We start from the raw sequence: 56238 nt of genomic DNA on the forward strand, positions 1-56238 counted from the left end.
GGCGGGCATCGTCATAGATGCTCTGGATCCACTCCAGCTTGCTCTTGCCACCGGTGAACTCGGCTTCGCGACCGAAGCGACGGCAGAGATCGGCGAAGATGTCGTAGTCATCGCGCGCCTCGAACAGCGGCTCCACCACCTTGTACATGGCCAGAATGCCCGCGTTGGAGTGGGAGCCCCACTGCTCGATGTCATCCCGCTCATAGGTGGTGGTGGCGGGCAGCACGATATCGGCAAAACGGCAGCTGGCCGTCCACTGGTGATCGATGCTGACCACGGTTTCCAGCTTGCGCCAGGCCGCGACCATCTTGTTGCGATCCTGCTGGTGGTGGAACGGGTTGTTGCCGCAGAACACCGCCATCTTCATATGGGGGTAGGTGATGGTCTGGCCGTTGAAGGCGATCTGCTTGCCCGGATTGAGGATGCAGTCGACGAAACGGGCCACCGGAATGAATTTGGAGTAGCCCTTCCAGTCGCCGTCATGGATCGGCTTGACCCCGGGAATGACTGAGCTGAAACCGGACATGATGGGGCCGCTGGAGGTGATGGTGCCCGCCCCGTTGTAGTGCCAGCCAAAGCCGTAACCGCCCCCCGGCAGGCCGATCTGGCCAATCATCGAGGCCAGTACCACCAGCATCCAGGCGTACTGCTCGCCATGGTGCATGCGCTGCACACACCAGCCGCCGATAAGCTGGGTGCGGCCGCTGCTCATGGCGCGGGCCAGCTCGCGGATGGTCTCGGCTGGTACGCCACAGATGGCGGCGGCCCACTCGGCATCCTTCACCTGACCGTCGCTGGTGCCCAGCAGATAGGGCAGGAACTTGTCAAAGCCGGTGGTGTAGTTCTTCAGGAACGCCTCATCGTGGCGCTTCTCGCTGTAGAGGGTGTGGGCGATGCCCAGCATCAGCGGCACGTCGGTCTGCGGATTCAGGGTCACCTGATCGCAATTGAGGTACTTCTGGGTCTTGGATTTGACCGGGTCGACACTGATCACCCGGATCTCGCCTTTGGCTACCTTCTCTTTCAGCTGTGCCCAGTAGTCGTAGACGCTGTGATCCGGCACCAGCCAGCCCACCTGCAGGTTCTTGATGGGATCGGAGCCCCAGATAACGATGGTTTTGCTGTGCTCCAGCACCAGCGGCCAGGAGGTCTGCTGCTCATACACCTCCATAGCGCCCGCCACGTGGGGCAGGATCACCTGGGCGGCCCCGGTGGAGTAGTCACCGGCCTTGGCCAGATAGGTGCCGTGCAGGTTCATGGCACGCCCCAGCATGGCGCCAGCGGAGTGCAGCTTGCCCACCGACTGCCAGCCGGAGTGACCGGCATAGAGGGCGCTCGGGCCATAGGTTTTCTGCACCCGTTCCAGCTCGTGATAGAAAAAGTCCAGCGCCTGGGACCAGGTGACCCGCACGAAGCGGTTCTGGCCGCGTTCGCTGGTGTCGGACTGGTGCCCCTTGCGCAGCCAGTCCAGCCGCACCATAGGGTAGCGGATGCGGGAGGGGTTGTAGACCACCTCACTCAAGGCCTTGAGCATGTCGGTTGGGTGCTTGTCATGCTCGAACGGCAGGGTCTCGACCCAGCGTCCATCGACCACCCGGGCACGGAAGGCGCCCCAGTGGGAGCCGGACTGCACCAGCTTGTCGCCAGACTCGGCAGCCATCACGGCGCGACCGAGCAGGGAGGGGCCGATCAGGGCAGAGGCACTGCTGGCCAGCAAGCCACCCAGAAAACCACGACGGGAAATATTGATCATCTTGTTATTCCTCTTTCGAATCCGGACTTAGTGGCTGCCCTGACCACCGGTATCGGCGGCATGGTTTTGCAGGTATTTGAGCAGGGTGCGCTCCTCTTCCTTGCTCAGGCGATAGTAGGCAGACATCGCCTTGAGCCCCGAGATCCAGCCGTTGGCAGTGAAGTGAGCGGGATCCGGCGCTCCGTGGCAGGAGTTGCAGGTAGATTTGTACATTTCGCCGGCGTAATCCCAGATTGGCTTGAGCGAGGACTCAAAGCCCTTGCCATCGACCCAGGCCTGCACCTGAACCTGTTCCCACTTGATATGGGTGGCGCTGTCGGTCTCCTGTTTGAGCACTTTCTCGCTCGCTTTCAGTTCGTCACGGATGGTGGCGACGAAGACCCGCTTGCCCATGTATTCGCTCAGCACCCGGCCCTTGCCATCGCTCTCGCGCCACCCTTCGATGGTCACCTTGAGGCGATCGCCGCTGCGGTCCACCACGTCGATACGGGAGGCGGGCAGCAGTTTGCCGACCGGGTCGGTGCTCTGTTCGCTGGCATAGAGATCTTTTTCACCCAGGTTGTAGAGGGTCTCGGCGGCTGGCGCCTCTTGCGCGTCGTTGACCAGGGTGGCGTAAGTGGCCCGGAAGCCGCCCGCCATGTTGGGGAGTTCGTGGGCGATGCCCTTGTGGCACTCGATGCAGTTCATGTTCTTCGCCGCCGCATCTTTCATCGCCAGCGCAGCCGCCGGGGACTGCTTAGCGTGATCCATGTTGTCGTAGCTGTGGCAGGACTTGCAGGTCTTGGAGTTCTGGCTGCTCATCCGCGCCCACACCTTCTCGGCCAGATGCAGGCGCCGGTCCTCGAACTTCTCCTGGGTGTCGATGCTGTGGCCTATGTACTCCTGATAGAGGTCGTTGGCCGCCTCCATCTTGCGGGCCACCTTGCCGACGAAATCCTTCGGCTGATGACAGTCGGTACAGACCGCCTGTACCCCGGAGGCATTCTTGAAGTGGATGGACTCCTTGTACTCCGGATAGACGGTGTCTTTCATGGAGTGGCAGGAGATACAGAATTCGAGGCTGCTGGTTTTCTCAAAGCCATAGTGCAGGCCGACGGTGCCCGCGAGGGTGACGCTGACGCCCACCAGAAGCAGCGCCAGTACCGACCAGCGACGGCTGGGGGTGCGCAGGAAGTGCCACAGTTTTTTCATCATGCTCTCTCACATCACTTTTTTGATGGGAGCCATGATAGGGAGGCGTTGTGAACAGGGCTGCCGCCACAAATTAATGAAATAGGGGTATTTATGACAAAATGTGAATAGAATAATCCTCCCTTGTCGACCATCGTGAACCCTGCCCATGAGCTACCACATTCTGGTTGTTGAAGATGATGCGGTTACCCGCGAGAAGCTGACCGGCTATTTCGAGCGGGAGGGCTATCGGGTGACGGCGGTCGAAAATGGCCAGGAGATGCGCGCCGTGCTGGCGGAGCAGAGGGTCGATCTGGTGATGCTGGATATCAACCTGCCGGGAGAAGATGGTCTGCTGTTAACCCGTGAACTGCGTGCGCGCAGCACGGTGGGGATCATTCTGGTCACCGGCCGCAGCGATGCGGTGGACCGGATTGTCGGCCTCGAGATGGGGGCCGACGACTATGTCACCAAGCCGTTCGAGCTACGGGAGTTGCTGGTGCGGGTCAAGAATCTGCTGTGGCGGATCTCGCTGGCGGCCGCCGCGCCGAGCGAGCCTGCGGTGGCTGACGATGCGGTGCGCTTCGGCCCCTGGCGTTTTGACATTCCCCGTCGCCAGCTCAGCAAGGACGGAGTGCCGGTGCGTCTGACCAAGGCCGAATATGAAGTGCTGGTGGCCTTTGTCGCCCATGCCGGGCGGGTGCTCAGTCGGGAGCGGATCCTGACCCTCATCAGCCATCGCGGTGATGGCCCGAGCGATCGCACCATAGACGTGTTGATCCGGCGGCTGCGCGGCAAGATGGAAGCGGATCCGCGGGATCCCCAGCTGTTTGTCACCGTCCATGGTGAAGGCTATCTGTTTGCCGGCGAGATAGCCTCCTGATCCCGTTGCGGTGGCCCTGGCCTGTTTGACCGGGTATCAGACCGGCGGGCGGGTATCAAATTGCGGGCAGTCGTCGCCAATCTGGTGCCAGGGCGCCTTGGATCCGACGAAGATGTGAAACGCGGGTCGCTGGCTCGGCACATCGTCCAGTACCCCGAGGCGCAGGTTGATCTTGCCGCTGCTGCTCTTCTGGCTGAACAGGCTGGAGCCACAGTGACGACAGAAGGCCAGGGTGGTCTCTGCCGATTTCCGGTAGCGGCCGATGGCCTCTTCCCCTTTCACTATGGTGACCTGGTTGCCATCCAGTCCGCCGACCGAGGCGTAATCTCCCCCTGAAAACTTGCGGCATTCGCTGCAGTGGCAGTTCCCCATATAGTCGAACTGATCCGGTAGGGTCAGGGCGACGGCGCCGCACAGGCAGCTGGCATGTAACTCTTTCATCTCTTCTCCTTGAGTGTGCTGATCGGATTTGGAACGGCTATTCGACCCGATAGACGGGACGAAAGGCGCCATCCGAGAGGGAATCGGCGGGGTCGGCCAGTGGCGCAGACAGAGTCAGAATGGGTGGCCCCATCACCCGCGGGCACTGCTCGGCATTGGCATCAGGGTGTTGCAGCAGGCAGACCGCCTGAGCGACCGCAAGGCGCCCCTGCAGCCGCATCTGATCGCTGTTGGCGGCCAGGATCTTGCCTCGGCGCAGTCCCCGCTGTATCCCGTGGCTGAAGTAGGTGCTCAGCACCTGGGGCCTGTCGAGATGGCGCTGTGACAGTTCGTTGACCGCCACTTCGGCGGCGATGGCGCCCCCCACCAGATAGTCGAGGTCGGGATAGCGGGCCAGAGTTTGCTGCACCAGCGTGCGCTGGATTTCCCGGCTGTTGTCGCCGCGCTCGGTGCTGACCAGCTTGATGGCGCTCCCCTTGATGGCATCGGCAAAGCCCGGCTCTACGAAGTTGTTGCCGCCACTCGCCTGCGGGCCGGGGAAGAGGGCGACCGAGACCGGCTTGCTGCCGGCGGGGTGACGCTGCGCCAGCCAGTGGCCAATCTGCCAGCCCATCTGGTACCAGGAGACTCCCACCTTCGCTTGCACTAGGCCGCTGGGCAGATCGTTGACCAGCCCAAAGAGCGGCAGCGGCGTGACCTTGATGGCCTCGCGCAAGCCCTGATAGCTCACCGCGCCGAGCAAGATGGCGTCGCTCCCTTCCTGCACGCAGCGCTGCAACTGTTGGCGCTGCTCGGCGAGGGCACCGTAACCCCCTGCTTCGTGGATCTGCAACTTGACTCCCAGCCGCTTCGCTTCGTCCACCATGCCCTGATTGACCGAAAGCCAGTAGGCGTCGCGCAGATGGGGGTAGAGGGCACAGATGGTCAGCGGTTTGGTTGCGGCGGCGGGTTCCTGCCACTGCTGGCGCACCGGCTGGCCGCTGAATTCGCCGCCGGGCCAGATATCGACTGCAAAGGCGAGGGCGGCGCGGGGAAGCATTAGCAACCAGATCAGCAACAACGGGGAGAGATAGACGCTTCGCATGGCCAGGGGTTTTGTTAAAGTGTTGGGCCATATTATCCGGTCAAAGCCGACCACAACCAAGGGACTTCCCGTGAGAATCTTTTCCGGCTTGGGTGGCAAGTTGCTGCTGGCCTTCTCCCTGATGGCGTTGTTGACCCTGAGTGCCTCCCTGCTGGGCTGGGTGGGGCTTAGCCATCTGCGCCAGCTGGAGCAAGGGGTGCAGCAGACGTTGGCCGATCAGGAGCTGGCCCGCACGCTCTCTCGCCTCAGCGGCGAGATCCAGAGCGCGTCGCGGCTGCTGGCCACCGCAACCAGCGAGCAGGAGCGGGAGCATCAGGGGCGCTTGCTCACTCTGCAGGGGCAACAGCTACAACAGGTGCTGGCGCAACTTGGTCGTGGGCAGGGTTCAACAAGCCTCGATCAGCTTAGTCAGAGCATCATCGGCAATCTGGGCCAGCAGGGCTGGCTGGTGGGAGAGCGACTGACCCTGATGGCGCAGGGCGAGGCGCAGCGGGCCCGTCTGGTGGCGGCGGCCGGACAGATCGCCGAGCTGGCGCGCAGCCAGATGGAGAACGCCGAAACCGTGATGGTGGCGGGGTTGGGTTCCCTCTACCAACAGCAAGGTGCGCAGGCGACCCGGACGCTGGACCGCCTGCTGGAGCAGGATCTCGACTGGCTGGAGCAGATGACCGAGCTGCGCCATCGCACCCTGATGCAGCAGCAGCGCATCGAGGAGATGTGGCGCAGCGAACGGCAGGAACAGTTGCAAACGCTATTGCAAGAGGGGCAGCGGGAGCTGGCTATTTTGCAACTGCGGGCCGGGGCAGTGACCGATCCTGCCCGCCGGCAGGCGGTGGAGCAGGCGCTGACCGTGCTGGCGCAAAGCGACAAGCTGGTGCAACTGCGCAGTGACTGGCTCGGCAAGGGGGAGGCGCTGCGGGTGCTGGCCAATGCCAATGAAGCCCTGATGAGCAGTCTCAACCAGCAGGTCGGAGAGCTGGTCAGCCGTGCCCGCGATTCGCTGGGGCAGAGCCAGCAGGCGCTAAGCCAGCGTCTCAGGCTGCTGGAGCAGGCGTTGATGGGCATTGGCCTGCTCACGCTGGTACTGCTGATGCTGTTGATGTGGCGCATGGTCTATGGCCGGATCGTCTGGCCGCTGCAACGGGCGGTGGCGGGGATGAGCCGGTTGGCGCGCGGGGATCTGGCCCCCCTTGAGCCGCTTGCCAGTACCGGGCGCGATGAGCTGGCGGAGCTGGGGCGGGCCCTGCAGGTGTTTCGTGACAATGCGGTTGAGCTGGGCCGCTATCAGCGCGAGCTGGAGTCACGGGTCGAGGAGCGCACCGGCCAGCTCAGCCACGCCAACGAGCGGCTCAATGAGGAGGTGGCGAAGCAGCGGCAGGCCCGCACCGAGGCCGAACAGGCCAACCGCGCCAAGTCGGTGTTTCTCGCCACCATGAGCCACGAGATCCGCACCCCCATGAACGGCATTCTGGGCGGCTTGACGTTGCTGGAAGATACCCACCTCAGCGATACCCAGCAGCGCTATCTGGCCGCCATCGAGCACAGTGGCGAATCCCTGCTGGAGATCCTCAACGACATTCTCGACTACTCCAAGATAGAAGCGGGCCATGTGGAGGCGCGCCGCGAGCCCTTCCCCCTGTTTCAGCTGGTGGATGAGCTCAGCGCGTTGTTTCGGCCAAAGGCAGCGGCCAAGGGGGTCACCCTGGCGCTGGAATATGCGCCCGGGCTGGCGCCTGTGGTCGAGGGGGATCTGGGCAAGCTGCGGCAGGTGCTCGGCAACTTGCTCGGCAATGCGGTCAAGTTTACCGCCCGTGGCCAGATTACCCTGACGGTAGCGCCTCTTGCCTGCCAAGGCCCTTGCGCCGAGCCCTGCATCCGCTTCGTGGTGCGCGATACCGGCCCCGGCATTCCGGCCGATGAGCAGGAGGCAGTGTTCGAGGCGTTTCGCCAGCGCAAGCGTGATATAGGCCATCAGGGCGGCACCGGGTTGGGACTGGCGATCAGCCGCAAGCTGGTGGCCGCCATGGGAGGCGAGCTGATCCTTGTCAGCGAACCGGGCAAGGGGTGTGAATTCAGCTTCAGCCTGCCCTTGCAGCGCTCGAGCGCCCAACTGCCCGCCGAGGCACAGCCACTGCACCTTGGTCAGTCCCGCGACATCCTGCTGGTGGAGGATAACGAGATCAACCGGTTGGTGGCGCACGGCATGCTGACCCGCCTCGGCCATCGCGTCACCCTGGCGGAGGATGGCCGCAGCGCGCTGGCGCTGGTGACCGAGCGCCCCTTCGAGTTGGCGCTGCTCGATATCAATCTGCCCGATATGGACGGCATGACCCTGCGCGAGGATCTGGCCGCCATCAGTGAAGAGATGCATGAGCGGCCGCTGCCCGCCATCGCCATCTCGGCCCAGATGTATCCGGAGGATATCCGCCACTGCCTTGCCGCCGGGTTTGTCGATTTTGTCGGCAAGCCGGTGCGGCTGGCGGTGCTGGCGAACGCCATAGATCAACTATTTCGGCAAGAGGGCGCCTCTATCGAGCCTCAGGTGCAATTATCTGCAGCCGCGTCCTCAACTAACCAGCCTGAGTGGGCCAATCCGGTGCTGGATGCCGATCTGCCCCTGCTCGGCATGGCGCGGATCCGCCAGCTGGTCGCGCTGTTTGAGTCGCAAGGGCGGGTGTTGGTGGATAAGTTGGCTCAGGGTGAGGGGAGTGAGCAACGTCAGCTGGCGCACAAGCTCAAGGGGAGTGCGCTGGCGCTGGGGTTGACCGAATTTGCCAGCCATTGCGCGGCTCTTGAGGCGGGAGGCGGTGAGCCTGCGGCAATCGGGGCGCAATTTGACGCGGCGTTGAGCGGGTTGCAGCAGTGGCTGGTGGCCAATAGGGATTCGCCGTTCTGATCCCTGCTGGCGATGTACAACGTTCAGAGGGGGCCAGCCCCTGCGCCGTTATTCGCTCTCGCGAAACAGCACCTGCTTGCACTTGGCACAGACCCATTCCCGGCGAAAATCGGTCAGGTGCACCATGCCCACCTCCAGCAACTCGTGGTGGCCGCAGTGATAACAGAAGATGATGTCGCCATCGACTGATTCAGGGTGGGCCGCCAGATATTCGGCTTTGGTGGGGAGTTGCTCCCACGAGGTGGTGGGGACATGCTTGCGTTGGCTGGTGTAGTAGACCCAGTAGAACAGAAAAAAGACAGCCAGGATCACGAATGTCAGCAGATGGTCCATCTTGAACTCCTCCGGTTAGGTGCAGCCCCTCGGATGCATGGCTGCAATCAGCTCCATCATCATTAAATTTGTTTCGAATGAATATGTTACAGGATGGATAAAGAGGGCGTTGTGATCCCCTTCGGGTTTTGCCCGCCCGCAGCGGGATGAAAAATGTGTCGTTTGGCGGAGCGGCCAGGGTATTGAACGGGGAGGGAATCTTGCTTTTTACAACATAAATTCAACATTTTTTTAGGTTGTTGGACTGTCTCTTTGATCCAGCTCACGTTACAATGCCCGCGCCCACTTCACCTAACGCGCAAACGATTTTCAGGAGAGAAACGGATGTTGAAACGTGACATGACCATCGCCAATTATGATCCGCAATTGTGGCAGGCCATCACAGACGAAACCCGTCGTCAGGAAGAGCATATCGAGCTGATTGCGTCTGAGAACTACACCAGCCCCCGTGTCATGGAAGCCCAGGGCTCCCAGCTGACCAACAAGTACGCCGAAGGTTACCCCTCCAAGCGTTACTACGGTGGTTGCGAGTATGTGGATGTGGTCGAAACCCTGGCCATCGAGCGCGCCAAAGAGCTGTTCGGTGCCACTTACGCCAACGTGCAGCCGCACTCCGGCTCCCAGGCCAACAGCGCTGTTTACATGGCTCTGCTGCAGCCGGGCGACACCGTGCTGGGCATGAACCTGGCCCACGGTGGTCACCTGACCCACGGCTCTCCGGTCAACTTCTCCGGCAAGCTTTACAACATCGTGCCTTACGGTATCGATGAGTCCGGCAAGATCGACTACGACGACATGGAACGTCAGGCTGTCGAGCACAAGCCGAAGATGATGATCGGTGGCTTCTCTGCCTACTCCGGCATCGTTGACTGGGCCCGCATGCGCGAAATCGCCGACAAGGTTGGTGCCTACCTGTTCGTCGACATGGCCCACGTGGCGGGTCTGATTGCAGCTGGCGTCTACCCGAACCCGGTTCCCCACGCTCACGTGGTCACCTCCACCACTCACAAGACCCTGGCCGGTCCGCGCGGTGGTCTTATTCTCTCCGCCGCTGACGACGAGGAGCTCTACAAGAAGCTCAACTCTGCCGTCTTCCCGGGTGGTCAGGGTGGCCCGCTGATGCATGTCATCGCCGGTAAAGCCGTGGCCTTCAAAGAGGCGCTGGAGCCGGAGTTCAAGACCTATCAGGCTCAGGTCGTGAAAAACGCCAAGGCGATGGCCGCCACCTTTATCGAGCGCGGTTACAAGATCGTCTCCGGCGGTACCGACAACCACCTGATGCTGGTTGATCTGATCGGCCGCGAGCTGACCGGTAAGGACGCTGACGCTGCGTTGGGCAAAGCCAACATCACCGTCAACAAGAACTCCGTGCCCAACGACCCGCGCTCCCCGTTCGTCACCTCCGGTGTGCGGATCGGTACCCCGGCCATCACCCGCCGCGGTTTCAAGGAAGCAGAGTCCATCGAGCTGACCCACTGGATCTGCGACGTACTGGACAACCACGACAACGATGCCGTGCTGGCCACCGTACGCGAGAAGGTGCTGGATATCTGCCGCCGCTTCCCGGTTTATGGCTGATAAGTCAGACCGTTCGCTTTGAGACCAATGCCACCTGCGGGTGGCATTGTTTTTTCTGGCTTTTACCGGTTTTGGATGGCCGTGCTACACTGGCCGACCTAGATCCTGGCCCGCCGGGCCGGTCCCTGTTCCATTAACGCCGGAGGTCCGATGCATTGCCCATTCTGTAGTGCGGTTGATACCAAGGTGATCGATTCCCGCTTGGTGGCAGAAGGCCATCAGGTGCGCCGCCGTCGTGAGTGTCTGCTCTGTCACGAGCGTTTTACCACCTTCGAGATGGCCGAGCTGGTGATGCCCCGCGTCATCAAGTCCAACGGTTCCCGCGAGCCGTTCAATGAAGACAAGCTGCGCGCCGGCATCCTGCGGGCGCTGGAGAAGCGGCCGGTGAGCATGGAAGCCATCGAAAAGGCGGTCAACCATATCAAATCCCGCCTGCGTGCCACCGGCGAGCGCGAAGTCGCCTCCGAGCTGGTGGGCAATCTGGTGATGGATGAGCTCAAGAGTCTCGACAAGGTGGCCTATATCCGCTTTGCCTCCGTCTATCGCAGCTTCGAAGATATTCGCGAGTTCGGCGAAGAGATTGCCAAGCTGGAAAAATAAATCGTCCCTGAAGCAGGCTCGATTCACGAAGTGTCATCGGATGCGGTAACGAAGCCAGTTACCTGATGCGATACGGCTTGGATGTTGTTGAAAACAGGAGCCCGAATGTTTAGTCAAGATGATTACCAATGGATGAGTCGGGCCCTCGAACTGGCCCGCCGCGGCCGCTACACCACGGCCCCCAACCCCTGCGTCGGCGCCGTGCTGGTCAAAGATGGCGTGGTGGTTGGCGAAGGGTGGCATCAGAAGGCGGGCGAGCCCCATGCCGAGGTTTACGCCCTGCGCGCCGCCGGTGACAACGCCCGTGGTGCTACCGCCTATGTAACCCTCGAACCCTGCTCCCATCACGGTCGTACTCCCCCCTGCGCCGAGGCGCTGATCAACGCTGGCGTAGCGCGGGTGGTGGCGGCCATGGTCGATCCCAATCCCCAGGTGGGTGGGCGTGGCCTGCGTATGCTCTCCGAAGCGGGGATCAAGACCGATTTCGGCCTGCTGGCGAGCGAAGCGGAAGCGCTCAACCCGGGCTTTTTCAAGCGGATGCGGACCGCCTTCCCGCGAGTGACCGTCAAGCTGGGGGCCAGTCTCGATGGCCGCACCGCCATGGCGAGCGGCGAGAGCCAGTGGATCACCTCCCCGGATGCGCGCCGTGACGTGCAACGACTGCGGGCCCGCCACGATGCGGTGCTCTCCAGCGCCGAAACCGTGCTGGCCGATGGCGCTTCCCTGACCGTGCGCTGGGACGAGCTGCCCCCCTCGGTCAAGGCAAGTTATCCCAAAGAGACCCTGCGCCAGCCGCTGCGAGTCATCGTCGATTCGCAAAACCGCCTCACTCCCGACTTGCCGCTGTTCCAGAGCGAGAGCCCGGTGCTGCTGGCCCGTCACAAGGCGTCCGGCGAGTGGCCCGAGTGGGTGCAGCAGCTGGAGCTGCCGCTGCTGGATGGCAAGCTGGATCTGGTCAGCCTCTTCATGCTGCTGGCCAAGCAGAACGTCAACTCGGTGCTGGTCGAGGCGGGCCCGCGGCTGTGCGGCGCTCTGCTGGAAAAAGGGTTGGTGGATGAGCTGGTGCTCTATCAGGCGCCCAAACTGATGGGGGATGAGGGGCGTGGCCTGTTCCATCTGCCGGGCCTGACACGCTTGTTCCAGGCACCCAAGCTCAACATCAAGGATGTGCGCATGGTCGGCCAGGATATTCGCATTACCGCCAAAATAGCCTGATTTATCAATGTTCAAGGGGGCATAATCAGCCCCCGTCATCAGCAAGGTGATCTGCATGTTTACCGGAATTATCGAAGCGGTGGGAACCCTGGCCGAGCTTCGCCGTCAGGGCGATGACATGGCCCTCACCGTCCACGCACCAGGTCTGGATTTTAGCGACGTCAAACTGGGTGACTCCATTGCCACCAACGGCGTCTGCCTCACCGTCGTGGCGCTGGGTGACAAGAGCTATACCGCCGACGTGTCGCTGGAAACCCTCTCCCGTACCGGCTTTGCCGCCGCCAGAGTGGGCGATCGGGTCAACCTGGAGAAGGCGCTGATGCCCACCTCCCGCCTCGGCGGCCATCTGGTCTCCGGCCATGTGGATGGGGTAGGGGAGGTGAAAAGCGTCTCCAGCAGCGGCCGCGCCATCGAGTACTGGATCAAGTCGCCGGGGGAACTCTCCCGCTATATCGCCGAGAAAGGCTCCATTGCGGTGGATGGCATCAGCCTCACCGTCAACGCGGTGCAGGGCGACCTTTTCCGCCTGACGATCGTGCCCCACACCGCGCAGGAGACCACTATTGCCAGCTGGAAGCCGGGTCACAAGGTCAACCTCGAGGTGGATCAAATCGCCCGCTATCTGGAGCGGCTGATGATGGGGAAAAGTCAGGAGAGCAGCGCCTCGACCCTGACCATGGAGACGCTGGCCAAGGCCGGTTTTCTCTGACGGTGTGCGCTAAATCTGGCCACCAAAACGATTTTCTGTGATCCCGCTCTGATTGAAATGGAGCCGCTAGCCCCAATCTAGAGCAACATACACTCGCATTTGCGTTGAGCCTGCTGGCTCAACCCCCAAGCACACTGATGGAGTAGCCCATGGCGCTGAGCACAACCCAGGAAATCATTGCCGATATCAAGGCTGGCAAGATGGTGATCCTGATGGATGACGAAGACAGGGAGAACGAAGGGGACCTCATCATGGCCGCCTCCTGCGTCCGTCCGGAGGATATCAACTTCATGGCCCGCTACGGCCGTGGCCTCATCTGCCTGACCCTGACCCGGGATCGCTGCAAGCAGCTGGCGCTGCCGCTGATGGTGGATCGCAACAATGCCCAGTTCTCCACTGCCTTTACCGTCTCCATCGAGGCGGCAGAAGGGGTGACCACAGGTATCTCCGCCGCCGATCGCGCGGTGACCGTGCAGGCGGCTGTGGCGTCCAACGCCAAGGCGGCCGATCTGGTGCAGCCGGGCCACATCTTCCCGCTGATGGCGCAGGATGGCGGCGTGCTGACCCGTGCCGGTCACACCGAAGCGGGCTGCGATCTGGCCCGTCTGGCTGGTTTCGAGCCTGCCGCCGTCATCGTCGAGATCCTCAATGAAGATGGCACCATGGCGCGCCGTCCTGACCTGGAGATCTTCGCCGAGGAGCACGGCATCAAGCTTGGCACCATCGCCGACCTCATCGAGTACCGCAACCAGCACGAGACCACGGTCGAGAAGGTGGCCGAGTGCAAGCTGCCGACCGAGTTTGGCGAGTTCGACCTCATCACCTTCCGCGACACCATCGACAATCAGGTTCACTTCGCCCTGAAAAAGGGTGAGGTGCAGGCCGACCAGCCAACCCTGGTGCGGGTTCATCTGCACGATGTGCTGAGCGATCTGCTGCTGACCGACCGCCACGCCGCCCGCAGCTGGCCGCTGCCCAAATCCATGGCCCGCATTGCCAGCGAAGGCGGGGTGCTGGTGATTTTGGGGGCGGAATCCCATGGCGCCGAGCTGCTGGCCCGGGTCAAGGGTTTTGAAGCCGCCGACAAGGGGCTGGCGCCGGAAGGAGCCAAGTGGCAGGGCACCTCGCGCCGGGTGGGCGTCGGTTCCCAGATCCTCAAGGCCCTTGGCGTAAGCAAGATGCGCCTGTTGAGCTCACCGAAGAAGTACCATGCCCTCGGTGGTTTCGGTCTGGAAGTGGTTGAGTACGTCGGCGAGTAACGTACTACCAGAGAAGTACCATCCCCTTCTGGGCGGTTTCGGTCTGGAAGTCGTGGAATTTACCGGCGAGTAAGCGCGCCGGACTGGTTAAATCGCAATCATGGCCGTCTATTGCGGCCATGGTTTTTGTCGTGGGTCTGTTGTGCTAGAATATGCGCACTTTTGACTCCGGCCCTTTTGATTGCACAGATACAGGATTTCCAATGAAGGTTATCGAAGGAAATATCGCCGCTCCTGAGGCGCGCGTTGCTATTGTTGTTGCCCGTTTCAACAGCTTCATCAACGACAGTCTGGTGAACGGCGCGGTGGACGTACTGAAGCGTCAAGGTCAAGTGCTGGACAGCAACCTGACACTGGTAAAAGTGCCGGGCGCGGTTGAAATGCCATTGGTCATCAAGAAGCTGGCCAAGAGTGGTCAATACGACGCCATCGTGGCGGTCGGTACTGTCATCCGTGGCGGCACCTACCACTTCGACCTGGTGGCAAACGAGAACAGCAAGGGCATGGCCCAGGTAATGATGGAATATGAAATTCCCGTTGCCTTCGGTGTGCTGACCACTGAAAACATTGAACAAGCCATCGAGCGTGCAGGTACCAAGGCGGGTAACAAGGGTGCAGAGGCTGCACTGGCAGCGCTCGAAATGATCAACGTCCTGAAAGAACTGGACGTGTAACGAGGAGAAGTACATTGAAACCGTCTGAGCGCCGTAAAGCCCGCCATTGCGCCACCCAGGCCATCTACCAGTGGCAGATGACCAAGGCTAACGTGGGTGACATCGAAGAGCAGTTCAAGATCGATCAGGACACCAAGGGTGTAGACCTGAACTATTTCCGCGATCTGCTGTTCGGGGTAGCCCTCCACTGCAGCGAGCTGGACAAGGTGTTTGCACCTTTCCTCTCCCGTCCGCTGGAAGAAGTGGACATGGTGGACAAGGCGATCCTGCGTCTGGCGACCTACGAGCTGACCCGTCGTGATGATGTACCGCCGCGCGTGGTCATCAACGAAGCGATCGAGCTGGCCAAAGCTTTTGCTGCCGATGACAGCCACAAGTTTGTCAACGGTGTACTGGACAAGGTGATCAAGTCGCTGAACAAGCGTTGATCCTGCTGTCCGTCAGCATCTAAGAGAGGAGCCAGCTTATTGCTGGCTTTTTACTGTATGGGTGAATTTGAGCTGATTGATAAGTACTTCAAGGTCCCCCACGCCCGCAAGGACGTGGTGATGGGCCCTGGAGATGACTGTGCCCTGCTGACCCTGCCCCCCGATACCCAGCTGGCGGTGAGCACCGACACTCTGGTGAGCGGCGTACACTTCTTTCCCGACATGGATCCGGTGGATCTCGGCTACAAGGCGCTGGCGGTCAATCTCTCCGATCTCGCCGCCATGGGGGCCGAGCCGCGCTGGGTGTCGCTGGCGCTGACTCTGCCTGCCATCAACGAAGGTTGGGTTGCCGGGTTTGCCGAAGGGTTTCTGGAGCTGGCCGAGTACTACAATGTGGCGCTGGTGGGCGGAGACATGACCCGCGGGCCGCTCTCCATCACCATCTCGGTGAAGGGATCGGTGCCTGCCGGGCGCGCCCTGATGCGCAACGGTGCCAAAGCGGGTGACGGCATCTATGTGACTGGCACTCTGGGGGATGCCGCGCTGGCGCTCTCTCACCTGCTGGGCAAACGCACCCTCAACGAGAACCAGCTGGCTGCCGTGCTGCCACGGCTCGACCATCCCCATCCCCGCATTCTGGCCGGTCAGGCGCTGCGCGGGCTGGCGGACAGTGCGCTGGATCTCTCCGACGGTCTGGCATCGGATCTCGGCCATATCCTCAAGGCCTCCGGCGTGCGGGCCCAGATCGATCTCGATCTGCTGCCGCTCTCGCCGGTGTTGCAGGATGCGGTGAGCGAGCAGGAGGCGTGGCAACTGGCGCTGGCCGGTGGCGATGACTACGAGCTCTGCTTTACCGTACCGGAGGAGCATCGCGGCGCGCTCGATACGGCGCTGGCTCACAGCGGGGTCAAGTTCAGCCGCATCGGCCGCATCGTGGCGGGCGAGCCGGGCATCGACTACCTGCGTGGCGACCAAGCGGTCGAGTTGCAACTGAAAGGGTGGGATCACTTCGCATGAGTTTGTTCAGGATAAAGCCCGAGCTGACACGACTGGATCTGAAGAATCCGCTTCATTTTTTGGCGGTGGGGTTTGGTTCCGGTCTCAGCCCCAAGGCGCCGGGCACCATGGGCACCCTGGCGGCCATTCCACTCTATCTGCTGGTGAGCGGGCTGCCGACCCACTGGTTTATCGCCTTGCTGGCGGTGGGGTTTGTGGTCGGTATTCGTATCTGTCAGAGCGCCACCGATGCCATCGGCATGCCGGATCACGGCGCCATCGTCTGGGACGAGGTGATCGGTTTTGGCGTCACCATGATCGCAGCGCCTGCCGGCTGGGAGTGGGTGGTGGCGGGCTTCGCGCTGTTCCGGTTGTTTGATGTGCTCAAGCCCTGGCCCATCTCCTGGTTTGATCGCCGGATCCACGGTGGCCTGGGCATCATGCTGGACGATCTGATCGCCGGCCTGTTCGCCCTGTTTTGTATGCAATTACTGGCATTCTGGCTCGGTTGAGAGCCATCTTCCGGGGGATGACTGTTCTTGCATCCCCCGATTTATATCTGCTTAATTTTCATTCATCGGCATATGCTGCCGTTTATCATCCATTTCACATGAATATTCACTACTCATTCGGGGCTGGTGATCGTTTTTGAAATAGTGATAAATGCTGCTTGTTGCGTTGTTGTTGAAATTAAAGTAATGATACCAATAGATGTGCGGACGCACCGGCCATTTTTGTGATGAAAATCATCATTTATCTCTGCCGAATTGGTGGTTATCTGCACAAAACATTGCGGAATTGTATAACTCAATCATTTACACCCGTGGTCAAACCGTCTAAGTTACTCGCGGGTTATTCCAAAAAAATGCAAAAAACCCGCCCGGATCGCTGGTTTCGCTGCCTCATGGATTGAGCAAATATTGCCCAAGGTAACAACCGGCATCTGCGGCTGATTTACGGACGAATTATTTGGGACGGATGTCCCCCGCAGAGGTAAACATGTCCTTGCTCGAAGTAAAGAACTTGCGGATTGAGTACCCCTCCCGCTACGGGGTACTGGCCGCGGTGAAGGATCTCTCTTTCTCTATCGAAAAGGGTGAGATTGTCGGGGTGGTCGGTGAATCCGGCGCCGGCAAGTCCACCATCGGCAACGCCGTTATCGATCTCCTGAGCCCGCCGGGTCGCATCGCCCGTGGTGATATCTATCTCAATGGCGAGCTTATCTCCGGCAAGAGCCAGAATGAGATGCGGGCCATCCGTGGCTCCCGTATCGGGTTCATCTTCCAGGACCCCATGACCTCCCTCAACCCGCTGTTCACCGTTGAGCATCAGCTGGTGGAGACCATTCTGGCCAATACCGATCTCTCTCGCGAGGCTGCTTTTGCCAAGGCGCTGGAGCTGATGGGGGCGGTGGGTATTCCGCAGCCGGAGCTGCGCATCAAGCAGTATCCGCACCAGTTCTCCGGTGGCATGCGTCAGCGGGTGGTTATCGCCATTGCGCTCTCCTGCGATCCGGAGCTGATCATCGCCGATGAGCCGACCACGGCGCTGGATGTCTCCATTCAGGATCAGATCCTCCAGCTTATCCGCGCCCTCTGCAAAGAGCGTCAGGTGGGCTGCATGCTGGTGACCCACGACATGGGCGTAGTCTCCAACGTTACCGACAAGGTGGCGGTGATGTATCGCGGCGATCTGGTGGAGTTCGGCCTGACCGAACAGGTACTGGGCAGCCCCAATCACCCCTATACCCGCAGCCTCATCTCGGCGGTCCCCCGTTCCGATGTGAAGCTGGTGCGCTTCCCGCTGGTCTCCTATATCGAGGATGCCAGTGCGCCGGATACCAATATCGACCTCAAGACCCACTGGCTCGGCCAGAGTCAGGACGAGCGTGCCTATGAAGGGGCGCTGCTGCGGGTGGAGAACGTCGATCTGAAGTTCGTCACCAAGGACTCCATCTTCCCGAGCCGCCGCCAGTATGTGCGCGCCTGCAACAACATCAGCTTCGAGATCTTCGAAGGGGAGACCTTCGGTCTGGTGGGGGAATCGGGCTCCGGCAAATCGACTATTGCCCGCGCCATCACCGGTCTCTATCCGCCTGATACCGGCAAAATCTTCTTTGAGGGGATCGATCTGACAGCTCTCAAGAGCGAGCGCGAGCGTCGCCCGCTGCGTCGCCAGATGCAGATGGTGTTCCAGAACCCCTATTCGTCGATGAACCCGCGGATGAAGGTGCGCGACATCATTGCCGAGCCGATCCGCTTCCATCAGCTGGCGAGCAGTGAGAGCCAGATTGAGGGGATTGTCGGCGATCTGCTGGATCACGTGGGTCTCGGTCGTGGTGCCGGGGTCAAGTATCCCCACGAGTTCTCCGGCGGTCAGCGCCAGCGTATCTCCATTGCCCGCGCCCTGGCCACTCGCCCGCGCTTCCTCATCTGCGACGAGCCGACCTCGGCACTGGATGTGTCGGTGCAGGCCCAGATCCTCAACCTGCTCAAGGATCTGCAGCAGGAGCTCAAGCTCACCATGCTGTTTATCAGCCACGATCTGCCGGTGATCCGCCAGATGTGCGACCGCATCGGGGTGATGCAGCACGGTCATCTGGTGGAAGTGGCCGAGACCGAGAAACTCTTTACCAATGCCGAGCATGAGTACAGCCGCAAGCTGATCTCCCTCATGCCGGAGTTCAAGGGAATGTCCCGCGAGGGGCTGGAAATCGCAAGCTAGGAGAGCGCCGGAGCGCCGGTCTGCTTGTCAAAAAAAGTGTCATAAGAAAGCCAAAAGCATGGAGAACAAGATGAAGAAAGGATTGTCCAAGATTGCCCTGGCGCTGTTTGCCGCCGGTTTCGCCTTCAGTGTCTCAGCCGCTGATATCAAGGTGGGTGTCGCTTCTGACGCCACTTCGCTGGATCCGCAGGAGCAGCTCTCCGGTCAGACCCTGGAGATGTCGCATCTGGTATTCGATCCCCTGATGCGTTACACCCAGGACCTGCAGTTCGAGCCCCGTCTGGCCGAGAAGTATGAGCGTATTGACGACAAGACCGTCCGCTTCCACCTGCGCAAGGGTGTCAAGTTCCACTCCGGTAACGATTTTACCGCCGATGATGTGGTGTGGACCGTTAACCGCCTGAAATCCTCCGTCGACTTCAAGGCGATCTTCGATCCCATCAGCGAAGTGAAGAAGGTGGATGACTACACCGTCGATCTCGTCACCGCCAAGCCGTTCCCGCTGGTGCTGCAGACCGTCACCTACATCTTCCCGATGGACTCCAAGTTCTATACCGGCAAGACCGAAGCGGGCAAAGACAAGGCCGAGATCGTCAAAAACGGCGACTCCTACGCCTCTACCCACGTCTCCGGTACTGGCCCGTTCACCGTCAAGTTCCGCGAGCAGGGTGTGAAGCTGGATTATGCCCGCAACGCCAACTACTGGGACAAAGCCTCCAAGGGTAACGTCGAGAACCTGACCGTGGTGCCGATCAAGGAAGATGCGACCCGTGTTGCAGCCCTGCTGGGTGGCGACGTGGACATGATCTATCCGGTTGCGCCGAACGATCTGGAGCGCGTGAAGAATGGCAAGGACTCCCAGCTGGTCACCCTGTCCGGTACCCGCGCCATCATCATCGAGCTGAACCAGAACACTAATCCGGCGCTGAAAGACAAGCGCGTGCGTCAGGCGATCAACTACGCCATCAACCAGGTGGGTATCGTCGAGAAGATCAACAAGGGCTTCGGTACCCCTGCTGGTCAGCTGAGCCCGAAAGGCTATGCCGGTCACAACGAGGCGCTGGTACCCCAGTATGATCTGGCCAAGGCCAAGGAGCTGATGAAGGAAGCCGGTTACGAAAAAGGCTTCAAGATGACCTTCATCTCCCCGGCTGCCCGCTACGTCAACGACGTCAAGATTGCCCAGGCTGTCTCCGCCATGCTGGCCAAGATCAACATCAAGGTGGATCTGAAGACCATGCCGGTGGCCCAGTACTGGCCCGAGTTTGACAAGTGTGCCGCAGACATGCAGCTGATCGGCTGGCACTCCGACACTGAAGATACCGCGAACTTCTTCGAGTTCCTGACCTTCACCAAGGACGCCAAGACCGGTATGGGTCAGTACAACTGCGCCGGTTATGCCAATGCCGAAGCTGACAAGCTGGTGATGGATGCCAACGCCGAGACCGATCCGGCCAAGCGTGCCGAGATGCTGAAGAAGGTCGAAGCCATGCTGATCGAAGATGCTGCCTACGTGCCGTTGCACTGGGAAGATCTGGCCTATGGCGCCAAGAAGAACGTCGACATCAAGCCGGTGGTCAACGTGATGAACTTCCCTTACCTGGGTGACCTGGTGGTCAGCAAGTAAGAGAACGTCGCAAGGAAGGACGGGGCGGGGTGGTCAGCTGGCCACTCCGCCCACTAACAGAAGCCTGTGCCACGACACAGGCCACGTAGAAGGACAAGCATGTTTACATTCCTGCTGAAACGGTTCTATCAGGCCGTGATAGTGATGTTCGTCATCAGCCTGGTCGCCTTCTCCATCCAGGACAACCTGGGTGACCCGTTGCGCGAGCTGGTGGGACAATCCGTCTCCGAAGCCCAGCGTCACGAGTTGCGCGAGAAGATGGGCCTTAACGATCCCTTCCTCATCAAATACAGCCGCTTTTTGAAAAATGCGGTGCATGGGGATTTGGGCACCTCCTATTTCTTCAAGCGACCCGCTCTCGAGGTGATCCTCGACAAGCTGGTGGCTACCCTTGAGCTGGTGTTTGCCGCCGCGCTCATCATCGTGGTGGTCTCCATTCCACTCGGTGTCTATTCGGCGATCCGCCCGCGCAGCATTCCCACCAAGATCATCATGGCAGGGAGCAGTATCGGTATCTCGATCCCGGTATTTTTGACCGCCATCATGCTGATGTACCTCTTCTCCATCCAGCTGGGCTGGCTGCCGGCCTATGGCCGCGGCGAGACCCGTAACCTGCTGGGCTGGGAGTCGGGCTTCTTTACCTGGGACGGCATCCTGCACCTGATCCTGCCGGCGGTGTCGCTCTCTTCCATCATGTTGCCGCTGTTTATCCGGTTGGTGCGCTCCGAGATGCTGGAGCAGCTCTCCTCCGAATACGTCAAGTTCGCCCGAGCCAAGGGGCTGGACAACAACAAGGTCTACTATCAGCACGCTCTGAAGAACACCATGCTGCCGGTCATTACCGTCGGCGGGGTGCAGATCGGCACCATGGTGGCCTACACCATTCTGACCGAGAGCGTGTTCCAGTGGCCGGGCACCGGCTTCCTGTTCCTTGAGGCGATCCACCGGGTCGATACGCCCCTCATCACCGCCTACGTCATCTTCGTGGGACTGATCTTCGTGGTGACCAATACCCTGGTCGATCTGCTCTACGGGTTGATTAACCCGACCGTTAACCTGACTGCCAAGGGGTAAGCATGAGTAACGCTGTAACTGCAAGCCCAAGCCGTTGGGCACGATTCAAGAACTCTGACATCGTCTACTACTTCCTGCGGGACAAGGTAGCCATGTTCAGCTTTGCGGTGTTCGTGGTATTTGTGCTGGCGGCGCTGCTGGCCCCCTGGCTCGCCCCGCACAACGTCTATGACCAGACCAGTTTTGATCTGATGGATGCCGAGTTGCCCCCCTCCTGGCTCGAAGGTGGCGAGGAGCGCTTCTGGCTCGGTACCGACAATCAGGGGCGGGATATCTGGAGCACCATCCTCTATGGCGCCCGTATCTCCCTCACTATCGGTCTGTTTGCGGTGGCGCTGCAGCTGGTGCTCGGTATCGTCATCGGTCTGATTGCCGGTTACTTCGGTGGTCGCATCGACAACCTGCTGATGCGCTTTGCTGATGTGCAGCTGTCGTTCTCCACCATGATGGTGGCGATCATCATCTCCGCCATCTTTCAGGCAACATTTGGCTCCGAGTTTTACTCGAAGTTTGCCATCATGATGCTGGTGGTGATCATCGGGATCGCCGAGTGGCCGCAGTACGCCCGTACCGTGCGCGCCTCTGTGCTGGCGGAGAAGAAGAAGGAGTATGTGGAAGCGGCCAAGGTGATGGGATTCCGCGCCCCGCGCATCATGTTCCGCCACATTCTGCCCAACTGCCTGTCGCCCATTCTGGTCATCTCCACCGTGCAGGTGGCCAACGCCATCATGAGTGAAGCTGCACTCTCCTTCCTCGGTCTGGGGATGCCGGTTGATCAGCCCTCGCTCGGTTCGCTTATCAGCGTCGGCTTCAACTACATCTTCTCCGGCTCCTGGTGGATCACCGCCTTCCCGGGAATCTGTCTGGTGGTGCTGGTGCTGGTCATCAATCTGCTGGGTGACTGGCTGCGGGATGTGTTTAACCCCAAGATCTACAAAGGTTAACGCGGGCCGACTCTGAGGTGCCGAGTCGCAGCTGTTAGGCCATTTGGATGAAAAAAATCCGAAACCGGTTTAGCCGGTTTCGGATTTTTATTGGTCTTGAGCAGACAGCTTGTTGATTGCACACCCATCAGTAGTGCGGCGGCGGGGTCTCTTCGGCCATGCTGGCAATCTGGCTGGGCTGTACGCTTTGTAGTTTGTCGATCAGCAGCTGGATCTGGTATTTGAGCCGATCGAGTTCACGGCCCTGGGTAGTTACCTCGTCGTTGAGCTGCTCTATGGTGTACTCCGCATAGGCGAGACGGGTTTCCAGGGTTTCGATGCGATCGTTAAGTTGCTGACTCATGGGCCTTCGGGTCCTTACTTGATTGTCCAGATTTCGGCCAGACCACTGGAGCTGGCACTGACAAGGTGGCTATTGTCGCGCAAAGCGACGCCGTAGACCACTGCGCTGGGCGGTTTCACCTTGGGTTGCGGCGAGACGCGCCAGCTCTGCAGCAGGGCACCATCGCTCACTTGCCACAGGGAGAGCTGACGGGAAGGGGCGCCAGTGATCAGCCACTTGCCATCGTTGGCAAAGCGGGCGCTGGTGTAGACCTCGAAGCGGTGATCATATTGCAGCTGACTCACCTCTTTGCCGGTTTTCAGATCCCAGATGCTGGCCCGGCTGCTGTCGGCGGTGAAGGCGTAGCGGCCGCTCGGCTCCAGTCTGGCCATGATCACCCGGCCACCATGGTTGAAGCGCCAAATTACCTGCCCGCTACGGGTATCCCACAGATAGGCGCTGTAGTCGTTGCCGCCGGTCAGGGCGTAGCGACCGTTGGCGGAGAGATCCACGGTATTGACCTGTTCGGTGTGCCCCAGAAACTGCAGGCGCCGACCGCTTCGGGTATCGAGCCACTCGGCCTTGCCATCTTCCCGACCTATCAGCACATAACGACCGTCGGCAGAGAGCGCGATGTCCCTCAGCCTGGATTCAGGAAGTGAGTAGTAGCCTTGTGATTGCCCGTCGTTCAGCCGCCAGGTAGCAAAGGTGTCTGGGGTGGCGGTGACGGCATGGCTGTTGCCTTCGGAAAAACGGGTAATGAATACCAGATCATCCGCCGAGTCGGATTGCTTCCAGCGCCAGCGTTGACGGTTCTGTTCCAGATCCCAGACGATGATGCCCTGGCTGATGCTGGAGACGATGGCCTGCTTGCCATCACTGGAGAGATCTGCGGTCAGCAGACCCGTGCTGGCGAGGGTCATTTGCTGGTTGGGTTGGGAGCTCTGCTCGCAACCGGTGAGCATTAAACAGAGGCTCACCAGATAAATGGCACTTTTTATCATTTTTGCGGTCTCACGCTTTTGTTACCTGCGATCACGGCGTTAGTATAAGGCGCTTATCACGATAAACCTCTCATTTCACGATGGAACCGAGAGCGGTATTTGGAGTTTGGAGAAACTGATGAACAAATTTCTGAAGGTGTCCCTGTTGGCGGCGGCCGTTGCCGTCGGTCTGACTGCTTGCCAAAAAGACGAGAAGCCTGCTGCGGCCAATACCGCCGAAGTGAAGGCAGAAGCCAGCAAGCCGGCAGAGGCGACCAAGGCCGAAGCCAAGAGCTTTGAAGAGCAATCTGGCTACGCAATTGGCCTCTCCATGGGTCGTTACATCGCCAATACCCTGGAGCGTCAGCAGGAACTGGGCATCAAACTGGACAACGCCGTGATCCTGAAAGGGGTGACTGACGGTCTGGGCAAAGAAGCCAAGATGACTGATGAAGAGATCCAGAAGGTACTGCAGGATTACGACGCCAAGATCAACGAGCTGACCAAGGCCAAGGCCGAGAAAGACGCCGTTGAGAATCTGAAGAAGGGCGAAGAGTTCCTGGCTGCCAACGCCAAGAAAGAGGGTGTGAAGAGCACTGAATCCGGCCTGCAATACGTGGTCGAGAAGATGGGCACTGGCGCCAAGCCGAAATCTACCGATATCGTCAAGGTTCACTACACCGGTACCCTGACTGATGGCACCAAGTTCGACAGCTCCGTCGATCGCGGCGAGCCGGCTACCTTCCCGCTCAACCAGGTTATCCCGGGTTGGACCGAAGGCGTGCAGCTGATGCCGGTTGGCTCCAAGTTCAAGTTCTTCCTGCCGTCCAAGCTGGCCTATGGCGAGCACGGTGCAGGCTCCATCCCGGCGAACGCCGTGCTGGTGTTTGACGTTGAGCTGCTGGCTATCGAGAAGCCGACTGCTGACGACGCCAAGAAGTAATCCCTTCTTGTAGTTAAAAACGGCTCCTTAAGGAGCCGTTTTTACTTGTGTATTCCCTGCAATCGCGGGATAACAGAGCTGTCTTGGCGTTGGGTTTGCGCGCGAAAATAAGGCAAAATAGATCGCAGAATCAAATACAAGGATGAGTCCAGTGGCTGAAAATAAATCGCGTGTCCTGCTGGTGGAAGATACCCGTAGTCTGGCGGTGGTCTATGAACAGTACCTGCGCCAGGAGGGGTATGAGGTGGTGCTGGCCGACTGTGGTCAGCAAGCGTTGGCGCAGTTGCTGGCAAGTCCTCCCCCCGTGGTGCTGCTGGATCTGGAGCTGCCGGATATGTCCGGTATGGATATTCTGCAAATGATCACCGAACAGCAGTTGCCTTGCTCTGTGGTGGTGATCACCGCTCACGGCTCAGTGGATGTGGCGGTGGAGGCGATGCGCCTCGGTGCCTTCGATTTTCTGACCAAGCCGTTTGACAGCAAGCGGCTCTGCGCCACCGTTCGCAATGCCTTGAAACACCAGCAGTTGAGCTCGCTGGTTGCCCACTATCGGGAAAACTTCGAGCGCAGCTCCTTCTTCGGTTTTATCGGTGCTTCCATGTCGATGCAGGCGGTCTATCGCATCATCGAGAGCGCGGCGCCCAGCAAGGCGACCGTCTTTATCACTGGCGAGAGCGGTACCGGCAAAGAGGTGTGTGCCGAGGCGATTCACCAGTGCAGTCCCCGCAGCGAGCAGCCCTTTATTGCCCTCAACTGTGCCGCCATTCCCCATGATTTGATGGAGAGCGAGATCTTCGGTCATGTGAAGGGCTCTTTTACCGGTGCCCAGGGGGATCGCAAGGGGGCGGCCAGTCTGGCCGATGGCGGTACCCTGTTTCTCGACGAGATCTGCGAGATGGACCTGGATCTGCAGAGCAAGCTGCTGCGCTTTATCCAGACCGGCACAGTGCAGCGAGTCGGCAGCGGCAAGCTCGAGACGGTGGATGTGCGCTTTATCTGCGCCACCAACCGGGATCCGCTGGTGGAGGTGAAAGCGGGCCGTTTTCGCGAGGATCTCTACTATCGGCTCCACGTCATTCCCCTCACCCTGCCGCCGCTGCGGGAGCGGGGCGAGGATATCCTGCTGCTGGCGCGTACCCTGTTGCAGAGCTACGCCAAGGAGGAGAACAAACGCTTCAAGGATTTCGATGTCGAGGCGGCGCGAGTGCTGCTCGACTACCCCTGGCCTGGAAACGTACGCGAGTTGCAAAACGTGGTGCGCAATATCGTGGTGCTCAACGATAAGGAGCTGGTGAGCACGGATATTCTGCCGCCACCGCTCAATGGGGTGCGTCCCCAGCTGCCGGCTGCGATTGCGGCAGCGGTGGCATCGGCTCCGGCCGCCACTGGCGTGGCCAACGGGCCAATTCGTCCGCTCTGGCTGGTGGAAAAAGAGGTGATTGAACAGGCCATCGCCAGCTGTGACGGCAATATTCCCAAGGCGGCGGCACTGCTCGAGATCAGCCCCTCCACCATTTACCGTAAAAAGCAGGGGTGGGAGGAGTCCAATCGGGCCTGAACCATCTTGCCAGCAGAAAGGGCGGCTAGTGTGCCGCCCTTGCTATTTTGGGGATCAGAGTTTGGCGAGGCGCTTGAGGCGGGCCAGTCGCTCCCCCTCGTTGGCGCTGAACCAGCGGTCCTGTGACAGCAGAAACCAGGCGCGGGAGAAGTATTCCGCGGCCAGCGGATCGTCCAGCACCAAGGCATTCTCCCCCAGCTCCTCGAACAGATAACCATCCTCAGGTTCGCCAGCCTCGGCCATATCGGCCTTGAGCAGGTGCAGCTCTGCCAGCGCCTGCTGGTGCTGACCCTGGGCCCGAGTCAGGCGAGCCAGACTCCAGCGAGCGATAAACGCCTTGGCCGGCTGGTTATGCTGCAGATGCCAGGCCAGGCACTTCTGTTGCTGGATTTTCGCCTCATCAAAGCGGCCCAATTCGAACAGGGTCCAGCCCTGATTGTTGTAAAGGGGAGCCAGCCAGCCACGCACCTTCTCGTCACTGCTGCGTTCCGCCAGCTCCATTGCCAGTTGATGCCAGCGGCTCTGCTCTTCCAGCGGCGCAGCGATGGCGATCATGTGGGCGGCGTCGATGGCGAGATAGGTCTCCTTCTCCTTGAGCCCCCATTGCCAGGCTTGTTCAAACAGCGGTTTGGCTCTGGCTTTGTCGCCCGCCGAGTTAAAGGTGCGGCCTCGCTCCAGCAGGGCCCGGATCCAGGCTCTGGGGGTTTTGTCGGTGAGGCGAGGCGCTATCTCGTCGAGCAGCTGATGGGCTTCGGCAAACTGGCGCTGCAGCGAGTGGGTGCGGGCAATTTGGGTCAGCAACTCCAGCTCGAGTTGCAGGTCGGCAGCGGCGCGCGCTTCGGGAAGACGGGTGTGAAAACGCAGGGCGCTGGCGGCGGGATCCTGATAATCCCACAGCGCCATGAAATCGGGCGGATTGTCCATTTGGCCTCCTTGCTGGTTATCCTGTCACCAAGATGCCTGCAGGCCATTGTTTGTACAAGGGGCGCCCGTCACAGAGCGCCCCTTGAGCCATGCTAACGGCTGTGCCAGTCGGTCAGTAGACCATGGCCAGGCTCATCAGCATCAGACCGAGGGCGGCAAAGGCCCCCTCCTTGATCGCGAGCCGTGGCACCAGCGCCTTGGGTAGGGCCGGAAACAGGCTCAGGGCAAAGCCAAGGCCCGGCATCAACCAGTGGAATGCCGGATCGCGCAGGGTGGGATCGGCGGCTCCATTGATGATGATCAGTAAAATAAACAGGGTGAAGGCGGGGAGGATAAACCAGCGTACCCCACCGGCGGCGACCGCCCGCAGCGGCGAAATGCGATAGAGCAGCATGGTCACAAGGAACAGAACAAAAGGGGCCAGCAGATAGAGCGGAGCGGGGTTCATAACATCTTTCCTGAAAACTGATCGTCAAAAAACCGATTGTCCGGTGCAAGAGGCGCGGGATTTAACCACTCTTCGCAGGTAATCACCAGCAGCCCGGGCCCGGGCTGTGAAGAGGATCTCGGATAAAGGTTTGCTAGCGCACTCTTAGTGCAACCAGAACCAGGCTGCAGCAAATCCCAGCCAGCTCAGCACCAGCAATATCCAGGGCAGGGGATGCTGATGGCTTACTTCAACCAGCTCCAGCTGATCGTCTTGTTCCTCGGTTTGTGGCGCGCCCTGTGGCTGCCTGGCTTTGGCCTGCAATTTTTTCTGGCGGCTCGCTTCACGGGCCCGCGCCTTCATCTGCTTCTTGTACTCGTCGATGCCTTTCTGGATCCCTTGCGCGATAAGCTGGGTCTGCTCCTTGGTCTGCCCCGGCTTCTGGTTGGCACGGGCAATTTTCATCGCCTCCTGCTGGGTCTCGGGGGAAATCTTGTCGTACTTGGCCATCAAATCATCTCCTCGGGCATGGCTGGCTGGGGAGTATGCCATAAAAACGGCGCCCTCAGGCGCCGTTGAATTTGATTGCTAGCTTAGATATCAAGGTTTGTAGTAGGTGACGGTAGGGTAGGGCAGTGAGATTTCCTTGTGCTTCTGCATATTCCATAAACATTTCATTTTCACCTATGCCCGAGTCAACGTAGTCCCCTTTGTTGGGTAAGTCTTCACGCTTGAGCAGACTGTTATAGCCGTCCTTACCTGCCGCGATATAAGTATTGGAGGCAATACGATAAACTTTCTGGTCATCCAGTGGTATCCAATTGCCGGTGATGCATCCGATCGGTTGAGTTGATATGATGAACTCTTTTGAGACCGACAGCTTCATGGCATCCATCACCGTCCACTGTCCTCGTTGCAATTCTGACCACGTATATCGCCATGGGAAGACCCCTGCCGGCCATGTTCGCTATCGTTGCCCTGTCTGTCCGCACGTGTTTCAGCTCACCTACACCTATGAAGCCCGCAAGCCTGGCGTCAAAGACAAGATTGTTGATATGGCGTTCAACAGCTCAGGTGTTCGTGATACTGCTCGCGTCCTCAAGATTGGCATCAACACCGTCATACGCACCCTAAAAAACTCGCCCCAAGGCAAGTAACCTCCGAAAAGGTGTTGCTCTATGACGTGGCGCTTATCTGTGAACTTGATGAACAGTGAGCCTATGTTGGAAACAAACAGCATCAACATTGGCTTTGGTATGCCTTTGATACCAAGAGAAAACGAGTCGTGGCATATACCTTTGGCCCACGCAACGATGAGACATGCCTTCGGTTGCTGAGCCTGCTTTCTCCGTTCCAGATAGGCTTTATCACCAGTGATGATTGGGGAAGCTATGCCAGAGAGGTGCCGAGCGAGATGCATCTGACCGGGAAGATATTCACCCAGCGTATCGAGCGTAACCACCTGACGCTCAGAACGCGCATCAAGCGATTGGCTCGCAAGACCATCTGCTTCTCTCGTTCCGTTGAGCTCCACGAGAAAGTGATTTGTGCCTTTATAGAAAGACACCATTTCAACTGATTGGAGTCATTACCCTCTGAGGGGTGATGCATCCGATCGGTTGAGTTGATATGATGAACTCTTTTGAGACCGACAGCTTCATGGCATCCATCCCCGTTCACTGTCCTCGTTGCAACTCTGACCACGTATATCGCCATGGTAAGACCCCTGCTGGCCATGTTCGCTATCGTTGCCCCGTCTGTCCGCACGTGTTTCAGCTCACCTACACCTATGAAGCCCGCAAGCCTGGCGTCAAAGACAAGATTGTTGATATGGCGTTCAACGGCTCAGGTGTTCGTGATACTGCTCGCGTCCTCAAGATTGGCATCAACACCGTCATACGCACCCTAAAAAACTCGCCCCAAGGCAAGTAACCTCCGAAAAGGTGGTGCTCTATGACGTGGCGCTTATCTGTGAACTTGATGAACAGTGGGCCTATGTTGGCAACAAACAGCATCGACATTGGCTTTGGTATGCTTTTGATACCAAGAGAAAACGAGTCGTGGCATATACCTTTGGCCCACGCAACGATGAGACATGCCGTCGGTTGCTGAGCCTGCTTTCTCCGTTCCAGATAGGCTTTATCACCAGTGATGATTGGGGAAGCTATGCCAGAGAGGTGCCGAGCGAGATGCATCTGACCGGGAAGATATTCACCCAGCGTATCGAGCGTAACAACCTGACGCTCAGAATGCGCATCAAGCGATTGGCTCGCAAGACCATCTGCTTCTCTCGTTCCGTTGAACTCCACGAGAAAGTGATTGGTGCCTTTATAGAAAGACACCATTTCAACTGATTGGAGTCATTACCCTCTGAGGATGGTGGGGGCTATGTAGAAATGCCCGTCGTAGTGACTCGACGGGCATTACACATTAGCAATAAAGATATTTATCAGGCTTGCAGCCAGCTTTCGATGCTGCGCTGGATGCCTGCATCGTCCAGACCGAGCAGGGCATAGATCTCCTGCTGGGTGCCCTGTTCCACGAAGCGATCCGGCAAGCCAAGGTTGAGCACCGGCTTGCACTGTTTGCTGCGCATCAGCAGCTCGTTCACCGCCGAACCGGCGCCGCCCATGATGGCGTTGTCTTCGATGGTGACGAAGTGATCGTGGCTGGCCGCCAGCGACAGCACCAGCGCCTCATCTATCGGTTTGACGAAGCGCATGTCCACCAGAGTGGCATCCAGTGCCTCTGCGGCCGCTTTGGCGTAGTGCAGCAAGGTGCCAAACGCCAGAATGGCAGTGCCCTTGCCTTCTCGCAGGATACGCCCCTTGCCGAGCTCCAGTGCCTGCATCTCTGACGAGATGGGGACATCGCTCAGGCTGCTGCCGCGCGGGTAACGCACAGCGGCAGGGCCCTGATGGAGGTAGCCGGTATAGAGCATCTGGCGGCATTCGCTCTCGTCAGATGGCGTCATCACCACCATGTTGGGCACGGTACGCAGGAAGCTGATGTCGAACGCCCCTTGATGTGTCGGGCCATCGGCGCCCACCAGACCGGCCCGGTCGATGGCGAACAGCACCGGCAGATCTTGCAGCGCCACGTCGTGGATCACCTGATCGTAGGCGCGCTGCAGGAAGCTCGAATAGATGGCCACCACCGGCTTCTTGTCGGCGATGGCAAGACCCGCGGCGAAAGTGACCGCATGCTGCTCTGCAATGGCCACATCGAAGTAGCGATCCGGATATTGCTGGCTGAATTTCACCAGCCCCGAGCCTTCGCGCATGGCGGGGGTGATGCCGACCAGCTTTTCGTCTTTGGCCGCCATGTCGCACAGCCACTGGCCAAAGATGGCGGAGAAGGTGGGTTTGGCACTGCTCGCCTTGGGCAGGGAGCAATCGTCAGGATTGAACTTGGGCACGGCGTGATAACCGATGGGGTCTTTCTCCGCCGGCTCGTAACCCTTGCCCTTCTTGGTCTTGACGTGCAGCAGCTGCGGGCCCTTGAGGTTGCGCATGTTGCGCAGGGTCTCGACCAGCGCCTCGATATCGTGACCGTCGATGGGGCCGATATAGTTGAAGCCGAACTCCTCGAACAGGGTGCCGGGCACCACCATCCCCTTGAGGTGCTCTTCGGCCCGTTTGGCCAGCTCCTTGACCGGCGGCAGCCCCGCCAGCACCTTCTTGCCGCCTTCGCGGATGGTGGTGTAGAGCTTGCCGGACATGACCCGGGCCAGATGGTTGTTGAGCGCCCCGACATTCTCTGAGATGGACATCTCGTTGTCGTTGAGGATCACCAGCATGTCCTTGTGGACATCGCCGGCGTGGTTGAGCGCTTCAAAGGCCATCCCTGCGGTAATGGCACCATCACCGATCACTGCAACGACCTTGCGACCCAGCCCTTCACTCTCGGCGGCGACCGCCATACCGAGCGCCGCACCGATGGAGGTGCTGGAGTGGCCGACGGAGAGCACGTCGTATTCGCTCTCGCCACGCCAGGGGAAGGGGTGCAGACCATCCTTCTGCCGGATGGTGTGGATCTGGTCACGGCGCCCGGTCAGGATCTTGTGGGGATAGGCCTGATGGCCCACATCCCAGATCAGCCGATCGAACGGGGTGTTGTAGACGTAGTGCAGGGCCACGGTCAGTTCGACCGTGCCGAGACCGGAGGCAAAGTGTCCGCTGGAGCGGCTGACAGAGCGCAGCAGATATTCGCGCAGCTCGTTGCACAGCACCGGCAGCCGATCTTTGGGCAAGGAACGCAGCTCGACCGGAGTGTCCGCGAGGGCCAGGTTGGGGAAATTGCTAATATCAACGCTCATATTGTTACTGTTATCCAGCGTTTAGTGGGTTCGCTCGATGATGTAATCGGCAAACGCTTCCAGAATGTCGGTATTGTAGGGCAAGGATTGCAGGGCTGTTAAGGCTTTCCCATGCAGTTCGCGAGCCAGCTCACGGGCATTTTCGAGTCCGAGCAGGGCCGGATAGGTACTTTTCTCCAGCGCCAGGTCAGAACCTTGTGGCTTGCCCAGGGTGGCGGTATCACCTGTGATGTCGAGGATGTCATCCTGCACCTGAAAGGCGAGGCCAATCGCAGCGGCGTAGGTTTGCAGGGCAGCCAGCGTGGCGTTATCAACATCGGCTTTGCACAGAGCGCCGAGCGCCACGGCACATTCAATCAGCGCACCGGTCTTGTGGCGGTGTACCTGCTCCAGTTCGGCAAGCGTGATCTGGCGCCCTTCGGCCTGCAGATCCAGCGCCTGACCGCCACACATACCCAGATAGCCGGAGGCGCGGGCGAGGGTACTCAGCATCCGCACCCGGTTGGCCATCAAGGTATCGGGCATGGGGTGATCGGCCAGAATGGAGAACGCCAGGGTCTGCAGCGCATCACCGGCCAGAATGGCGGTTCCTTCGTCAAACGCCTTGTGAACGGTTGGCTGACCACGACGCAGGTCGTCGTTATCCATGGCGGGCAGGTCATCGTGCAGCAGGGAGTAGGCGTGGATGCACTCCACGGCAGCCGCAGGGCCATCCAGCAGTTCGCTCTTGACGCCCAGCATCTCGCCGACCGCGTAGACCAGAAACGGGCGAACCCGCTTGCCACCCAGCAGCAGGCCATAACTCATGGCATCGCGCAGGCGCGGCGCCATGGCGGGCAAGGATTCAAGTTGTGCTGACAGACAGTCGTCAATACGCTGACGATGCAGACGGGAAAAATGGTCCAGCGCCACTCACTCCTCTCCTTGTTCTGGCTGGAAGGGGGCGAGCTGGTCACTGCCATCGGCTTGACTGAGCAGGATCTGGATCTTCTGTTCGGCCAGTTCCAGCTTCTGCTGACCGGCCCGTACCAGATGAACGCCCTGCTCGAACTGCTTGAGTGCCTCTTCCAGGGGTAGGGAACCTTGTTCCAGCTGATGAACGATGGTTTCCAGCTCTTCCAGAGTGGCATCAAAACTCAGACGGTCGATTTTTTTACTGGCCATGTCCATCCTCGGGGATTGAAAAAAACGGCTTATATTAACATCGACCGTCCACAGGGGGGAGGCAGAAAAGCACTGGCTCCTCAAACTCTCGCTAAACTGGCCGATAATGAGCCATCATTCTCAGTGGATGCATGCTTGCCGCATGGGTCGCAATAGCAGAAAATTCAACAGACTATAAATAGACATAAGAACCGGTGACAGGAGTAGGGACGTGGATCTAGGCAGTCTGATAGGGATAGTGCTGGGTTTCGGGGTGGTGGTGTACGGCATGCTGCTGGGTGGCCCCATGAGCATGTATGTGGATATGCCATCGGTCTACATCACTGTATTGGGCTCAATCTTCATCGCCATGATGAAGTTCAACCTTGGCCAGTTCCTGATGGCATTCAAGGTGGCGGGCAAAGCCTTTATGTACAAGGGCGACAAGCTTGAAGATCTGATTACCAAAGCCGTTGAACTGGCTGACGCGGCTCGCAAAGGGGGGTTTTTGGCGCTGGAGGCCGCAGAGATCCCCAATGCATTTATGAAAAAAGGGATCGACATGCTGGTGGATGGTCACGATGCCGATGTGGTGCGTGCCGTGATGGAAAAGGATATCGACCTGACAGCCGAGCGCCATGTCATTGCCATCAAGGTCTTCCGTACCCTTGGGGATCTGGGTCCTGCCATGGGGATGATAGGTACGTTGGTGGGCCTGGTGGCCATGCTGGCCAACATGAGTGACCCCAAGTCGATCGGGCCGGCGATGGCGGTGGCCTTGCTTACCACTCTGTACGGTGCGATAGAGGCCAATATGTTGGCGATCCCGATTGCCGACAAGCTGGAGCTGCGCAGCGGGGAGGAGAAGCTCAGTCGTACCCTGATCCTTGATGCCATTATGGGGATTCAGGATGGTCAGAACCCGCGGGTGATTCAGTCCATGCTGCAAAACTATCTGAACCAGTCCAAACGTAATACCGGCACCGAATAGGGGGCGTTATGTCTGATTGCAAGTGCCCGCCACCAGGGCTCCCTGGTTACATGGGAACCTTTGCCGACCTGATGTCGCTGCTGATGTGCTTCTTCGTGCTGTTGCTCTCCTTTGCCGAGATGGATGTGCAGAAGTTCAAGCAGATAGCCGGTTCCATGGACAAGGCATTCGGGGTACAGAACATCCTTGAGGTGAAAGATATTCCCAAGGGAACCTCGGTGATTGCCCAGGAGTTCAGGCCCGGTCGCCCGGAACCCACGCCGATTGATACCGTGATGCAGCAGACCATCGATCTGACCCAGACCGAACTGGAGTTTCTGCCCGGCGAATCGGATCAGGCCGGTGGTCAGGACCAGAGTGATGGCAAGCAGACGGGGGGCGATACCGCGCAGGATGCGAAGAAGGCGCAAGAACAGTCCAATACCCTGGCCAAAGCCCTCGCCGAGCAGATGAAAGATCAGATCCAGGATGGCGCCATCGAAATTGAGGCGCTGGGCCAGCAGATCATCATCCGGATCAGGGAAAAAGCGTCGTTCCCGGCCGGTTCGGCATTTCTGCAGCCCCAGTTCTGGCCGGTCATTCGCAAGGTCGCGACCCTGCTCAAGGATGTGCCGGGTGAAATCACCATCTCCGGTCACACCGACAACGTGGCGACCGAAGATGAGCTGTTCCAGTCCAACTGGGAGTTGTCGTCGCAACGGGCGGTGGCGGTGGCGCACCAGATGCTGAAGGTCCCCGGTTTTGATCAGGGGCGACTGGTGGTGCAGGGGATGGCTGATTCCCAACCATTGGTGCCCAATACCACCCCGGAAAATCGTCGGATGAACCGGCGGGTGGAGATCGCCATCATGCAGGGCAAACCGACAGTTTCGTCCCCAATTTCCGTACCGGAAGGGAAGTAAGCGAGGGGAATGCCGATGACGCAAGTGGGATCTGCATCAGGGGGCTGACGTGGATTTTGTGTTGGCTTCATATTAAGATGCCTCATCCGAACCGATTGCTGCGGCCTCCTTGCAGATGGCCGCAGTTTCTATTTTCAAGCAACCCAGGTTTCGACTATGAATCATACTCCGATGACTGTTCGCGGTGCTGAGAAGCTGCGCGAAGAGCTCGATTATCTCAAGACCGAGCTTCGTCCCCAGATTATCGAAGCGATTGCCGATGCCCGTGAGCACGGCGATCTGAAGGAAAACGCCGAATACCATGCCGCTCGCGAGCAGCAGGGGTTCTGTGAAGGCCGCATTCAGGAGATTGAAGCCAAGCTCTCCAATGCGCAGGTGATCGATGTCACCAAGATGACCAACAACGGCCGCGTTATTTTTGGCGCGACGGTGACTCTGCTCAAGAGCGAGACAGAGGAAGAGGTGGTCTACCGCATCGTGGGTGACGATGAGGCTGATATCAAACAGAACCTCATCTCTGTCAACTCTCCCATTGCCCGCGCCCTGATTGGCAAGGAAGTGGACGATGTCGCTATCGTCAAGACGCCGGGCGGTGATGTGGAATACGAAGTACTGGAAGTCGCTTACATCTAAGCGAATGCTACAGACGATGAAACAGGGGGGCTGGCGCTCCCCTGTTTGTCTTTATCTATATGATTATTGATAAAAATCAGGACAGATACGCCTCGGTAAATGCGTCCTGATGACGCTGAAACAACCAGTGGCGCAGCCGTTCGATGTTGCTCTCGCTCATTTGAAAGCTCAGTGCCCAGGTGGCATGGTCGGCATTGGCTTTGATGCGCCTTACCAGTCGTCCCTGCAGTGGAAGAGGGGCCTCTTGCTCGATGCAGAGCTCGCCGTTGATGGGGGTATCGGCCACCATGTCGGTTGGCAAATTTTCCACGATGAGGCCGTTGAGGGAGAGGCTGAGTACCTGAAACAGGCCCAGCTCGCTGCAAAGTTTGGCTTTTTGTGTGAGACGCCAGGCGCGCGGTTGCGCAAATCCCAGCTCCCTGATGACCGGTGCAGATAACCGGGGCTCGACGAAGCCATCTTCCCCTTGGGTAAAGCTCAGGGGAAAACGCAGCTGATGGCCTGCGAAGCGGGCTTCGAGTACAAGGTGTTCGGCTTTTTGCAGCAAGCCAAGCATGGGGGCATCGAGGTGACCACTCAGAACATGGGTGTCCTGATTGCTCCCCAAGTCCCGCAGCATGGCCAGCTCATCGTCGGTCAGAATAGGATGGTGAGCCATAATGCGTGTCCGGAAGTATTCATCGCAGGTTAAGGGCTTTGCGACTACTTTGGCAAGCGACTCGGGAAGAAGTGGAATAAGGAAAGAGCGATGCTCTTTCCTTTTACTTGCGGGGCAGCTGGATTTTGGGTTCGTTGGCTTGACGATAAATGGTCAGCACATGACCCATGCTTTGCACCTTGATTGAACCGGTTTCACGGACGATAGCATCCATAACCAGTTGTTTCATTTCGCGATCTTCAGAGGCAACCTTAACCTTGATCAGCTCGTGATGGTTCAGTGCCAGATCGATCTCGGCCAGTACACCTTCGGTCAGACCATGCTGACCCAGCAGGACGACAGGCTTGAGGCTATGGGCAAGGCCCTTGAGGTACTGTTTCTGTTTATTGTTGAGAATCATCGCAATTTCTTCATAAGTCAGGGTTGAAAGGGGCGTATTCTACCCCCACTTAGCCCTTAATACTAATAACCCTTGTGGTTTTTTAAAGTCGATTATCATGACCCAGAAAAAACGTTCCCCCAGTTCAACTCGCTGGTTAAAAGAACATTTCGACGATCAATACGTCAAAAAAGCCCAGAAAATGGGCCTGCGTTCTCGTGCTGTTTTCAAGATTGACGAGATCCAGGGCAAGGATCGCTTGCTGAAACATGGCATGACCGTAGTGGATTTGGGAGCTGCCCCCGGTGGTTGGTCCCAGTTCGCGGTTGAACAGGTTGGTGATTCGGGTCGCGTCATCGCATGTGACATTTTGCCGATGGATCCCATTGCTGGTGTCGATTTCCTGCAAGGGGACTTTCGGGAGGAAACTGTACTCGGCGCCTTGCTGGAACGAGTGGGCCCCGACAAGGTCGATGTCGTGATGTCTGATATGGCGCCCAACATGAGCGGTACCCAGCAGGTGGATCAGGCTCGCGCCATGTATCTGGTCGAGCTGGCGCTGGACATGTGCAATCAGGTATTGCGTAGTGACGGCAGTTTCGTAGTGAAGGTGTTTCAGGGAGAGGGCTTTGATGCCTATCTCAATGAAATTCGTAAACTTTTCTCCGCCGTCAAAATTCGTAAACCAGACTCATCCCGTGCCAGATCACGGGAAGTCTACATTGTGGCTACCGGTTTTAAACTGTAGTACCCTAACCTTCATCGTTAACTGTCAGTCTGCGAGGTTACTGATTTGAGTGACATGGCGAAAAACTTAATCCTGTGGCTGGTCATCGCCGTCGTTTTGATGTCGGTGTTCAATAGCTTCAGCCCCAGCGATACCACCAGTCGCCAGCTGGACTATTCCAGCTTCGTTAAAGAGGTGACCCAAGAGCAGATCCGTGAAGTGCGGATGGACGGTAAGGTCATTAATGGCGTCAAGCGTACTGGTGAACGATTCACCACCATCATCCCGGCGCCGGATCCCCAGCTGCTCAACGACATGCTCAATCACAATGTCAAAGTGATGGGTGAGAAGCCGGAAGAGCCGTCTCTGTTGACCTCTATCTTCATCTCCTGGTTCCCGATGCTGCTGCTGATCGGTGTCTGGGTCTTCTTCATGCGTCAGATGCAGGGCGGCGGTGGCAAAGGTGCCATGTCGTTCGGCAAGAGCAAGGCTCGCCTGATGAGCGAAGATCAGATCAAGACCACCTTTGCTGACGTTGCAGGTTGCGATGAAGCCAAGGAAGAGGTGAAGGAGCTGGTCGACTATCTGCGCGACCCGAGCAAATTCCAGAAACTGGGCGGCAAGATCCCGACCGGTGTGCTGCTGGTTGGTCCTCCCGGTACCGGTAAGACCTTGCTGGCCAAGGCCATTGCGGGCGAGGCCAAGGTGCCGTTCTTCACCATCTCAGGTTCCGATTTCGTGGAGATGTTCGTCGGTGTCGGTGCCTCACGGGTACGTGACATGTTCGAGCAGGCCAAGAAATCTTCCCCCTGCATCATCTTCATCGATGAAATTGATGCGGTCGGTCGCCAGCGTGGCGCCGGTCTGGGTGGTGGTCATGATGAACGTGAGCAGACCCTTAACCAGATGCTGGTCGAGATGGATGGCTTTGAAGGCAACGAAGGCATCATTGTCATCGCTGCGACCAACCGTCCTGACGTACTGGATCCGGCACTGCTCCGTCCGGGCCGTTTCGACCGTCAGGTTGTGGTCGGTCTGCCGGATGTCCGTGGTCGCGAGCAGATCCTGAAAGTGCACATGCGCAAAGTTCCGTTGGCGGATGACGTGAATCCGGCGCTGATTGCCCGTGGTACCCCCGGTTTCTCCGGTGCGGACTTGGCCAACCTGGTCAACGAAGCAGCCCTCTTCTCTGCTCGTGAGAGCCGCCGAGTGGTCTCCATGGCCGAGTTCGAGAAGGCCAAGGACAAGATCATGATGGGTGCGGAACGCCGCTCCATGGTGATGAAAGAGTCCGAGAAAGAGATGACTGCATATCATGAAGCCGGTCACGCCATCATTGGTCGTCTCGTTCCTGACCATGACCCGGTTTACAAGGTCTCTATCATTCCGCGCGGTCGTGCGCTGGGTGTGACCATGTATCTGCCGGAGCAGGATCGCTGGAGCCACTCCAAGCAGCATCTGGAGTCGATGATCTCCAGCCTGTATGGCGGTCGTCTGGCAGAAGAGCTGATCTATGGTGCCGAGAAGGTTTCTACTGGCGCTTCCAACGACATCGAGCGAGCGACCGACATTGCACGCAAGATGGTGACCCAGTGGGGTATGTCCGAGCGTCTCGGCCCAATGCTCTACGCGGAAGAAGATGGTGAAGTGTTCCTCGGTCGCAGCATGGCCAAGGCCAAGCACATGTCCGACGATACCGCTCGCGTTATCGATGCCGAGGTCAAGCAGGTCATCGACCGCAACTACGCCCGTTCCAAGCAGATCCTGCTGGATAACATGGACGTGTTGCACAGCATGAAAGATGCGCTGATGAAGTACGAGACCATCGACGCCAAACAGATCGATGATCTGATGGCGCGTCGCGAGGTACGTGCTCCGAGCAACTGGCATGACGAGCACGGTGATACCCCGCAAGGTGGTTCCACCGTGGCTGCCGAGGCCAAGCCTGCCGATGAGGCTGCACCGGTGGCGGATGTCACTATCGACAAAGCCAACGATGCTCCGGCCAAATAATTGTGACTCTCCAAACCCCGGGCTTGCCCGGGGTTTTTCTTTATCAGATGGACGTGAAAATGCAGTTAACCAGCAAGGGGCTCAGCCTCTCCCTCGATCGTCCCCATGTGATGGGGATCCTCAATGTGACGCCCGACTCCTTCTCCGATGGCGGTAATTTCAACCAGTTTGAACGGGCAATGGCCCATGCGCGCCAGATGGTCTCTGACGGTGCGACCCTCATCGACATCGGTGGCGAGTCAACCCGCCCTGGTGCGCCCGATGTGAACGAGCAGGAGGAGCTGGACAGGGTCATTCCTGTTGTGGAGCAGATGGTTCGTGAGCTGGATGTGATGATCTCCCTCGATACCTCCAAAGCGGCTGTGATGCGGGAGGGTTGCAAGGCGGGTGCCCATCTGATCAACGATGTGCGGGCGCTGCAAGAGCCTGGAGCGCTGCAGGCCGCGGCCGAAGCGCGGGTTCCGGTCTGTCTGATGCATATGCAGGGGCAGCCGAGAACCATGCAAGTCGAGCCGCACTATGACGACCTGATCGGGGAGGTACGCGCCTTCTTTGATGAGCGTATTGCGGCTTGTCTGGCGGTCGGGATCCGTCGTGAAGAGCTGTTGCTGGATCCGGGATATGGCTTTGGCAAAACCCTTGCACACAACTATCAGCTGTTGGCGGCTCAAAAGGAACTGCTTGATTATGGCTTGCCGCTATTGGTGGGGATGTCGCGAAAGTCTATGATAGGCAACCTGCTGGGCCGTCCGGTGGATGAGCGTCTGGCGGGCAGTCTGGCATGCGCCCTTATCGGCATGCAGCATGGGGCCCGCATCATCAGGGTACATGATGTACGGGAGACCATGGACGCATTGCGCGTCGGTTGGCTGGCAATGACGGGACAAGATTTTATTTCCAGATAATAAAGAGAACAGACAATGGCAAGAAAGTATTTCGGTACCGATGGTGTGCGCGGCAAGGTTGGCGAATACCCGATCACCCCTGATTTTGTAATGAAATTAGGTTGGGCTGCCGGCAAGGTGCTCTCCAAGAAGGGCACCAAAAAGGTGCTGATTGGCAAAGATACCCGCATCTCCGGTTACATGCTGGAATCCGCGCTGGAAGCGGGGCTCTCTGCGGCAGGCCTCAAGGCCATTCTGATGGGACCGATGCCCACGCCGGCGGTTGCCTACCTGACTCGCACTTTCCGTGCCGAAGCTGGCATCGTCATCAGCGCTTCCCACAATCCCTTCTACGACAACGGCATCAAGTTCTTCTCCGCCGACGGCACCAAGCTGCCCGATGATGTCGAGCTGGCTATCGAAGCCGAGCTGGATCACGAGCTCAAGTGTGTCGAGTCGGCCGAACTTGGCAAAGCGGTGCGCATTGATGATGCCGCCGGTCGCTATATCGAATTCTGCAAGAGCACCTTCCCCTCCCACATGAATCTGGATGGGGTGAAAATGGTGGTCGACTGTGGCCACGGCGCCACTTACCACATTGCGCCGTCGGTTTTCCGCGAACTGGGTGCCGAAGTGATCACCATGGGCTGTGCCCCGGATGGTCTCAACATCAACGATGGTGTCGGTTCGACTGCACCTGACGCCCTGGTGGCCAAGGTGCTGGAGTGCAAGGCTGATCTGGGGGTTGCCTTTGATGGTGATGGTGACCGTCTGATCATGGTTGACCACACCGGCTATCTCATCGACGGTGATGAAGTGCTCTATATCATCGCACGCGATGCTCTGCGCAATGGTCGACTCAAGGGGGGCGTAGTCGGCACCCTGATGGCCAACATGGGTCTGGAGCTGGCGCTGCAAACCCTGGGTATTCCGTTTGCCCGTGCCAAGGTGGGTGACCGCTATGTGCTGGAGATGATGGAAGAGAAGGGCTGGCGTATCGGTGGCGAGAACTCCGGCCACATCATCTGCCTGGATCAGACCACTACGGGTGATGGCATCGTAGCCGCCTTGCAGGTGCTTACCGCCATGCGCAGCGCCGAGATGCCGCTTGCCAAGCTGCGCTCCGGCATGAGCAAGTTCCCGCAGGTGCTGGTGAATGTTCGCTTTGCCGAAGGCAAGGATCCGCTGGCCGCTGATGCTGTCATGGCTGAGGTTGCCAAGGTGGAACAGGAGCTGGCTGGTCGTGGTCGCGTACTGTTGCGTAAATCAGGTACCGAACCGCTGATCCGGGTCATGGTCGAAGGGGAGCATGAACAGCAGGTGCGTGACATGGCTCAGCGCATCGCCAAGCAGGTTGAATCGGCGTTTTAATGAACAACCAGGGCGGCTTTTTAGCCGCCCTGGTTGTATCTTGTTCAAACGATTCAAAAATTTAAAAATAGCACTTGTCAGCTGAGCATCCTCTGGATATTATCAGCCCCGCTTTCGCAAGGGAGTTGCCGATGGGACATCGCAAGCCGTTTGTAGCAGCCAACTGGAAGTTGCACGGTAGTAAGTCGCAGTTAGAGCAGTTTACGAGTCAGTGTCTAAGCGGCGTTGACGGAAAAGTAGATGTGGTTCTCTGTCCTTCCCATGTGCATCTCGACTTTAGCGCTTCACTGCTCAATGAGCAGAAGGTAATAAAGTTGGGGGCTCAGAATGTGAGTCAGCACGCGACCGGCGCTTACACTGGAGAAATCTCGTGTCAGATGCTGGTTGAGGCAGGGTGTCGTTACGTATTGGTAGGGCACTCCGAGCGTAGGCGTCTCTTTGGTGAGACCAGTTTTATCGTCGCAGAGAAGTTTGCGGCAGCCAGAGCGGCAGGCTTGATTCCAATCCTCTGTTTAGGTGAATCAGGTGCGGCGAGGCAGGCGAGAAGAGCCTTCGAGGTGATCGCTGAAGAGCTGGATATCGTCATAGAGAAAAATGGCGCGATGGCTTTCGATAATGCTATCATCGCCTACGAGCCGATTTGGGCTGTAGGTACAGGTAAATGCGCCACACCCGAGCAGGCACAAGAGGTTCATTCCTTTATACGTGGTCGCTTGGCGGAGGATACTCCGGTAATAGGTGAGAAAGTTAGAATCATCTATGGTGGGAGCGTAACGCCGAGCAACGCGAGAGATTTGTTTGCACAGCCCGACATTGATGGCGGACTGATTGGCGGAGCAAGCCTAGATAGCGATACGTTTTTAGGAATTGTTGAAGCGGCAAAGGGTGCAAGTTAAATGTACGAGATTCTTTTAGTCGTTTATCTGCTGGTTTCACTGGCTCTGATTGGTCTGGTGATGATTCAGCAAGGTAAAGGGGCTGATATGGGCGCCTCCTTCGGCGCAGGGGCATCGAACACAGTATTCGGCTCCGGTGGTTCAGGCAGTTTCCTGACCCGAACAACAGCAATTTTGGCTACTCTGTTTTTCGTTATCAGCCTGGTGCTCGGATCTATGTCCAGCAACAAGGTAAAGCAGGGTAGTGAATGGGAAAATCTGCAACAAACCCAACAGGTTGAGCAGACCAAAGCGCCAGTGAAGAAAGATACTGACGTTCCCGAGTAAGAGTTTTGCCGTGGTGGTGGAATTGGTAGACACGCTATCTTGAGGGGGTAGTGCTCTAGGGTGTGCGGGTTCGAGTCCCGCCCACGGCACCAATTAAGCAGTGAGCTCGGGAAACCGAGTGTATTATAGCCAGTCAGTCTTGTATCGAGAGAGTGAAGTGGCTATAATCTCGCACGATTTCGGACGCGGGGTGGAGCAGCATGGTAGCTCGTCGGGCTCATAACCCGAAGGTCGTCGGTTCAAATCCGGCCCCCGCAACCAAATTTCACGCATTTCCTACGCTCAGGAAGGCGGTCGCTGCGAGGCGACAATCAGGGTAAAGCGCCAAGCCCCGATTTGACATCGGGGCTTTTTTGTTATGTGCAATTTACTCTGAATCGATATCTATCTGGGCTTTATGCCCTTTTTTTGTTTTTCGGAGGGTGACTTTGGCTACGTTGGAACAACGTTTGACCGATCTGCTCGAGGCTCCGGTCGTTGCCTTGGGTTTTGAACTTTGGGGTATTGAGTTTATCCGTGCGGGTAAACACTCCACCTTGCGTGTCTATATTGACGGCGAGCAGGGTGTGACTGTCGAGAACTGTGCTGAGGTCAGCCATCAGGTTGGCGCCATCATGGACGTCGAAGATCCCATCACCGAGGAGTATTACCTCGAGGTATCCTCCCCTGGCCTGGATCGTCCCCTGTTCAAGGTTGCCCATTTCGAAAAATACGTTGGCCAAGAGGCGGCGGTAACGCTTCGGATGGCAACAAACAACCGCCGCAAGTTCAAAGGCGTAATCAAAGCTGTGCAAGGCGACATGATCACCCTGACAGTAGATGGTAAGGACGACGTGTTGGCTTTCACCAATATCCAAAAAGCGAACATAGTGCCGAACTTTGGTTAACGAGGCTATCGGATATGAATAAAGAGATTTTGCTGGTCGTTGACGCAGTATCCAACGAGAAAGCGGTACCCCGCGAGAAGATCTTCCAGGCTCTGGAAACCGCGCTGGCGACTGCGACCAAGAAGAAATATGAAGGCGAGATTGAAGTTCGGGTCGAAATCGATCGCAAGACCGGTGACTACGACACTTATCGCCGCTGGGTAGTCATTGCGGATCAAGCCGCGATGGAAAACCCCTATGCTGAAATCACCCTGGAAGCGGCGCAGATTGATCAGCCGGAAATCCAGATCGGTGAGTATGTTGAAGACCAGATCGACTCTGTGACCTTCGACCGTATCACTACCCAGACCGCCAAGCAGGTTATCGTGCAGAAAGTGCGCGAAGCCGAGCGTTCACAAGTAGTTGATCAGTTTAAAGATAAAGAAGGCACCATCATCAGTGGTGTGGTCAAGAAGAGCAACCGCGACAACGTCATCCTGGATCTGGGCAGCAATGCTGAAGCCGTGATCTTCCGTGATGACATGCTGCCGCGTGAAACCTTCCGCCCGGGCGACCGTGTCCGTGGCCTGCTCTATGCAGTGCGTCCGGAAGCCCGTGGTTCCCAGCTGTTTGTCAGCCGTTCCAGCCCGGACTTCCTGAAAGAGCTGTTCCGTATCGAAGTACCGGAGATCGGTGAAGAGATGATCGAAATCATGGGCGCGGCCCGTGATCCGGGTTCCCGCGCCAAGATCGCGGTGAAGACCAATGATCGTCGTATCGACCCGATCGGTGCCTGTATCGGTATGCGCGGTGCCCGTGTGCAAGCTGTCTCCGCCGAGCTGAGCGGTGAGCGTGCCGACATCGTGCTGTACGATGACAACCCGGCCCAGTACGTGATCAATGCCATGGCACCTGCCGATGTGGCCTCGATCATCGTTGATGAAGACAACCACACCATGGATATCGCCGTGGAAGCTGCCAACCTGGCTCAGGCCATCGGTCGCAATGGTCAGAACGTGCGTCTGGCCTCCCAGCTGACCGGTTGGGAGCTGAACGTGATGACCGTTGAGGACATGCGTGCCAAGCACCAGGCCGAAAACGACCGCATCATGAACCTGTTCACCAGCACTCTGGATATCGACGACGATTTCGCCGGTCTGCTGATGGAAGAGGGCTTCTCTACCCTGGAAGAGATCGCCTTTGTACCGGTCAACGAGCTGCTGGCTATCGACGGTCTGGATGAAGACATGGTCGAAGAGCTGCGCAAGCGCGCCAAAGATGCCCTGACTACCAAGGCACTGGCCAAAGAAGAGTCTTTCGATGGCGTTGAGCCGTCCGAAGAGCTGCTCAATCTGAACGGTCTGAGCCGCGAACTGGCTTACGCTCTGGCGGGCCGTGGCGTTGGCACCCTGGAAGATTTGGCTGAGCAAGGTATCGATGACCTTGCTGATATTGAAGGGCTGACTGCCGAGAAGGCAGGTGAGCTCATTATGGCTGCTCGCAATATCTGTTGGTTCGGAGAAGAGCAGTCCGAGTAAGATCAAACGGAGGAAAATGAATGGCAGAAGTATCAGTCAAACAACTTGCCACTGACATCGACACACCGGTTGATCGTCTTCTCCAGCAGTTTGTCGATGCCGGTATCAGCAAGAGCAAGGCCGACGACATGGTCAGCGAGTCTGAGAAACAGGCTCTGCTGGCACACCTGAAGAAACAGCATGGAGGTGACGAGGTCGCCGCTCCTGCCCGCATGACCTTGCAGCGCAAGACCAAGAGCACCATCAGTGTTCAGGGTACTGGCGGCAAGAACAAGGAAGTGCAGGTAGAAGTGCGCAAGTCTCGCACCTATGTAAGACGCTCGGCGCTGGAAGATGAACAGCGTCAGGCGGAAGCCGAGGAAACAGCGCGTTTGGAAGCAGAAGAAAAAGCTCGTCGCGAGGCCGAAGAGAAGGCTCGCCTCGAAGCTGAAGAGAAGGCTCGCCGTGAGGCTGAGCAAGCTCGTCGTGAAGCTGAGGAAAAGGCGCGGATCGAGGCACAATCAAAGGCTCGACAGGCTTCACAGCCCGCCAAAGCAGCCAGTAGCACAGCTCAGCAAGAGGCAGAAAAGATGGCCAAGCGCGAAGCAGAAGAACTGAAGCGCCAACAGGAACAGACAGCTTTGAAAAAAGCTGAAGAACTCGCCGCGAAGAAAGCCGAAGAGGCTCGTCTCATGGCGGAACAGAACGCAGCCCGCTGGGCTGAAGAAGAGGCCGCTCGCGCCAAAGAGAGCAGCGACTACCATCTGACCACCAACAAGCATGCGCAAGCCGCAGAAGATGAGTTGGATCGGAAAGAAGAGACCAGCCGCCGCACTGCTGCAGCTGCCAAGGCACCGAAGAAAGCCGGTCGTCGTGAAGATGATCGCGACTCTCGCAACCCGCGTGCCCGCAAAGGCAAGCGCGGCAAGGTCGCCATGCCGAACGCCATGAAGCACGGCTTCAACAAGCCGGCTGCCGTGGTGAACCGCGACGTCGTCATCGGCGAGACCATCACTGTGGCCGAACTGGCCAACAAGATGGCCGTCAAGGGCGTTGAAGTCATCAAGGTGATGATGAAGATGGGTGCCATGGCCACCATCAACCAGGTGATCGATCAGGAGACCGCTCAGCTGGTCGCCGAGGAGATGGGTCACAAGGTTGTGCTGCGTCGTGAGAACGAGCTGGAAGAGGCGGTGCTGTCCGATCGTGACGAGACCTCCGAAGCCAAGCCGCGCGCACCGGTCGTTACCATCATGGGTCACGTTGATCACGGTAAGACCTCGCTGCTCGACTACATTCGTAAAGCCAAGGTTGCTGCTGGCGAAGCCGGTGGTATTACCCAGCATATCGGTGCTTACCACGTACAGACCGACAGCGGCATGATCACCTTCCTGGATACTCCGGGTCACGCGGCGTTTACCTCCATGCGTGCTCGTGGTGCCAAGGCGACCGATATCGTTGTTCTGGTTGTTGCAGCTGACGACGGCGTGATGCCGCAAACCATCGAAGCTATCCAGCACGCCAAGGCGGCCGGTGTGCCGCTGGTTGTTGCGGTCAACAAGATCGACAAGCCGGAAGCGGATCCTGATCGCGTCAAGACCGAACTGGCCCGTTACAACGTCATGTCCGAAGATTGGGGTGGAGACTGCCAGTTCGTGCACGTATCCGCCAAGTCTGGCGAAGGCATCGACGACCTGCTGGAAGCCATCCTGATCCAGGCTGAAGTACTGGAGCTGAAAGCGGTGGTTGACGGCATGGCCAACGGCGTCGTGATCGAATCCTTCCTGGATAAAGGTCGTGGTCCGGTTGCTACCGTACTGGTACAAGAAGGTACTCTGCGTCAGGGCGACATCGTTCTGTGTGGTCTCGAGTACGGCCGTGTTCGCGCCATGCGTGACGAACTGGGTCGCGAGATCAAGGAAGCGGGTCCGTCCCTGCCGGTGGAAATCCTGGGTCTGTCCGGCGTTCCCTCTGCCGGTGACGAAGCCACCGTTGTCCGTGACGAGAAGAAAGCCCGTGAAGTGGCGCTCTATCGTCAGGGCAAGTTCCGCGAAGTCAAGCTGGCTCGCCAGCAGAAGGCCAAGCTGGAAAACATGTTCGCCAACATGACCGAGGGCGAAGTGTCCGAAGTGAACGTGGTGATCAAGGCCGACGTACAAGGTTCTGTGGAAGCGATCTGCGATGCGCTGGTCAAACTCTCCACCGACGAAGTGAAGGTGAAGATCGTGGGTTCCGGCGTAGGTGGTATCACCGAAACCGACGCGACCCTGGCTGCTGCTTCCAGCGCCATCCTGGTTGGTTTCAACGTCCGTGCCGACGCATCTGCGCGCAAGGTCATCGAATCCGAGAGCCTGGATCTGCGTTACTACTCCGTCATCTATGACCTGATCGACGAAGTGAAGCAGGCCATGAGCGGCAAGCTGGCCCCTGAGTATCGTCAGGAGATCATCGGTCTTGCTGAAGTGCGTAGCGTCTTCAAGTCTCCGAAGTTCGGCGCAGTTGCCGGCTGTATGGTTACCGAAGGTGTGGTCAAGCGTTCCAACCGTATCCGCGTTCTGCGTGACAACGTGGTCATCTATGAAGGCGAGCTGGAATCCCTGCGTCGTTTCAAGGATGACGTCAACGAAGTTCGCAACGGCTACGAGTGTGGTATCGCGGTCAAGAACTACAACGACGTGCGCGAAGGCGACCAGATCGAAGTTTACGAGACTGTTGAAATCCAACGGACTCTGTAAGCCGAGAGTTAGACAAAATAGGGGGCCGCGGCCCCCTTTTATCGCAGGATAGAATATGGCCAGAGAATTCAGCCGGACCCGTCGGGTCGGACAGCAGATCCAGCGTGAAATTGCGCTGATCCTGCAGCGCGAGGTGAAAGACCCGCGCATCGGCATGGTGACCGTTTCCGATGTGGAAGTGTCCCGTGACCTCAACTATGCCAAGATTTACGTCACCTTCTTGCAGCTGGAAAATGATGCCGAGCGCATCAAGGAAGGCTTGCAGGGTCTGACCGAAGCAGCCGGATATATCCGTAGTCTGCTGGGCAGTGCCATGCGTCTGCGCGTGGTGCCCGAGCTGCGTTTCTACTACGACCAGACCCTGGTCGAGGGGATGCGTCTCTCCAACCTGGTGACCAACACTGTGCGTGAAGACAAGCGCCGCATGGCCGAATCCGGCCGTGACGAAGAAGCTGAATCCGCACCGGATGACACGACTGAGGATAAAGCCTGAGATGACCCGAAGACGTCGTTTCAAGGGCCGTGATGTGCACGGCATTCTGCTGCTGGACAAGCCGACCGGCCTGACCTCCAACGATGTGTTGCAGAAGGTCAAGCGCATCTACAACGCCGCCAAGGCCGGTCACACCGGCGCACTGGATCCGCTGGCGACCGGCATGCTGCCGATCTGCCTCGGCGAGGCCACCAAGTTCTCCCAGTATTTGCTGGAAGCGGACAAGCGCTATGAGGTGACCGCCAAACTGGGCGAGCGCACCAACACCAGCGACTCTGATGGTGAGGTGGTATCCACCCGTCCGGTGAACGTGGCTGTCGGTACCCTGATCGAGGCGCTGGACCAGTTCCGCGGCCCCATCATGCAGGTGCCCTCCATGTACTCCGCGCTCAAGCACAACGGCCGTCCGCTCTATGAATATGCCCGCGAAGGTATCGAGATTGAGCGTGAAGCCCGTCCCATCACCGTATTCGAGCTCAAACTGCTGAGCTTCGAAGGTGATGAAGTGCGCCTTGAAGTGCACTGCAGCAAAGGCACCTATATCCGCTCTCTGGTAGATGATCTGGGTGAAGTGCTGGGCTGTGGCGCCCACGTGACCCAGCTGCGTCGTACCCAGGTGGCCAGTTATCCGTACGAGCGGATGCTGACCCTGGAGCAACTCGAGTGCATCTTCGAGCAGGCCAAGGCCGAGAGCATCCCGCCGCGCGAGCAGCTGGATCCTTTGTTGCTGCCGATGGATACCGCTGTGGCATCCCTGCCCGAGGTGAACATGCTGGCGGTAGTCGCCGCCTATGTGAATCAGGGTCAGGCGGTGCAGGTACCGGGGGCTCCGGCCAGCGGTCAGGTTCGCATGACTGTCGGCCCGGAGCGCGAGTTCATCGGTGTCGGCGAGATTGATGATGATGGCCGTGTCGCGCCCAAGCGACTGGTGCGTTATCACGACGAGGAGTGATCCTCTGGCGGTATAGGGTATCTCTTTCCCGTTTCGCCTCTTTATCATTGCGAAAAGGGACGGGGACGATTATTATACCGCCCTCATTTCACGGCTGAATTAGAGATTGGCTGTGAACCTTTAAACACTCTACTGGAGTATTACCATGTCTCTAAATGCTGAGATCAAAGCTCAAATCGTTGCTGACAACGCTCGTTGCGCCAACGACACTGGCTCCCCCGAAGTGCAAGTTGCCCTGCTGACTGCCCAGATCAACCATCTGCAAGGTCACTTCAAGGAGCACTCCAAGGATCACCACGGTCGTCGCGGTCTGCTGCGCATGGTTTCCCAGCGTCGTAAGCTGCTGGACTACCTGAAGCGTAAAGATTCCGAGCGTTATGCTGCTCTGATCGCCAAGCTGGGTCTGCGTCGTTAATCGACCATCAGATTTCGCGAAAAAGGGGAACCGTCAGGTTCCCCTTTTTTATTGCTCTTCAAGCCGTTGCCTGCCTCACAGAATTCGCGTCGCCGCTTACCTTTTGCATCGAATCAAGTATACTTGTGCGCGAATTTAAAGAGCCAAATTGTAAAAAGGAAATTCACGTGAATCCTATTGTAAAGTCATTCCAGTACGGTCAACACACCGTCACTCTGGAAACCGGTGTGATGGCCCGTCAAGCCACTGCGGCCGTTATGGTCAGCATGGACGATACCTGCGTATTTGTGACCGTAGTCGGCAAGAAAGAGGCCGATCACGGCCGTGATTTCTTCCCGCTGACCGTCAACTACCAGGAGCGTACCTATGCTGCTGGTCGTATCCCGGGTGGTTTCTTCCGTCGTGAAGGCCGTCCGAGCGAAGGCGAGACCCTCATCTCCCGTCTGATCGACCGTCCTATTCGTCCGCTGTTCCCGGAAGGCTTCCTCAATGAGGTTCAGGTCGTTGCGACCGTAATGTCCGTGAATCCGGCCGTATCCCCCGACATCGTTGCCATGATCGGTGCCTCTGCTGCACTGGCCATCTCCGGTATCCCGTTTGGCGGCCCGATCGGTGCTGCTCGCGTGGGTTACATGAACGGTCAGTATGTGCTGAACCCGACCACCACCGAACTGCCGCAGAGCGACTTGGATCTGGTGGTTGCCGGTACTGCCAACGCGGTACTGATGGTTGAGTCCGAAGCGGCCATCCTTTCCGAAGAGGTCATGCTGGGCGCCGTGGTATACGGTCACGAGCAGATGCAGACCGTGATCAATGCGATCAACGAGTTTGCCGCTGCCGTCGGCACCAAGCCGTGGGACTGGACTCCGCCTGCCGTCAACGAAGCTCTGAAAGCCAAGGTTGCCGAGCTGGCGAGCGCCGAACTGGGTGAAGCCTACCGCATCACCGAGAAGGCAGTTCGTTACGAAACCATCGCGGCCATCAAGGGTCGTGTAGTTGAGCAAGTTATCGCTTCCGGCGTGGAAGAAGATGCCAAGAAGATCGGCGAAGAGTTCCACAGCCTGGAAAGCCGCATCGTTCGTGGTCGCGTAGTACGTGGTGAGCCGCGTATCGATGGTCGCGATCCGGAAATGATCCGCGCCCTGAGCGTAGGTACCGGTATTCTGCCCCGTGCCCACGGTTCTGCCCTGTTCACCCGTGGTGAAACTCAGGCCATCGTGGTCGCCACTCTGGGTACCGAGCGTGACGCCCAGAACATCGACGAGCTGACCGGCAACCGTGCCGATCGCTTCATGCTGCACTACAACTTCCCGCCATACTGTGTCGGTGAGACCGGCATGATGGGTAGCCCGAAGCGTCGTGAAATCGGTCACGGCCGTCTGGCCAAGCGCGGCGTTGCTGCCGTGATGCCGAGCGCCGCCGAGTTCCCGTACGTGGTGCGCGTGGTCTCTGAAATCACCGAATCCAACGGCTCCTCCTCCATGGCGTCTGTCTGTGGTTCCTCTCTGGCGCTGATGGATGCCGGTGTGCCGATCAAGGCCTCCGTGGCCGGTATCGCCATGGGTCTGGTGAAGGAAGAAGAAGGTTTCGTCGTGCTGTCCGACATCTTGGGTGACGAAGATCACCTGGGCGACATGGACTTCAAAGTAGCCGGTACCACCGAAGGTGTGACCGCGCTGCAGATGGACATCAAGATCGAAGGCATCACCAAAGAGATCATGGAGATTGCGCTGAAGCAAGCTCGTGGTGCTCGTCTGCACATCCTGAAAGTGATGGATGAAGCTATCCAGGCTCCCCGTGCCCAGATCTCCGATTTCGCACCGCGTATCCACACCATCAAGATCAATCCTGAGAAGATCAAGGACGTGATCGGTAAGGGTGGTTCCGTGATCCGTGCGCTGACCGAAGAGACCGGCACCAACATCGAGCTGGACGATGACGGTACTGTACGTATCTCCGCCGTGGCCAACGAAGCCGCCATGGAAGCGATCCGTCGCATCGAGGCCATCACCGCCGAGATCGAAGTGAACCGCATCTATGAAGGTAAAGTTGTTCGTCTGGCCGATTTCGGTGCATTCGTCAACATTCTGCCGGGCAAAGATGGTCTGGTACACATCTCCCAGATCACCGACGCTCGCGTGCAGAACGTGGCTGACCACCTGACAATCGGTGACGTGGTCAAGGTGAAGGTACTGGAAGTGGACCGTCAGGGCCGTGTACGTCTCTCCATCAAGGAAGCGAACGCCCCGACCGAAGCAGCTGCACCTGCTGCTGACGCCGCTCCGGCCGCTGAAGAAGCGCCTGCTGCAGAGTAATTTGCTCGCCCGATACCGGATTGGTTCCGGTTGATGTAAAAAGTCCGGCTCCCCTCGGGGAGCCGGACTTTTTTATGGTCAAAACGCGCGATAAGGGATTACTTGCCGAGGATGGCGTATTGCATCTCTTGTAAGGGGAGCACATGGCGGGCAGCTCCCAGCTTGATCGCCTCCTTGGGCATGCCGAAGACCACGCAGGAGGCCTCATCCTGGGCATAGGTGTTGGCACCCGCATCCAGCATCTCGCGCAATCCCCGGGCACCGTCATCCCCCATGCCGGTCATGATGATGCCGGTGGCATTCTTGCCGGCATATTTGGCGACGGAGCGAAACAGCACATCTACCGAGGGGCGATGGCGGTTGATAAGCGGCCCGTCGACCACCTCGACGTGATAGTAGGCACCGCTGCGTTTGAGCAGCATATGCTTGCCTCCGGGGGCAATCAGCGCCAGCCCCGGGATCACCCGGTCATTATTCCTCGCCTCCCGCACTTCTATCTGGCAGACCCCGTTCAGGCGTTCTGCAAACATGGCGGTAAATTTCTCCGGCATGTGCTGCACGATGACAATGCCGGGGCTGACCCGGGGTAAGGCAGTCAGTACGGCTTCCAGCGCCTGGGTGCCGCCGGTCGAGGTGCCGATGGCGATGAGGCGCTCGGTGGTTTGTGCCATGGCGTGCTGGTTGGGCGCCAGCATGGCATCTGCGTTGAGTTTGGTGCTGACTGGTACAGAGGAGGGCTTGCCCACGCGCTTGAGGTTGGCCTGGGCCGCAGCACGTACCGCCATAGCCAGGTCGTGGGCAGATTCTTGCAGAAAGCTTTTTATCCCCATGGTCGGTTTGGTGATGATGTCCACCGCGCCGGCAGCCATTGCCTGCAAGGTGGTCTCGGCCCCCTTTTCGGTGAGGGAGGAGCAGATCACCACCGGGGTTGGATGCTCTGCCATGATCTTGGAGAGAAAAGTGATGCCATCCATACGGGGCATCTCCACATCGAGCACGATGACGTCAGGCCACTCTTTCTTCAGTTTTTCCTGGGCAAACAGGGGGTCCGATGCCGTGGCTATCACCCGGATATCGGGCTCCTGCTCCAGCACCGCTTGCAATACCTGTCTGACCACGGCGGAATCATCCACCAGCATGACCCGGATCTGCTTCATTCTCGCGACTCCCGTTGATGTGGCAGACGATGATGGCGGAGCCAGACACTGCCGTTGCTGAGCTCAAAGAGCAAGCTTCGGTGGCCGCTATGGCCAAGATGATGAGCCTTGATATCAAGGCCAAGGTGTCGGGTCAGCTGCCAGGCTGCCTGAATATTTTTGGCGGCGACATTGTTGTCGCTCTGTGCGTATTGAGGCTCGGTAAACATGTTGCCACCCCCGAACAACTTGGCCTCATATTCATGGATAGGGGCGGGATAGTGACTGGCCGCTTGCAGCAGCAAGGCGAGGGCCTCATCGGCATAGCGCCCATCCAGCTTGGTTGAGGGATTGCGCCGACTTGGCAGCATGTAGTGACACATTCCTCCCTGTTTCTGCTCCGGATGCCACAAGGTGATGGCAATACAGGAGCCCAGTACGGTTCTGACCACCACATCCTCCTTGCCAAAAAAGAGCTCTCCCGGTTGCAGGATCACCTCCCGAGTCATGACTTATCTCTTCTGATAGATGGAAGGCGAGACAAGCTGCAGGCCGTGGTGCAGGCCATGCAGGCTCTCGGCGTGGCTCACCAGCAGGTAGCCACCGGGTTTGAGTCTGGGTACCAGCCGCTGCAATACTTGCCCTTTGGTCTCCTTGTTGAAGTAGATCATCACGTTTCTGATGAAGATGACGTCAAACATGCCGATGTCCGGCAGATCCTGATTGAGGTTGATCTGCATGAACTGCACCTTGTCCCGCAACTTGCGATCGATGATGAAGATGCCCTCCTGCAGGCCCACACCCTTGAGGCAATATTTCATCAAAAAGGGCAGTGGAATATTTTGCGCCCGCTCGATGGGGTAGCGCCCGCTCATCGCCTGTTCCAGCACCCGGGACGAGATATCGGAGGCCAGGATCTCCCAGTTGAAGGTGCTGCGTTTTTCCGCGAGGGTCATGGCCAGACTGTAGGGCTCCTCGCCGGATGAGCTGGCAGCGCTCCAGACCCGCAGTGGTTGCTCGGGCGGGAGCGCTGATACTATCTCCCGCGTCAGAAACTCGAAGTGTTTGGGCTCCCTGAAAAAGTAGGTTTCGTTGGTGGTAAGGAGATCAAGCGCCAGCTGCAGTTCGCTGCTGCGATCGTTCATGATGAGCTGGAAGTAGTCGTCATAACTATCCAGCTCATAGTGGCAGAGCCGTTTCGCCAGGCGGCTGGCCACCAGCGCCTTCTTGGCTGGAGACAGCTCTATCCCCGCCGTTTGATGAAGCCAGCGTTGGAAACGGGAGAACTCATCATCATGCAGCTGGGTTTGATACAAAAAACAGTCCCTCTACCTGTGTTGTCGGAGATGGGAGAGGCAACGCCTCTCCCGTGACTAGAACCGCACAAAATCGCTATCGCCCGTGGGGCGTTGGACTGTGGTGGCTCGTTCCCGACTGTTGGCAGTGCTCTCGTTCATGAAGCGACCTCGGGTATTGGGGTGAAGATGCGAGGTGGCTGCTTTACCTTCTTTGGCGTGGGCCTCCAGGGTAAAGAACTCCATGGCCAGTTGCAGCTGTTCAGCCTGGCTGCTCATCTCTTCTGCTGTGGCAGCCAGCTCTTCGCTGCAAGAAGCGTTCTGCTGGGTAACCTGACTCAGCTGGTTCATGGCCTGATTGATCTGGCTGACACCGGTGGATTGCTCAACCGAAGCGGCACTGATCTCCTGCACCAGATCCGAGGTCTTGTTGATTGAAGGAACCATCTGATCCAGCAAACGACCTGCTTTTTCCGCCATCTCGACACTGCTGGAGGCTAGCTCACCAATCTCCTGTGCTGCCACCTGGCTGCGTTCGGCCAGTTTGCGCACCTCCGCCGCCACTACGGCAAAGCCTTTGCCGTGATCGCCTGCCCGCGCCGCTTCGATAGCTGCGTTGAGTGCCAACAGATTGGTCTGGTAGGCGATGTCATCGATGATGCCAATCCGTCTGGCGATCTGCTTCATGGCATCCACAGTCAGTTTGACCGCTTCTCCTCCCTCTACGGCCTCTTTGGCTGCCTTGCTGGCCATGCCATCGGTGACCTGGGCATTGTCGGTATTCTGGTTGATGCTGGCGCTCATCTGCTCGATGGAGGCGCTGGTCTCCTCCATGCTGGAGGCCTGTTCACTGCTGGATTGGCTGATCGACTGGGCGGTCGCGCTTACCTGCTCGGCTGCACTGGAGAGGTTGTCAGAGGCGCCGCGTACTTCGGTAACAATCTTGGTCAAGGAGGCGATGGTCTTGTTGAGCGCATCCTTGGTGGTGCCAAACACGCCGGGATAGTCCGCCTCAATCTGTTGGGTCAGATCACCTTTTGCCAAACATTGTACGACCCGGATGACGTCGTTGAGGGTGCTGTCGATCACTTCGGCAATCTGGTTGATCCCTTCTCCCATCGCCTGAAAGAAGCCGCTCTTGCCAGTAAGTTCCATCCTGCGGTGCAGCTCGCCATTGATCACGGCCTGCACAATGTCGGACATCTCTTTCTCTATCATCACCTCCTTGGTTCTGTCGGCCCATTCGACCACGGATCCCAACCGTTCACCGGTATCGTTGAAGACCGGATTGGCGATCAGGGAGAAGGTGCGCCCCCCCAGCTGGATCTGGGTACGGTAGGTGCTGTTGAGTTTGGCCAGCATGGCGCGCTGATGGCCGGGATTTTTATGAAAGCTGTCGATGTTGGCGCCCATCAGCTGATTGGCGTTGAAGCTGTAGAGCTCTTTCTTGATGTCGGTCTCAGCCTGATTGAGCATGCCGGTCACAGCCTCGTTCATATAGATAATGTCGAGGTTGGTATCGGCAATCATCACGTTGGTGCTGGCGCAGTCGAGGGCTTTGCGAACCAGCTGGTTCTCATGGAGCAACACCTGGTTCTTTTTAATGTCGTTGCGGCTCTGTTCCAGCTTGTCACTGAGCAAGGTGACCACCTCGTTGATGGCATGTCCTACTTCACGCAAGGGACTGTCCATACCGGAAAGATCGAGTGGTGCTGGAACCTGCTCTG

The 56238-nt window shown here is 58.4% G+C and carries 54 protein-coding genes, 2 tRNA genes and 1 pseudogene (2 of these 57 cut by a window edge); 37 read left to right on the top strand and 20 right to left on the bottom strand.

What is annotated here, in order from left to right; translation table 11 throughout:
• Both torA and torC read right to left on the bottom strand, forming a co-directional pair.
• Nucleotides 1-1753, bottom strand: partial view of a trimethylamine-N-oxide reductase TorA gene (torA, locus tag ACTG2S_RS06055; protein ID WP_274160176.1) — the 5' portion only. It extends 740 nt beyond the left edge of the window; 1753 of the gene's 2493 nt are visible here — the first part of the coding sequence; its start codon is at nucleotides 1751-1753; its stop codon lies off the left edge, out of view.
• A gap of 27 nt (nucleotides 1754-1780) precedes the next feature.
• The gene (gene torC / locus ACTG2S_RS06060) at nucleotides 1781-2947 is read right to left on the bottom strand and encodes a pentaheme c-type cytochrome TorC (RefSeq protein ID WP_081250394.1); all 1167 of its coding nucleotides are present in this window, start codon (nucleotides 2945-2947) and stop codon (nucleotides 1781-1783) included.
• A gap of 145 nt (nucleotides 2948-3092) precedes the next feature.
• On the opposite strand from torC, the gene torR reads away from it, so the two are divergent.
• Nucleotides 3093-3806 carry a two-component system response regulator TorR gene (gene torR, locus ACTG2S_RS06065; protein ID WP_179903230.1) on the top strand — a complete coding sequence of 238 codons (714 nt, stop codon included), beginning with the start codon at nucleotides 3093-3095 and terminating at the stop codon, nucleotides 3804-3806.
• A 36-nt stretch (nucleotides 3807-3842) separates the two neighbouring features.
• Here the strand turns inward: torR and ACTG2S_RS06070 are convergent, their stop codons facing one another.
• Nucleotides 3843-4247, bottom strand: a complete 405-nt coding sequence (locus ACTG2S_RS06070) for a GFA family protein (protein WP_139740022.1) — start codon at nucleotides 4245-4247, stop codon at nucleotides 3843-3845.
• 37 nt (nucleotides 4248-4284) lie between these two features.
• Nucleotides 4285-5331, bottom strand: coding sequence for a TMAO reductase system periplasmic protein TorT (gene torT / locus ACTG2S_RS06075; protein ID WP_236271686.1), 1047 nt, complete (start codon nucleotides 5329-5331; stop codon nucleotides 4285-4287).
• A gap of 70 nt (nucleotides 5332-5401) precedes the next feature.
• Here torT and torS point away from each other — a divergent pair, with 70 nt between their 5' ends.
• Nucleotides 5402-8227, top strand: a complete 2826-nt coding sequence (torS, locus tag ACTG2S_RS06080; RefSeq protein ID WP_274160177.1) for a TMAO reductase system sensor histidine kinase/response regulator TorS — start codon at nucleotides 5402-5404, stop codon at nucleotides 8225-8227.
• A gap of 48 nt (nucleotides 8228-8275) precedes the next feature.
• Here torS and ACTG2S_RS06085 read toward each other — a convergent pair whose 3' ends face one another.
• Nucleotides 8276-8560 (bottom strand): hypothetical protein, encoded by a 285-nt coding sequence (locus tag ACTG2S_RS06085; RefSeq protein ID WP_270820206.1) that lies wholly within the window; start codon nucleotides 8558-8560, stop codon nucleotides 8276-8278.
• A gap of 324 nt (nucleotides 8561-8884) precedes the next feature.
• Between ACTG2S_RS06085 and glyA the strand changes: the two genes are divergently transcribed.
• From glyA to ACTG2S_RS06150, 13 genes are all read left to right on the top strand, one after another.
• The gene (gene glyA, locus ACTG2S_RS06090; RefSeq protein ID WP_005338884.1) at nucleotides 8885-10138 is read left to right on the top strand and encodes a serine hydroxymethyltransferase; all 1254 of its coding nucleotides are present in this window, start codon (nucleotides 8885-8887) and stop codon (nucleotides 10136-10138) included.
• Between the two features lie 150 nt (nucleotides 10139-10288).
• Nucleotides 10289-10738, top strand: coding sequence for a transcriptional regulator NrdR (gene nrdR / locus ACTG2S_RS06095; protein ID WP_005338880.1), 450 nt, complete (start codon nucleotides 10289-10291; stop codon nucleotides 10736-10738).
• A gap of 105 nt (nucleotides 10739-10843) precedes the next feature.
• Nucleotides 10844-11953: a bifunctional diaminohydroxyphosphoribosylaminopyrimidine deaminase/5-amino-6-(5-phosphoribosylamino)uracil reductase RibD gene (gene ribD, locus ACTG2S_RS06100; protein WP_274160178.1), complete on the top strand. Its 1110-nt coding sequence runs from the start codon at nucleotides 10844-10846 to the stop codon at nucleotides 11951-11953.
• A 55-nt stretch (nucleotides 11954-12008) separates the two neighbouring features.
• Nucleotides 12009-12662 (top strand): riboflavin synthase, encoded by a 654-nt coding sequence (locus ACTG2S_RS06105; RefSeq protein ID WP_274160179.1) that lies wholly within the window; start codon nucleotides 12009-12011, stop codon nucleotides 12660-12662.
• A gap of 149 nt (nucleotides 12663-12811) precedes the next feature.
• Nucleotides 12812-13921 (top strand): bifunctional 3,4-dihydroxy-2-butanone-4-phosphate synthase/GTP cyclohydrolase II, encoded by a 1110-nt coding sequence (ribBA, locus tag ACTG2S_RS06110; protein WP_274160180.1) that lies wholly within the window; start codon nucleotides 12812-12814, stop codon nucleotides 13919-13921.
• A gap of 203 nt (nucleotides 13922-14124) precedes the next feature.
• On the top strand, nucleotides 14125-14595 hold the full coding sequence (gene ribH, locus ACTG2S_RS06115; protein ID WP_274160181.1) for a 6,7-dimethyl-8-ribityllumazine synthase: 471 nt from the start codon (nucleotides 14125-14127) through the stop codon (nucleotides 14593-14595).
• A gap of 14 nt (nucleotides 14596-14609) precedes the next feature.
• Nucleotides 14610-15023 (top strand): transcription antitermination factor NusB, encoded by a 414-nt coding sequence (nusB, locus tag ACTG2S_RS06120; protein WP_005343514.1) that lies wholly within the window; start codon nucleotides 14610-14612, stop codon nucleotides 15021-15023.
• A gap of 57 nt (nucleotides 15024-15080) precedes the next feature.
• Nucleotides 15081-16040 (top strand): thiamine-phosphate kinase, encoded by a 960-nt coding sequence (gene thiL / locus ACTG2S_RS06125; protein ID WP_439982166.1) that lies wholly within the window; start codon nucleotides 15081-15083, stop codon nucleotides 16038-16040.
• Nucleotides 16037-16531: a phosphatidylglycerophosphatase A family protein gene (locus ACTG2S_RS06130; protein ID WP_005349509.1), complete on the top strand. Its 495-nt coding sequence runs from the start codon at nucleotides 16037-16039 to the stop codon at nucleotides 16529-16531. The genes thiL and ACTG2S_RS06130 overlap by 4 nt, the downstream gene beginning before the upstream one ends.
• A 487-nt stretch (nucleotides 16532-17018) precedes the next feature.
• Nucleotides 17019-18743, top strand: a complete 1725-nt coding sequence (locus ACTG2S_RS06135) for a dipeptide ABC transporter ATP-binding protein (protein WP_005358467.1) — start codon at nucleotides 17019-17021, stop codon at nucleotides 18741-18743.
• Nucleotides 18744-18813: 70 nt separating this feature from the next.
• Entirely contained in the window at nucleotides 18814-20370 is a 1557-nt protein-coding gene (locus ACTG2S_RS06140) for an ABC transporter substrate-binding protein (protein WP_129504625.1), read from the top strand.
• Between the two features lie 99 nt (nucleotides 20371-20469).
• Entirely contained in the window at nucleotides 20470-21444 is a 975-nt protein-coding gene (locus tag ACTG2S_RS06145; RefSeq protein WP_005349514.1) for an ABC transporter permease, read from the top strand.
• 2 nt (nucleotides 21445-21446) lie between these two features.
• Complete coding sequence (locus ACTG2S_RS06150; protein WP_040068611.1) at nucleotides 21447-22388, top strand: ABC transporter permease; 942 nt, start codon at nucleotides 21447-21449, stop codon at nucleotides 22386-22388.
• Between the two features lie 127 nt (nucleotides 22389-22515).
• On the opposite strand, the gene ACTG2S_RS06155 is transcribed toward ACTG2S_RS06150, so the two are convergent.
• Together ACTG2S_RS06155 and ACTG2S_RS06160 are read right to left on the bottom strand one after the other, a co-directional pair.
• Nucleotides 22516-22731 carry a SlyX family protein gene (locus ACTG2S_RS06155; protein WP_005335285.1) on the bottom strand — a complete coding sequence of 72 codons (216 nt, stop codon included), beginning with the start codon at nucleotides 22729-22731 and terminating at the stop codon, nucleotides 22516-22518.
• Nucleotides 22732-22745: 14 nt separating this feature from the next.
• Nucleotides 22746-23714, bottom strand: a complete 969-nt coding sequence (locus ACTG2S_RS06160) for a hypothetical protein (RefSeq protein ID WP_021230804.1) — start codon at nucleotides 23712-23714, stop codon at nucleotides 22746-22748.
• Nucleotides 23715-23832: 118 nt separating this feature from the next.
• Between ACTG2S_RS06160 and fkpA the strand changes: the two genes are divergently transcribed.
• Together fkpA and ACTG2S_RS06170 are read left to right on the top strand one after the other, a co-directional pair.
• Nucleotides 23833-24636, top strand: coding sequence for an FKBP-type peptidyl-prolyl cis-trans isomerase (gene fkpA, locus ACTG2S_RS06165; RefSeq protein ID WP_005335283.1), 804 nt, complete (start codon nucleotides 23833-23835; stop codon nucleotides 24634-24636).
• Between the two features lie 151 nt (nucleotides 24637-24787).
• A complete protein-coding gene (locus ACTG2S_RS06170; protein WP_274160183.1) occupies nucleotides 24788-26194 on the top strand; it encodes a sigma-54-dependent transcriptional regulator in 1407 nt (468 codons plus the stop codon).
• A gap of 54 nt (nucleotides 26195-26248) precedes the next feature.
• Here the strand turns inward: ACTG2S_RS06170 and ACTG2S_RS06175 are convergent, their stop codons facing one another.
• The 4 genes from ACTG2S_RS06175 to ACTG2S_RS06190 form a co-directional block, all read right to left on the bottom strand.
• The gene (locus ACTG2S_RS06175) at nucleotides 26249-27118 is read right to left on the bottom strand and encodes a tetratricopeptide repeat protein (protein ID WP_201945767.1); all 870 of its coding nucleotides are present in this window, start codon (nucleotides 27116-27118) and stop codon (nucleotides 26249-26251) included.
• Between the two features lie 112 nt (nucleotides 27119-27230).
• Nucleotides 27231-27566: a hypothetical protein gene (locus ACTG2S_RS06180; protein WP_005335280.1), complete on the bottom strand. Its 336-nt coding sequence runs from the start codon at nucleotides 27564-27566 to the stop codon at nucleotides 27231-27233.
• A 144-nt stretch (nucleotides 27567-27710) separates the two neighbouring features.
• Nucleotides 27711-28055, bottom strand: a complete 345-nt coding sequence (locus ACTG2S_RS06185; protein ID WP_005349520.1) for a DUF2956 domain-containing protein — start codon at nucleotides 28053-28055, stop codon at nucleotides 27711-27713.
• Nucleotides 28056-28110: 55 nt separating this feature from the next.
• The gene (locus ACTG2S_RS06190; RefSeq protein WP_234920499.1) at nucleotides 28111-28431 is read right to left on the bottom strand and encodes a 5'-nucleotidase C-terminal domain-containing protein; all 321 of its coding nucleotides are present in this window, start codon (nucleotides 28429-28431) and stop codon (nucleotides 28111-28113) included.
• On the opposite strand from ACTG2S_RS06190, the pseudogene ACTG2S_RS06195 reads away from it, so the two are divergent.
• Nucleotides 28430-29124, top strand: a pseudogene (locus ACTG2S_RS06195) (IS1 family transposase). The gene ACTG2S_RS06190 and the pseudogene ACTG2S_RS06195 overlap by 2 nt on opposite strands.
• A gap of 80 nt (nucleotides 29125-29204) precedes the next feature.
• Nucleotides 29205-29899, top strand: a protein-coding gene (locus tag ACTG2S_RS06200; RefSeq protein WP_201945893.1) for an IS1 family transposase whose coding sequence is annotated in 2 segments (ribosomal slippage) — nucleotides 29205-29451 and nucleotides 29451-29899 — 696 coding nt in all. Because the reading frame shifts where the segments join, the coding sequence is not laid out codon by codon here.
• Nucleotides 29900-29994: 95 nt separating this feature from the next.
• Here ACTG2S_RS06200 and dxs read toward each other — a convergent pair.
• Genes dxs through xseB form a run of 3 tightly spaced genes read right to left on the bottom strand, consistent with a single transcriptional unit; the run spans nucleotide 29995 to nucleotide 33027 of the window.
• Nucleotides 29995-31863 carry a 1-deoxy-D-xylulose-5-phosphate synthase gene (dxs, locus tag ACTG2S_RS06205; protein ID WP_274160184.1) on the bottom strand — a complete coding sequence of 623 codons (1869 nt, stop codon included), beginning with the start codon at nucleotides 31861-31863 and terminating at the stop codon, nucleotides 29995-29997.
• Between the two features lie 21 nt (nucleotides 31864-31884).
• The gene (ispA, locus tag ACTG2S_RS06210) at nucleotides 31885-32775 is read right to left on the bottom strand and encodes a (2E,6E)-farnesyl diphosphate synthase (protein ID WP_100646660.1); all 891 of its coding nucleotides are present in this window, start codon (nucleotides 32773-32775) and stop codon (nucleotides 31885-31887) included.
• Nucleotides 32776-33027, bottom strand: coding sequence for an exodeoxyribonuclease VII small subunit (gene xseB, locus ACTG2S_RS06215; RefSeq protein ID WP_005338838.1), 252 nt, complete (start codon nucleotides 33025-33027; stop codon nucleotides 32776-32778).
• Between the two features lie 211 nt (nucleotides 33028-33238).
• On the opposite strand from xseB, the gene pomA reads away from it, so the two are divergent.
• From pomA to greA, 3 genes are all read left to right on the top strand, one after another.
• Nucleotides 33239-33997 (top strand): flagellar motor protein PomA, encoded by a 759-nt coding sequence (gene pomA, locus ACTG2S_RS06220; RefSeq protein WP_005358490.1) that lies wholly within the window; start codon nucleotides 33239-33241, stop codon nucleotides 33995-33997.
• An 8-nt stretch (nucleotides 33998-34005) separates the two neighbouring features.
• Complete coding sequence (locus ACTG2S_RS06225; RefSeq protein ID WP_421346279.1) at nucleotides 34006-34899, top strand: flagellar motor protein MotB; 894 nt, start codon at nucleotides 34006-34008, stop codon at nucleotides 34897-34899.
• A gap of 156 nt (nucleotides 34900-35055) precedes the next feature.
• Complete coding sequence (greA, locus tag ACTG2S_RS06230) at nucleotides 35056-35532, top strand: transcription elongation factor GreA (protein ID WP_005338833.1); 477 nt, start codon at nucleotides 35056-35058, stop codon at nucleotides 35530-35532.
• Nucleotides 35533-35608: 76 nt separating this feature from the next.
• Here greA and ACTG2S_RS06235 read toward each other — a convergent pair whose 3' ends face one another.
• Nucleotides 35609-36190, bottom strand: a complete 582-nt coding sequence (locus tag ACTG2S_RS06235) for a hypothetical protein (protein WP_043822834.1) — start codon at nucleotides 36188-36190, stop codon at nucleotides 35609-35611.
• A gap of 103 nt (nucleotides 36191-36293) precedes the next feature.
• A complete protein-coding gene (gene yhbY / locus ACTG2S_RS06240) occupies nucleotides 36294-36590 on the bottom strand; it encodes a ribosome assembly RNA-binding protein YhbY (protein WP_005338829.1) in 297 nt (98 codons plus the stop codon).
• Between the two features lie 97 nt (nucleotides 36591-36687).
• On the opposite strand from yhbY, the gene rlmE reads away from it, so the two are divergent.
• From rlmE to pnp, 15 genes are all read left to right on the top strand, one after another.
• On the top strand, nucleotides 36688-37317 hold the full coding sequence (rlmE, locus tag ACTG2S_RS06245; RefSeq protein ID WP_005338828.1) for a 23S rRNA (uridine(2552)-2'-O)-methyltransferase RlmE: 630 nt from the start codon (nucleotides 36688-36690) through the stop codon (nucleotides 37315-37317).
• Nucleotides 37318-37362: 45 nt separating this feature from the next.
• Nucleotides 37363-39309 carry an ATP-dependent zinc metalloprotease FtsH gene (ftsH, locus tag ACTG2S_RS06250; protein WP_005343537.1) on the top strand — a complete coding sequence of 649 codons (1947 nt, stop codon included), beginning with the start codon at nucleotides 37363-37365 and terminating at the stop codon, nucleotides 39307-39309.
• Nucleotides 39310-39368: 59 nt separating this feature from the next.
• Entirely contained in the window at nucleotides 39369-40214 is an 846-nt protein-coding gene (folP, locus tag ACTG2S_RS06255) for a dihydropteroate synthase (protein WP_101531045.1), read from the top strand.
• A gap of 15 nt (nucleotides 40215-40229) precedes the next feature.
• Nucleotides 40230-41564 carry a phosphoglucosamine mutase gene (glmM, locus tag ACTG2S_RS06260; protein WP_005338823.1) on the top strand — a complete coding sequence of 445 codons (1335 nt, stop codon included), beginning with the start codon at nucleotides 40230-40232 and terminating at the stop codon, nucleotides 41562-41564.
• A gap of 131 nt (nucleotides 41565-41695) precedes the next feature.
• Nucleotides 41696-42460: a triose-phosphate isomerase gene (gene tpiA, locus ACTG2S_RS06265; protein ID WP_120414896.1), complete on the top strand. Its 765-nt coding sequence runs from the start codon at nucleotides 41696-41698 to the stop codon at nucleotides 42458-42460.
• Nucleotides 42461-42787: a preprotein translocase subunit SecG gene (secG, locus tag ACTG2S_RS06270; protein WP_005338811.1), complete on the top strand. Its 327-nt coding sequence runs from the start codon at nucleotides 42461-42463 to the stop codon at nucleotides 42785-42787.
• A gap of 7 nt (nucleotides 42788-42794) precedes the next feature.
• A tRNA-Leu gene (locus ACTG2S_RS06275) sits at nucleotides 42795-42879 on the top strand.
• 92 nt (nucleotides 42880-42971) lie between these two features.
• A tRNA-Met gene (locus tag ACTG2S_RS06280) sits at nucleotides 42972-43048 on the top strand.
• A 167-nt stretch (nucleotides 43049-43215) separates the two neighbouring features.
• Entirely contained in the window at nucleotides 43216-43674 is a 459-nt protein-coding gene (gene rimP, locus ACTG2S_RS06285) for a ribosome maturation factor RimP (protein WP_005338809.1), read from the top strand.
• 14 nt (nucleotides 43675-43688) lie between these two features.
• Complete coding sequence (gene nusA, locus ACTG2S_RS06290) at nucleotides 43689-45191, top strand: transcription termination factor NusA (RefSeq protein WP_005338808.1); 1503 nt, start codon at nucleotides 43689-43691, stop codon at nucleotides 45189-45191.
• Nucleotides 45192-45211: 20 nt separating this feature from the next.
• Entirely contained in the window at nucleotides 45212-47905 is a 2694-nt protein-coding gene (gene infB / locus ACTG2S_RS06295) for a translation initiation factor IF-2 (RefSeq protein WP_005338806.1), read from the top strand.
• 55 nt (nucleotides 47906-47960) lie between these two features.
• Nucleotides 47961-48398 carry a 30S ribosome-binding factor RbfA gene (rbfA, locus tag ACTG2S_RS06300; protein WP_005338799.1) on the top strand — a complete coding sequence of 146 codons (438 nt, stop codon included), beginning with the start codon at nucleotides 47961-47963 and terminating at the stop codon, nucleotides 48396-48398.
• 1 nt (nucleotide 48399) lies between these two features.
• Entirely contained in the window at nucleotides 48400-49350 is a 951-nt protein-coding gene (gene truB, locus ACTG2S_RS06305; RefSeq protein WP_216951945.1) for a tRNA pseudouridine(55) synthase TruB, read from the top strand.
• Between the two features lie 145 nt (nucleotides 49351-49495).
• Nucleotides 49496-49765 (top strand): 30S ribosomal protein S15, encoded by a 270-nt coding sequence (rpsO, locus tag ACTG2S_RS06310; RefSeq protein WP_005338797.1) that lies wholly within the window; start codon nucleotides 49496-49498, stop codon nucleotides 49763-49765.
• Nucleotides 49766-49932: 167 nt separating this feature from the next.
• A complete protein-coding gene (gene pnp, locus ACTG2S_RS06315; RefSeq protein WP_005338796.1) occupies nucleotides 49933-52080 on the top strand; it encodes a polyribonucleotide nucleotidyltransferase in 2148 nt (715 codons plus the stop codon).
• Nucleotides 52081-52178: 98 nt separating this feature from the next.
• On the opposite strand, the gene ACTG2S_RS06320 is transcribed toward pnp, so the two are convergent.
• The 4 genes in view from ACTG2S_RS06320 to ACTG2S_RS06335 are tightly spaced (at most 57 nt apart) and all read right to left on the bottom strand, a layout consistent with a single transcriptional unit that may run on beyond the window.
• A complete protein-coding gene (locus tag ACTG2S_RS06320; protein ID WP_042080649.1) occupies nucleotides 52179-53237 on the bottom strand; it encodes a protein-glutamate methylesterase/protein-glutamine glutaminase in 1059 nt (352 codons plus the stop codon).
• A complete protein-coding gene (cheD, locus tag ACTG2S_RS06325) occupies nucleotides 53234-53725 on the bottom strand; it encodes a chemoreceptor glutamine deamidase CheD (RefSeq protein ID WP_005349556.1) in 492 nt (163 codons plus the stop codon). Before cheD ends, ACTG2S_RS06320 begins: the two co-directional genes overlap by 4 nt.
• Nucleotides 53726-53728: 3 nt before the next feature.
• Nucleotides 53729-54532 carry a CheR family methyltransferase gene (locus ACTG2S_RS06330; protein WP_040068586.1) on the bottom strand — a complete coding sequence of 268 codons (804 nt, stop codon included), beginning with the start codon at nucleotides 54530-54532 and terminating at the stop codon, nucleotides 53729-53731.
• Between the two features lie 57 nt (nucleotides 54533-54589).
• On the bottom strand, nucleotides 54590-56238 hold the 3' portion of the coding sequence (locus tag ACTG2S_RS06335) for a methyl-accepting chemotaxis protein (protein WP_439982172.1). 106 nt of this gene lie beyond the right edge of the window; only the last 1649 of its 1755 coding nucleotides appear in the window; the start codon falls outside the window, past its right edge — the gene reads right to left on this strand; its stop codon occupies nucleotides 54590-54592.

It is taken from the genome of Aeromonas sp. 82P (assembly GCF_051919365.1).
In the GTDB taxonomy this organism is placed as follows: domain Bacteria; phylum Pseudomonadota; class Gammaproteobacteria; order Enterobacterales; family Aeromonadaceae; genus Aeromonas; species Aeromonas veronii.

What these genes read in the sequence shown, in the direction of transcription:
- secG (WP_005338811.1), top strand. Translation starts at nt 42,461, where the DNA reads ATGTACGAGATTCTTTTAGTCGTTTATCTGCTGGTTTCACTGGCTCTG.
- torR (WP_179903230.1), top strand. Translation starts at nt 3,093, where the DNA reads ATGAGCTACCACATTCTGGTTGTTGAAGATGATGCGGTTACCCGCGAG.
- ACTG2S_RS06130 (WP_005349509.1), top strand. Translation starts at nt 16,037, where the DNA reads ATGAGTTTGTTCAGGATAAAGCCCGAGCTGACACGACTGGATCTGAAG.
- dxs (WP_274160184.1), bottom strand. Translation starts at nt 31,863, where the DNA reads ATGAGCGTTGATATTAGCAATTTCCCCAACCTGGCCCTCGCGGACACT.
- ribH (WP_274160181.1), top strand. Translation starts at nt 14,125, where the DNA reads ATGAAGGTTATCGAAGGAAATATCGCCGCTCCTGAGGCGCGCGTTGCT.
- folP (WP_101531045.1), top strand. Translation starts at nt 39,369, where the DNA reads ATGCAGTTAACCAGCAAGGGGCTCAGCCTCTCCCTCGATCGTCCCCAT.
- torT (WP_236271686.1), bottom strand. Translation starts at nt 5,331, where the DNA reads ATGCGAAGCGTCTATCTCTCCCCGTTGTTGCTGATCTGGTTGCTAATG.
- ACTG2S_RS06235 (WP_043822834.1), bottom strand. Translation starts at nt 36,190, where the DNA reads ATGGCTCACCATCCTATTCTGACCGACGATGAGCTGGCCATGCTGCGG.
- nrdR (WP_005338880.1), top strand. Translation starts at nt 10,289, where the DNA reads ATGCATTGCCCATTCTGTAGTGCGGTTGATACCAAGGTGATCGATTCC.
- glyA (WP_005338884.1), top strand. Translation starts at nt 8,885, where the DNA reads ATGTTGAAACGTGACATGACCATCGCCAATTATGATCCGCAATTGTGG.
- yhbY (WP_005338829.1), bottom strand. Translation starts at nt 36,590, where the DNA reads ATGATTCTCAACAATAAACAGAAACAGTACCTCAAGGGCCTTGCCCAT.
- ACTG2S_RS06070 (WP_139740022.1), bottom strand. Translation starts at nt 4,247, where the DNA reads ATGAAAGAGTTACATGCCAGCTGCCTGTGCGGCGCCGTCGCCCTGACC.
- ACTG2S_RS06150 (WP_040068611.1), top strand. Translation starts at nt 21,447, where the DNA reads ATGAGTAACGCTGTAACTGCAAGCCCAAGCCGTTGGGCACGATTCAAG.
- ribD (WP_274160178.1), top strand. Translation starts at nt 10,844, where the DNA reads ATGTTTAGTCAAGATGATTACCAATGGATGAGTCGGGCCCTCGAACTG.
- ACTG2S_RS06175 (WP_201945767.1), bottom strand. Translation starts at nt 27,118, where the DNA reads ATGGACAATCCGCCCGATTTCATGGCGCTGTGGGATTATCAGGATCCC.
- infB (WP_005338806.1), top strand. Translation starts at nt 45,212, where the DNA reads ATGGCAGAAGTATCAGTCAAACAACTTGCCACTGACATCGACACACCG.
- truB (WP_216951945.1), top strand. Translation starts at nt 48,400, where the DNA reads ATGACCCGAAGACGTCGTTTCAAGGGCCGTGATGTGCACGGCATTCTG.
- ACTG2S_RS06320 (WP_042080649.1), bottom strand. Translation starts at nt 53,237, where the DNA reads ATGAAGCAGATCCGGGTCATGCTGGTGGATGATTCCGCCGTGGTCAGA.
- ribBA (WP_274160180.1), top strand. Translation starts at nt 12,812, where the DNA reads ATGGCGCTGAGCACAACCCAGGAAATCATTGCCGATATCAAGGCTGGC.
- xseB (WP_005338838.1), bottom strand. Translation starts at nt 33,027, where the DNA reads ATGGCCAGTAAAAAAATCGACCGTCTGAGTTTTGATGCCACTCTGGAA.
- ACTG2S_RS06180 (WP_005335280.1), bottom strand. Translation starts at nt 27,566, where the DNA reads ATGAACCCCGCTCCGCTCTATCTGCTGGCCCCTTTTGTTCTGTTCCTT.
- rlmE (WP_005338828.1), top strand. Translation starts at nt 36,688, where the DNA reads ATGACCCAGAAAAAACGTTCCCCCAGTTCAACTCGCTGGTTAAAAGAA.
- greA (WP_005338833.1), top strand. Translation starts at nt 35,056, where the DNA reads ATGAATCATACTCCGATGACTGTTCGCGGTGCTGAGAAGCTGCGCGAA.
- ACTG2S_RS06190 (WP_234920499.1), bottom strand. Translation starts at nt 28,431, where the DNA reads ATGAAGCTGTCGGTCTCAAAAGAGTTCATCATATCAACTCAACCGATC.
- tpiA (WP_120414896.1), top strand. Translation starts at nt 41,696, where the DNA reads ATGGGACATCGCAAGCCGTTTGTAGCAGCCAACTGGAAGTTGCACGGT.
- nusA (WP_005338808.1), top strand. Translation starts at nt 43,689, where the DNA reads ATGAATAAAGAGATTTTGCTGGTCGTTGACGCAGTATCCAACGAGAAA.
- ACTG2S_RS06105 (WP_274160179.1), top strand. Translation starts at nt 12,009, where the DNA reads ATGTTTACCGGAATTATCGAAGCGGTGGGAACCCTGGCCGAGCTTCGC.
- thiL (WP_439982166.1), top strand. Translation starts at nt 15,081, where the DNA reads ATGGGTGAATTTGAGCTGATTGATAAGTACTTCAAGGTCCCCCACGCC.
- glmM (WP_005338823.1), top strand. Translation starts at nt 40,230, where the DNA reads ATGGCAAGAAAGTATTTCGGTACCGATGGTGTGCGCGGCAAGGTTGGC.
- ACTG2S_RS06185 (WP_005349520.1), bottom strand. Translation starts at nt 28,055, where the DNA reads ATGGCCAAGTACGACAAGATTTCCCCCGAGACCCAGCAGGAGGCGATG.
- ACTG2S_RS06160 (WP_021230804.1), bottom strand. Translation starts at nt 23,714, where the DNA reads ATGATAAAAAGTGCCATTTATCTGGTGAGCCTCTGTTTAATGCTCACC.
- ACTG2S_RS06155 (WP_005335285.1), bottom strand. Translation starts at nt 22,731, where the DNA reads ATGAGTCAGCAACTTAACGATCGCATCGAAACCCTGGAAACCCGTCTC.
- ACTG2S_RS06145 (WP_005349514.1), top strand. Translation starts at nt 20,470, where the DNA reads ATGTTTACATTCCTGCTGAAACGGTTCTATCAGGCCGTGATAGTGATG.
- rbfA (WP_005338799.1), top strand. Translation starts at nt 47,961, where the DNA reads ATGGCCAGAGAATTCAGCCGGACCCGTCGGGTCGGACAGCAGATCCAG.
- torC (WP_081250394.1), bottom strand. Translation starts at nt 2,947, where the DNA reads ATGATGAAAAAACTGTGGCACTTCCTGCGCACCCCCAGCCGTCGCTGG.
- ACTG2S_RS06135 (WP_005358467.1), top strand. Translation starts at nt 17,019, where the DNA reads ATGTCCTTGCTCGAAGTAAAGAACTTGCGGATTGAGTACCCCTCCCGC.
- ACTG2S_RS06225 (WP_421346279.1), top strand. Translation starts at nt 34,006, where the DNA reads ATGTCTGATTGCAAGTGCCCGCCACCAGGGCTCCCTGGTTACATGGGA.
- ACTG2S_RS06085 (WP_270820206.1), bottom strand. Translation starts at nt 8,560, where the DNA reads ATGGACCATCTGCTGACATTCGTGATCCTGGCTGTCTTTTTTCTGTTC.
- cheD (WP_005349556.1), bottom strand. Translation starts at nt 53,725, where the DNA reads ATGACTCGGGAGGTGATCCTGCAACCGGGAGAGCTCTTTTTTGGCAAG.
- ACTG2S_RS06140 (WP_129504625.1), top strand. Translation starts at nt 18,814, where the DNA reads ATGAAGAAAGGATTGTCCAAGATTGCCCTGGCGCTGTTTGCCGCCGGT.
- rpsO (WP_005338797.1), top strand. Translation starts at nt 49,496, where the DNA reads ATGTCTCTAAATGCTGAGATCAAAGCTCAAATCGTTGCTGACAACGCT.
- fkpA (WP_005335283.1), top strand. Translation starts at nt 23,833, where the DNA reads ATGAACAAATTTCTGAAGGTGTCCCTGTTGGCGGCGGCCGTTGCCGTC.